The organism is Curtobacterium sp. NPDC087080, from assembly GCF_044745105.1.
Lineage (GTDB): Bacteria > Actinomycetota > Actinomycetes > Actinomycetales > Microbacteriaceae > Curtobacterium.
On record NZ_JBIUZP010000008.1, the window covers coordinates 1 to 56,823 of the forward strand.

Annotated in this window: 58 protein-coding genes and 1 pseudogene (1 of these 59 only partly in view); 35 read left to right on the forward strand and 24 right to left on the reverse strand. The window is 71.4% G+C overall.

Features of this window, described 5'->3' with window-relative positions:
• Positions 1-155: 155 nt before the first annotated feature.
• Positions 156-1,271, reverse strand: coding sequence for a Gfo/Idh/MocA family protein (locus tag ACIPEQ_RS16050; RefSeq protein WP_402715936.1), 1,116 nt, complete (start codon positions 1,269-1,271; stop codon positions 156-158).
• A complete protein-coding gene (locus ACIPEQ_RS16055; protein WP_402715937.1) occupies positions 1,268-2,068 on the reverse strand; it encodes a sugar phosphate isomerase/epimerase family protein in 801 nt (266 codons plus the stop codon). The genes ACIPEQ_RS16050 and ACIPEQ_RS16055 overlap by 4 nt, the downstream gene beginning before the upstream one ends.
• A gap of 251 nt (positions 2,069-2,319) precedes the next feature.
• Between ACIPEQ_RS16055 and ACIPEQ_RS16060 the strand changes: the two genes are divergently transcribed.
• Together ACIPEQ_RS16060 and ACIPEQ_RS16065 are read left to right on the forward strand one after the other, a co-directional pair.
• Complete coding sequence (locus ACIPEQ_RS16060; protein WP_402715938.1) at positions 2,320-3,615, forward strand: MFS transporter; 1,296 nt, start codon at positions 2,320-2,322, stop codon at positions 3,613-3,615.
• A gap of 110 nt (positions 3,616-3,725) precedes the next feature.
• Positions 3,726-5,048, forward strand: coding sequence for a carboxylesterase family protein (locus ACIPEQ_RS16065; RefSeq protein WP_402715939.1), 1,323 nt, complete (start codon positions 3,726-3,728; stop codon positions 5,046-5,048).
• An 85-nt stretch (positions 5,049-5,133) separates the two neighbouring features.
• Here the strand turns inward: ACIPEQ_RS16065 and ACIPEQ_RS16070 are convergent, their stop codons facing one another.
• Together ACIPEQ_RS16070 and ACIPEQ_RS16075 are read right to left on the reverse strand one after the other, a co-directional pair.
• Positions 5,134-6,378, reverse strand: coding sequence for an acyl-CoA dehydrogenase family protein (locus tag ACIPEQ_RS16070; protein ID WP_250368129.1), 1,245 nt, complete (start codon positions 6,376-6,378; stop codon positions 5,134-5,136).
• A 37-nt stretch (positions 6,379-6,415) separates the two neighbouring features.
• Positions 6,416-7,054, reverse strand: a complete 639-nt coding sequence (locus ACIPEQ_RS16075; RefSeq protein WP_402715940.1) for an AmiS/UreI family transporter — start codon at positions 7,052-7,054, stop codon at positions 6,416-6,418.
• Between the two features lie 162 nt (positions 7,055-7,216).
• On the opposite strand from ACIPEQ_RS16075, the gene ACIPEQ_RS16080 reads away from it, so the two are divergent.
• On the forward strand, positions 7,217-7,801 hold the full coding sequence (locus ACIPEQ_RS16080) for a TetR/AcrR family transcriptional regulator (RefSeq protein WP_402715941.1): 585 nt from the start codon (positions 7,217-7,219) through the stop codon (positions 7,799-7,801).
• On the opposite strand, the gene ACIPEQ_RS16085 is transcribed toward ACIPEQ_RS16080, so the two are convergent.
• Both ACIPEQ_RS16085 and ACIPEQ_RS16090 read right to left on the reverse strand, forming a co-directional pair.
• Complete coding sequence (locus tag ACIPEQ_RS16085; protein WP_402715942.1) at positions 7,791-8,546, reverse strand: DUF4184 family protein; 756 nt, start codon at positions 8,544-8,546, stop codon at positions 7,791-7,793. The two genes, ACIPEQ_RS16080 and ACIPEQ_RS16085, sit on opposite strands and share 11 nt — an antisense overlap.
• 13 nt (positions 8,547-8,559) lie before the next feature.
• Entirely contained in the window at positions 8,560-9,864 is a 1,305-nt protein-coding gene (locus ACIPEQ_RS16090; protein WP_402715943.1) for an alpha/beta hydrolase, read from the reverse strand.
• Between the two features lie 305 nt (positions 9,865-10,169).
• Between ACIPEQ_RS16090 and ACIPEQ_RS16095 the strand changes: the two genes are divergently transcribed.
• From ACIPEQ_RS16095 to ACIPEQ_RS16110, 4 genes are read left to right on the forward strand one after another with little or no spacing between them, the layout of a single operon-like run.
• Entirely contained in the window at positions 10,170-10,604 is a 435-nt protein-coding gene (locus tag ACIPEQ_RS16095) for an NUDIX hydrolase (protein WP_402715944.1), read from the forward strand.
• Positions 10,601-10,951, forward strand: coding sequence for a hypothetical protein (locus tag ACIPEQ_RS16100; RefSeq protein WP_402715945.1), 351 nt, complete (start codon positions 10,601-10,603; stop codon positions 10,949-10,951). The genes ACIPEQ_RS16095 and ACIPEQ_RS16100 overlap by 4 nt, the downstream gene beginning before the upstream one ends.
• Positions 10,952-11,010: 59 nt before the next feature.
• Complete coding sequence (locus tag ACIPEQ_RS16105; RefSeq protein ID WP_402715946.1) at positions 11,011-11,700, forward strand: nucleoside/nucleotide kinase family protein; 690 nt, start codon at positions 11,011-11,013, stop codon at positions 11,698-11,700.
• A 43-nt stretch (positions 11,701-11,743) separates the two neighbouring features.
• Positions 11,744-12,577 carry an SDR family oxidoreductase gene (locus tag ACIPEQ_RS16110; RefSeq protein WP_402715947.1) on the forward strand — a complete coding sequence of 278 codons (834 nt, stop codon included), beginning with the start codon at positions 11,744-11,746 and terminating at the stop codon, positions 12,575-12,577.
• Positions 12,578-13,209: 632 nt separating this feature from the next.
• Here ACIPEQ_RS16110 and ACIPEQ_RS16115 read toward each other — a convergent pair.
• The 4 genes from ACIPEQ_RS16115 to ACIPEQ_RS16130 form a co-directional block, all read right to left on the reverse strand.
• Positions 13,210-14,457, reverse strand: coding sequence for a CynX/NimT family MFS transporter (locus ACIPEQ_RS16115; protein WP_402715948.1), 1,248 nt, complete (start codon positions 14,455-14,457; stop codon positions 13,210-13,212).
• A 10-nt stretch (positions 14,458-14,467) separates the two neighbouring features.
• The gene (locus ACIPEQ_RS16120; RefSeq protein ID WP_402715949.1) at positions 14,468-15,133 is read right to left on the reverse strand and encodes an HAD hydrolase-like protein; all 666 of its coding nucleotides are present in this window, start codon (positions 15,131-15,133) and stop codon (positions 14,468-14,470) included.
• A gap of 107 nt (positions 15,134-15,240) precedes the next feature.
• Positions 15,241-15,936 (reverse strand): endonuclease NucS, encoded by a 696-nt coding sequence (nucS, locus tag ACIPEQ_RS16125; RefSeq protein WP_402715950.1) that lies wholly within the window; start codon positions 15,934-15,936, stop codon positions 15,241-15,243.
• A gap of 9 nt (positions 15,937-15,945) precedes the next feature.
• A complete protein-coding gene (locus tag ACIPEQ_RS16130; protein ID WP_402715951.1) occupies positions 15,946-17,343 on the reverse strand; it encodes an MFS transporter in 1,398 nt (465 codons plus the stop codon).
• 124 nt (positions 17,344-17,467) lie between these two features.
• On the opposite strand from ACIPEQ_RS16130, the gene ACIPEQ_RS16135 reads away from it, so the two are divergent.
• Entirely contained in the window at positions 17,468-18,613 is a 1,146-nt protein-coding gene (locus ACIPEQ_RS16135; RefSeq protein ID WP_402715952.1) for a substrate-binding domain-containing protein, read from the forward strand.
• A 13-nt stretch (positions 18,614-18,626) separates the two neighbouring features.
• Here the strand turns inward: ACIPEQ_RS16135 and ACIPEQ_RS16140 are convergent, their stop codons facing one another.
• The 3 genes from ACIPEQ_RS16140 to ACIPEQ_RS16150 form a co-directional block, all read right to left on the reverse strand.
• Positions 18,627-19,016 (reverse strand): DUF4190 domain-containing protein, encoded by a 390-nt coding sequence (locus ACIPEQ_RS16140; RefSeq protein WP_402715953.1) that lies wholly within the window; start codon positions 19,014-19,016, stop codon positions 18,627-18,629.
• Between the two features lie 106 nt (positions 19,017-19,122).
• Entirely contained in the window at positions 19,123-20,340 is a 1,218-nt protein-coding gene (locus ACIPEQ_RS16145) for a lipopolysaccharide biosynthesis protein (protein WP_402715954.1), read from the reverse strand.
• A complete protein-coding gene (locus ACIPEQ_RS16150; protein WP_402715955.1) occupies positions 20,337-21,671 on the reverse strand; it encodes an MATE family efflux transporter in 1,335 nt (444 codons plus the stop codon). The genes ACIPEQ_RS16145 and ACIPEQ_RS16150 overlap by 4 nt, the downstream gene beginning before the upstream one ends.
• Before the next feature lie 61 nt (positions 21,672-21,732).
• Between ACIPEQ_RS16150 and ACIPEQ_RS16155 the strand changes: the two genes are divergently transcribed.
• Complete coding sequence (locus tag ACIPEQ_RS16155; protein WP_402715956.1) at positions 21,733-22,395, forward strand: GAP family protein; 663 nt, start codon at positions 21,733-21,735, stop codon at positions 22,393-22,395.
• Positions 22,396-22,582: 187 nt separating this feature from the next.
• On the opposite strand, the gene ACIPEQ_RS16160 is transcribed toward ACIPEQ_RS16155, so the two are convergent.
• Entirely contained in the window at positions 22,583-23,920 is a 1,338-nt protein-coding gene (locus ACIPEQ_RS16160) for a uracil-xanthine permease family protein (protein ID WP_402715957.1), read from the reverse strand.
• Between the two features lie 93 nt (positions 23,921-24,013).
• Here ACIPEQ_RS16160 and ACIPEQ_RS16165 point away from each other — a divergent pair, with 93 nt between their 5' ends.
• The gene (locus tag ACIPEQ_RS16165) at positions 24,014-25,477 is read left to right on the forward strand and encodes a hypothetical protein (RefSeq protein WP_402715958.1); all 1,464 of its coding nucleotides are present in this window, start codon (positions 24,014-24,016) and stop codon (positions 25,475-25,477) included.
• Between the two features lie 7 nt (positions 25,478-25,484).
• On the opposite strand, the gene ACIPEQ_RS16170 is transcribed toward ACIPEQ_RS16165, so the two are convergent.
• Together ACIPEQ_RS16170 and ACIPEQ_RS16175 are read right to left on the reverse strand one after the other, a co-directional pair.
• Positions 25,485-25,886: a type II toxin-antitoxin system VapC family toxin gene (locus ACIPEQ_RS16170; RefSeq protein WP_402715959.1), complete on the reverse strand. Its 402-nt coding sequence runs from the start codon at positions 25,884-25,886 to the stop codon at positions 25,485-25,487.
• On the reverse strand, positions 25,883-26,131 hold the full coding sequence (locus ACIPEQ_RS16175) for a type II toxin-antitoxin system Phd/YefM family antitoxin (protein ID WP_126890033.1): 249 nt from the start codon (positions 26,129-26,131) through the stop codon (positions 25,883-25,885). Before ACIPEQ_RS16175 ends, ACIPEQ_RS16170 begins: the two co-directional genes overlap by 4 nt.
• A 91-nt stretch (positions 26,132-26,222) precedes the next feature.
• Here ACIPEQ_RS16175 and ACIPEQ_RS16180 point away from each other — a divergent pair, with 91 nt between their 5' ends.
• Complete coding sequence (locus ACIPEQ_RS16180; RefSeq protein ID WP_402715960.1) at positions 26,223-28,187, forward strand: M13 family metallopeptidase; 1,965 nt, start codon at positions 26,223-26,225, stop codon at positions 28,185-28,187.
• On the forward strand, positions 28,187-29,191 hold the full coding sequence (locus ACIPEQ_RS16185) for a serine hydrolase (RefSeq protein ID WP_250368147.1): 1,005 nt from the start codon (positions 28,187-28,189) through the stop codon (positions 29,189-29,191). The genes ACIPEQ_RS16180 and ACIPEQ_RS16185 overlap by 1 nt, the downstream gene beginning before the upstream one ends.
• 1 nt (position 29,192) lies before the next feature.
• Here the strand turns inward: ACIPEQ_RS16185 and ACIPEQ_RS16190 are convergent, their stop codons facing one another.
• On the reverse strand, positions 29,193-29,876 hold the full coding sequence (locus ACIPEQ_RS16190; RefSeq protein WP_209824976.1) for a DUF4232 domain-containing protein: 684 nt from the start codon (positions 29,874-29,876) through the stop codon (positions 29,193-29,195).
• A 104-nt stretch (positions 29,877-29,980) separates the two neighbouring features.
• On the opposite strand from ACIPEQ_RS16190, the gene ACIPEQ_RS16195 reads away from it, so the two are divergent.
• From ACIPEQ_RS16195 to ACIPEQ_RS16240, 10 genes are all read left to right on the forward strand, one after another.
• Entirely contained in the window at positions 29,981-30,259 is a 279-nt protein-coding gene (locus ACIPEQ_RS16195) for a hypothetical protein (protein ID WP_402715961.1), read from the forward strand.
• A 326-nt stretch (positions 30,260-30,585) separates the two neighbouring features.
• Positions 30,586-33,222, forward strand: a complete 2,637-nt coding sequence (locus ACIPEQ_RS16200; RefSeq protein ID WP_402715962.1) for a PA14 domain-containing protein — start codon at positions 30,586-30,588, stop codon at positions 33,220-33,222.
• Positions 33,223-33,329: 107 nt separating this feature from the next.
• On the forward strand, positions 33,330-34,061 hold the full coding sequence (locus ACIPEQ_RS16205) for an RHS repeat-associated core domain-containing protein (protein WP_402715988.1): 732 nt from the start codon (positions 33,330-33,332) through the stop codon (positions 34,059-34,061).
• A 920-nt stretch (positions 34,062-34,981) separates the two neighbouring features.
• The gene (locus tag ACIPEQ_RS16210; RefSeq protein ID WP_402715963.1) at positions 34,982-35,269 is read left to right on the forward strand and encodes a hypothetical protein; all 288 of its coding nucleotides are present in this window, start codon (positions 34,982-34,984) and stop codon (positions 35,267-35,269) included.
• 143 nt (positions 35,270-35,412) lie between these two features.
• Entirely contained in the window at positions 35,413-35,814 is a 402-nt protein-coding gene (locus ACIPEQ_RS16215) for a hypothetical protein (protein WP_402715964.1), read from the forward strand.
• Complete coding sequence (locus ACIPEQ_RS16220; protein ID WP_402715965.1) at positions 35,811-36,644, forward strand: RHS repeat-associated core domain-containing protein; 834 nt, start codon at positions 35,811-35,813, stop codon at positions 36,642-36,644. Before ACIPEQ_RS16215 ends, ACIPEQ_RS16220 begins: the two co-directional genes overlap by 4 nt.
• 876 nt (positions 36,645-37,520) lie before the next feature.
• Positions 37,521-37,730 carry a hypothetical protein gene (locus ACIPEQ_RS16225; RefSeq protein ID WP_402715966.1) on the forward strand — a complete coding sequence of 70 codons (210 nt, stop codon included), beginning with the start codon at positions 37,521-37,523 and terminating at the stop codon, positions 37,728-37,730.
• A gap of 281 nt (positions 37,731-38,011) precedes the next feature.
• Positions 38,012-39,172, forward strand: coding sequence for a hypothetical protein (locus tag ACIPEQ_RS16230; protein ID WP_402715967.1), 1,161 nt, complete (start codon positions 38,012-38,014; stop codon positions 39,170-39,172).
• A 148-nt stretch (positions 39,173-39,320) separates the two neighbouring features.
• A complete protein-coding gene (locus ACIPEQ_RS16235) occupies positions 39,321-39,527 on the forward strand; it encodes a hypothetical protein (RefSeq protein ID WP_402715968.1) in 207 nt (68 codons plus the stop codon).
• Positions 39,524-39,772 carry a hypothetical protein gene (locus tag ACIPEQ_RS16240; protein WP_402715969.1) on the forward strand — a complete coding sequence of 83 codons (249 nt, stop codon included), beginning with the start codon at positions 39,524-39,526 and terminating at the stop codon, positions 39,770-39,772. The genes ACIPEQ_RS16235 and ACIPEQ_RS16240 overlap by 4 nt, the downstream gene beginning before the upstream one ends.
• A 6-nt stretch (positions 39,773-39,778) precedes the next feature.
• On the opposite strand, the gene ACIPEQ_RS16245 is transcribed toward ACIPEQ_RS16240, so the two are convergent.
• Positions 39,779-40,252, reverse strand: a complete 474-nt coding sequence (locus ACIPEQ_RS16245) for an NUDIX domain-containing protein (RefSeq protein WP_402715970.1) — start codon at positions 40,250-40,252, stop codon at positions 39,779-39,781.
• The gene (locus tag ACIPEQ_RS16250; RefSeq protein ID WP_402715971.1) at positions 40,207-41,529 is read right to left on the reverse strand and encodes a glutamyl-tRNA reductase; all 1,323 of its coding nucleotides are present in this window, start codon (positions 41,527-41,529) and stop codon (positions 40,207-40,209) included. Before ACIPEQ_RS16250 ends, ACIPEQ_RS16245 begins: the two co-directional genes overlap by 46 nt.
• Positions 41,530-41,651: 122 nt before the next feature.
• On the opposite strand from ACIPEQ_RS16250, the gene hemE reads away from it, so the two are divergent.
• The 13 genes and pseudogenes from hemE (at position 41,652) to ACIPEQ_RS16315 (ending at position 53,546) form a co-directional block, all read left to right on the forward strand.
• Positions 41,652-42,782, forward strand: coding sequence for a uroporphyrinogen decarboxylase (gene hemE, locus ACIPEQ_RS16255; protein ID WP_402715972.1), 1,131 nt, complete (start codon positions 41,652-41,654; stop codon positions 42,780-42,782).
• A complete protein-coding gene (locus tag ACIPEQ_RS16260; RefSeq protein ID WP_402715973.1) occupies positions 42,779-44,107 on the forward strand; it encodes a protoporphyrinogen/coproporphyrinogen oxidase in 1,329 nt (442 codons plus the stop codon). The genes hemE and ACIPEQ_RS16260 overlap by 4 nt, the downstream gene beginning before the upstream one ends.
• A 98-nt stretch (positions 44,108-44,205) precedes the next feature.
• On the forward strand, positions 44,206-44,460 hold the full coding sequence (locus ACIPEQ_RS16265) for a hypothetical protein (RefSeq protein WP_066651317.1): 255 nt from the start codon (positions 44,206-44,208) through the stop codon (positions 44,458-44,460).
• Complete coding sequence (locus ACIPEQ_RS16270) at positions 44,457-44,891, forward strand: phage holin family protein (protein WP_126890054.1); 435 nt, start codon at positions 44,457-44,459, stop codon at positions 44,889-44,891. Before ACIPEQ_RS16265 ends, ACIPEQ_RS16270 begins: the two co-directional genes overlap by 4 nt.
• A 34-nt stretch (positions 44,892-44,925) precedes the next feature.
• Complete coding sequence (locus ACIPEQ_RS16275) at positions 44,926-45,156, forward strand: DUF3618 domain-containing protein (RefSeq protein ID WP_058729362.1); 231 nt, start codon at positions 44,926-44,928, stop codon at positions 45,154-45,156.
• Positions 45,157-45,228: 72 nt separating this feature from the next.
• Positions 45,229-46,011, forward strand: coding sequence for a hydrogen peroxide-dependent heme synthase (gene hemQ, locus ACIPEQ_RS16280; protein ID WP_209675935.1), 783 nt, complete (start codon positions 45,229-45,231; stop codon positions 46,009-46,011).
• On the forward strand, positions 46,008-47,240 hold the full coding sequence (locus ACIPEQ_RS16285; RefSeq protein ID WP_402715974.1) for a ferrochelatase: 1,233 nt from the start codon (positions 46,008-46,010) through the stop codon (positions 47,238-47,240). The genes hemQ and ACIPEQ_RS16285 overlap by 4 nt, the downstream gene beginning before the upstream one ends.
• Positions 47,237-48,310 (forward strand): hydroxymethylbilane synthase, encoded by a 1,074-nt coding sequence (gene hemC / locus ACIPEQ_RS16290; RefSeq protein ID WP_402715975.1) that lies wholly within the window; start codon positions 47,237-47,239, stop codon positions 48,308-48,310. The genes ACIPEQ_RS16285 and hemC overlap by 4 nt, the downstream gene beginning before the upstream one ends.
• A gap of 99 nt (positions 48,311-48,409) precedes the next feature.
• Positions 48,410-49,144: pseudogene (locus ACIPEQ_RS16295) on the forward strand (uroporphyrinogen-III synthase); the annotation flags it as partial.
• On the forward strand, positions 49,141-50,196 hold the full coding sequence (hemB, locus tag ACIPEQ_RS16300; RefSeq protein WP_402715976.1) for a porphobilinogen synthase: 1,056 nt from the start codon (positions 49,141-49,143) through the stop codon (positions 50,194-50,196). The pseudogene ACIPEQ_RS16295 and the gene hemB, both read left to right, overlap by 4 nt.
• On the forward strand, positions 50,193-51,557 hold the full coding sequence (hemL, locus tag ACIPEQ_RS16305; protein ID WP_402715977.1) for a glutamate-1-semialdehyde 2,1-aminomutase: 1,365 nt from the start codon (positions 50,193-50,195) through the stop codon (positions 51,555-51,557). Before hemB ends, hemL begins: the two co-directional genes overlap by 4 nt.
• Before the next feature lie 154 nt (positions 51,558-51,711).
• A complete protein-coding gene (locus tag ACIPEQ_RS16310) occupies positions 51,712-52,890 on the forward strand; it encodes a sensor histidine kinase (RefSeq protein WP_402715978.1) in 1,179 nt (392 codons plus the stop codon).
• Entirely contained in the window at positions 52,887-53,546 is a 660-nt protein-coding gene (locus ACIPEQ_RS16315) for a response regulator (protein WP_402715979.1), read from the forward strand. The genes ACIPEQ_RS16310 and ACIPEQ_RS16315 overlap by 4 nt, the downstream gene beginning before the upstream one ends.
• 3 nt (positions 53,547-53,549) lie before the next feature.
• On the opposite strand, the gene ACIPEQ_RS16320 is transcribed toward ACIPEQ_RS16315, so the two are convergent.
• The 5 genes from ACIPEQ_RS16320 to ACIPEQ_RS16340 all read right to left on the reverse strand — a co-directional run.
• Positions 53,550-54,248, reverse strand: coding sequence for a L,D-transpeptidase (locus ACIPEQ_RS16320; protein ID WP_402715980.1), 699 nt, complete (start codon positions 54,246-54,248; stop codon positions 53,550-53,552).
• 307 nt (positions 54,249-54,555) lie between these two features.
• Complete coding sequence (locus ACIPEQ_RS16325) at positions 54,556-55,017, reverse strand: hypothetical protein (RefSeq protein WP_402715981.1); 462 nt, start codon at positions 55,015-55,017, stop codon at positions 54,556-54,558.
• Between the two features lie 169 nt (positions 55,018-55,186).
• Positions 55,187-55,972 (reverse strand): ABC transporter ATP-binding protein, encoded by a 786-nt coding sequence (locus ACIPEQ_RS16330; RefSeq protein ID WP_402715982.1) that lies wholly within the window; start codon positions 55,970-55,972, stop codon positions 55,187-55,189.
• Positions 55,973-56,025: 53 nt separating this feature from the next.
• A complete protein-coding gene (locus ACIPEQ_RS16335; protein WP_402715983.1) occupies positions 56,026-56,718 on the reverse strand; it encodes a GntR family transcriptional regulator in 693 nt (230 codons plus the stop codon).
• Positions 56,719-56,808: 90 nt separating this feature from the next.
• Positions 56,809-56,823: the final stretch of an MDR family oxidoreductase gene (locus ACIPEQ_RS16340; protein WP_402715984.1), read on the reverse strand. It continues 963 nt past the right edge of the window; the window shows 15 of its 978 coding nt (coding positions 964-978); the start codon falls outside the window, past its right edge; the stop codon is at positions 56,809-56,811.

Sequence of the window (56,823 nt, forward strand, 5' to 3'; positions counted from 1 at the left end):
TTGTTTAAAACTTCCCCGTTCTTCACTTTTTAATTCACGCCCCCCCCCCCCCCCGGGGGGGGGGCCCCCCGGGGGGGGGGGGGGGGGGGCGGGGGGGGCGGGCGGGGGGGCGGGGGCCCCGGGGCCCCCCCGCCTCCCGTCCGTCACCTGGTCACCTAGGCGCGCACGCCCTCCGCCAGGACGGCGGCAGCCGGGTCGAAGTCCTCCGGCAGCGGCTCCGGCTTCGTGATCCGCGAGGTGATCTCGACGGCTTGGCCGGAATCGGCGGCGTCCCGGATGCCGAGCATGACGTCGAGCGCGTGGGACGCGACGGCACCGGAGGCGCGCTCCGGGCGGCCCTCGGCGATCGCACGCGCCATCTCGACGACACCCGTGCCGCGACCCCAGGTCGAGCCCTTGTGCTCGAGGGTCGTCGGCTCGTCCTTGCCGAGCGTCCACAGCGTGCTGTCACCGTCGAAGACGTTCGGGTCCGGCAGCACGATCGTGCCCTCGGAGCCGTTGATCTCGACGAAGCCGTTGCGGGGCAGGGCGTGCTGGAATGACAGCGTCGTCTGCGCGGACTGGCCGTCGGCGAACGAGATGAGCGCGGCGTGGTGCGTGGGCACCTCGACGGCGAACTCGGTGCCGGCACGGGGGCCCGAGCCGATCACGCGGGTCTCGCGCGACTTCGACGACACGGCCTGCACGCGTGAGGCCGAGCCGAACGCGTGGAGGAGGGTCGTCACGTAGTACGGGCCGATGTCGAACAGCGGACCGGCGCCCTCGGCGTAGAGGAACTCGGGGTCCGGGTGCCACTGGTCCGGGCCGGGCACGTGGAACATCGTCGTCGCGGTGAGCGGCGTGCCGATGTCACCGCGGGCGATGGCACGGATCGCGGTCTGGATCCCGGCGCCGAGCACGGTGTCGGGGGCGGTCGCGTACCGGACGCCGGCGGCCGACGCGGCGGCGAGGAGCGCCTGGGCGTCCTCGGCCGTGGTGGCGACCGGCTTCTCGCTCCAGGTGTGCTTGCCGGCGGCGATGATCTGCTGGCCGACCTTCGCGTGCTCGGCCGGGATCGTGATGTTGACGACGATCGAGATGTCGTCGCGGGCGAGGAGCTCCTCGACCGTGCCCGACGACGGCACACCGTACTTCTCGGCCTGCGCGGCCGCGCGCTCGAGGATGAGGTCGGCGACCATCAGGACCTCGACGTCGGCGAACTGCGTCAGGTTGGTCAGGTACTGGTCCGAGATGTTGCCGGCACCGATGACGCCGACTCCGACGCGGCTCACTTGTCGTTGTCCTTCAGCCAGGCGAGCGACTCGGTGATGCCCTGGAAGACGTCACCCGAGTACGCGTCGAACTCGACGACGCGGATGGCCTGCGGTGCGGCGGCGAGGATGCCCCGCACGTCGACGTCGCCCTGGCCGGCCGGGGTCTGGTTCTCGAAGGCGCGCTGCAGTGCCTCGGGCACGACGAGGGCGCTCTCGGACGAGGGCAGCGCGGTGAGGATGTCACCGTCGACCTTGCCGTCCTTGACGTGGATCGCGACGACGCGGTCGCCGAGCGACTTCAGGACGGCCGGTGCGTCGGCGCCGCCGACGGTGGCCCAGAAGGTGTCGACCTCGAGGACGGTCTCCGGCGAGAGCTGCGACACGAAGAGCTCGTAGACGGTCTTGCCGTCCACCTTGTTCGTGAACTCCCACTGGTGGTTGTGGTACCCGAACTGCAGGCCGCGCGCGGTGGCCTCGGCGGTGAGCTCGTTGACGCGCTCGGCGATCTTCGCGACGTCGTCGGCGGTCTGCCAGCGGTCGGTCGGGATGAAGGGGTCGATGACGGTCTGGATGCCGAGGCGCTCGGCGGCGTCCCAGATCGGAGCGGTGTCCTCGGCGTCGATCACGGCGACGTGGCCGGAAGGAGCCCGCAGCCCGGTGGCGGCGAAGGCCTTCTCGAGGTCGGCAGCGCGCTCGACGAACGCGTACGGCTCGACGTTCTCGTAGCCGATCTCGCGCACCCGGGCGATGGCCTTGTCGAGGTCTTCGGCGATGGCGTCGCGCAGCGAGTACAGCTGCACAGAGGTGGTGGGCATGGCAGAGGGCTCCTTCGGTCCTGTCAGGTTGTCGGGGCCCGTCGAGGATCGATGCTCCCCGGCGAGATCGAGATCGACGCTACCCCAAAAACCACCCGCTGTGTAGTTTTTGTCGCGCGTCGGTGCCGCGCCGTCTCGTTGCGCCGCTTCTGCGAACCTGAACGACACGTGTCGCTCGCGGCCCGAGCGATGTATGCTCGCCGACGGAAAACCTTGCAACACAAGGTTTCCGATCGACTCAAGGAGGCGTCATGAGCACACCCGAACCCGGCAGCCCCGCACTGCTGAACCCGGAAGAGGGCATCACCCAGCCCGTCAGCACCGTCAAGGTGGGGATCGGCTACCAGGTCGCCCTGTTCCTCGGACAGTTCGGTCTGTTCGTGGCGCTCATGGCCCCGGTCTACGTCAGCATGCAGATCAAGGCGCAGGCCCTGGTCGGCGACGACGCGGCGAACGTCATCGGCTCCGTGCTGCCGATCGGTGCGTTCGGCGCGCTCATCATGAACCCGCTGGCCGGTGCGCTGTCCGACCGGACCCGCACGCGCTGGGGTCGTCGCCGCCCGTGGCTGCTCGGCGGCGTGGTGGTCTTCGCGATCGCGCTCGCCTGGATCGCCTACGCGCCCGACGTCCTCAACCTGACGCTCGGCTGGCTGCTCGCGCAGCTCGCCGCGAACGCCACGCTCGCCACCCTGCTCGCGAGCTTCGCCGACAACGTCCCGCAGCTCCAGCGCGGCCGGGCGTCGAGCATCATCGCGCTCGCGCAGAACATCGCCGTGCTCGCCGGCACGTACCTGTCGGTGTTCTTCGTCGCGAACCTGCCGGTCCTGTTCATCGCCCCGGGCATCCTGGCGATCGTCCTGGTCGTCGTGTACGCCCTGGTCGCCCGTGACGACCTGCCGACCTACAAGCTCAAGCCGTTCACCTGGATCAACCTCATCTCGTCGTTCTGGACGAACCCGATCAAGAACCCCGACTTCGCGTTCGCGTGGTGGTCGCGCTTTCTGATCATCCTCGCGACGTTCATGTTCACGACGTACCGCTTGCTCTACATGCAGGAGCACCTCGGGATCGACAACCTGAAGGACGCCACCGAGGCGGTCGCGTTCGGCGTGCTCCTCTACACGCTCGCGCTGCTCGTCAGCGCGGCGCTCTCCGGGTGGGCATCGGACAGGATCGGCCGCCGCAAGGTCTTCGTCGGTGGCTCGACCGCGCTGTTCGCGGTCGGCCTGGTGATCCTCGCCCACGCCGACACCGTGACCGGCTTCTACGTCGCCGAGGTCGTCATGGGCTTCGCCTACGGCATCTACTCGGCCATCGACACCGCGCTCGTCGTGGACGTGCTGCCGAACGCCGACCGCCCGGGCAAGGACCTCGGTGTGATCAACATCGCCAACGCGTTGCCGCAGTCGCTCGCACCCGCCATCTCGCTCTTCTTCCTGAAGATCGGCAGCAGTCACCCCGACAACTACGAGCTCATGTGCTGGGCCGCCGGGATCGTCGCCCTGCTGGGCGCCCTGGTGGTCATCCCGATCAAGCGGGTCCGCTGACGCCCGTCGCGGGTCGCCACCACTGACGGACGGGAGGCGCGGTGCCAGCTGGCACCGCGCCTCCCGTCCGTCTGCCGTACGTCCGCAGGTCGCGCCGTTAGCGTGGGTCGGTGCCAACCACCGACACCCGTCCCTTCGACTCCCCGGCCGGCACGATCGAGGCGGTCGTCGACGGCGAGGTGACCCGCGCCCTCGGGATCCCGTACGCGCAGGCCGACCGCTTCGCACCGCCGACGCCGCAGCCGCCGTTCCCCGAGCCGTTCCGCGCCGACACCCCGGCGCCCGTCCCGCCGCAGCCGAGCGCGACCTCCGTCGACCAGCTCCTGCCGTCGATGGACCACCTGCGGGTCGACGAGCACTGCCAGCGCCTCAGCATCACGGTGCCCTCGGACGTCCGACCCGACGAGCGCCTGCCGGTGATGGTGTGGGTGCACGGTGGGTCCTACGTGCTCGGCGGCGGTGACCTGCCGATCCACGACGCGCACGACCTGGTGGCGGAGCAGCGCGTGGTCGTCGTCACGGTGACGTACCGACTCGGCGTGCTCGGGTTCCTCGGCGACGGCGGGACGGTGCCGGCGAACCTCGGCCTGCTCGACCTGGTCGAGGCGTTCCGGTGGGTGCAGCGGAACATCGCGGCGTTCGGCGGCGACCCCGCCGCGGTGACGGCGTTCGGGCAGTCCGCAGGAGCCGACGCGATCGCGCACCTCATGATCAGCGAGGGTGCGTGCGGGCTGTTCCGTCGGGCGATCGTGCAGAGCGCACCGCTCGGGCTGTCGCGGGGCCGAGCGCGGATGAACCGGGCGATGGTCCGGGCCGTCGGAGCGGTCGCGGGAGACGCCCCGCTCGACGAGGTCCTCGAGCGGCAGGCCCGCGCGACGAGGGCCGGCGGTCGGTACGGCCTGGCCGGCGGGATGCCGTTCGGCACGCAGTACGGGTTCGCGCCGCTGCCCGCCGAACGTGACACCGACCGGGCCTGGCGCTCCGTCGCCCCCGACGTCGACGTGCTCATCGGGTCCGGCTCCGACGAGGCGGGCATGTACGTGCCGCTCGTCCCCGGGCTCCGGACGGCGGCGCGGTCCCGACCGCTGCGGTCGCTGCTGCGATGGCTGCTCGTGCGGCCGCTGTCCGAGGTGATCTACGGTCGCGATGCACGACGCTTCGCCGCTCGGCACCGGGAGGCCGGTGGTCGGGCGACGGTGTACCGGCTGCTGCGGCACCCGTCGGTCGTGCCGGTCGGAGCGGTGCACATGAGCGACCTGCCGCTGCTGCTCGGCGGACGGACGGCGTGGGTCGGCAGCCGGTTCGTTCCGGAGCGGGACTGGCCGGAGGTCGATCGGCGCGGAAGGGCGCTGCGGGCGATCTGGGCGGAGTTCGCGCGGACCGGTCGGGTGACCGCTGCGGACGACGAGACGCTGGTGTTCGACCGGGGGTGACCCACGGGGTCGCGCCGGCTGCACCGCGAGGGGCCGGGGCACTCGGCCCCGACCCCTGCGCCGGTGTGCTGCGGTGTTGCGGCGCTCAGCCGCGACGCGTCGCCCCGATCGCCCAGACCCGGGGCGGTTCGACCCCGTTGACGGCGTGGTCGCCGACGATCCGGGCCTTGAACACCCACGGGTTGTGGCTCCCCGCGGTGCGGGCGTTCCGCCAGTGCCGGTCGAGGTTCTTCGTCGTGCTCACACCCGAGGCCGCGAGGGCGTCGAACAGGTGTGACGTCGCCGTGGTCGCGAGGGACGTGAGCGCGACCTGCGCCTGTGCGGTCGCGAGCTCGGCGCGGTCGTTGCGTCGCTCGTCCTCGGCCTCGTCGAGGGCAGCACCCTCGTACGCGGCCTGCAGCGCCTCGGCCGCCCGGTCGACGATCGCGGTCGCCGCGAAACCGGCCGCGGACACCTCGCCGACGACCTGCAGGATCTGCGGGTCCGCGGCGAAGCTGTCGGCGTTGCCGTGCGAGAACACCCGGTTGCGGTTCCGGACCTGCAGCGCGATCTCCCGCTCGGCGGCCAGGACGGAGCCGGCGAGCACGGTGAGGAGCACCGCCTGGTAGAACGCGGTCTGGTACTTGAACCGGTCGTCGAACAGCACGACCGCGTCGGCCTGCACGACGGCGTCGGTGAACGTGCTCGTCCCCGAGCCCGTGGTCCGCTGGCCGAAGCCGTCCCAGTCGTCCGAGTGGGCGACCCCCGGCTGGTGTGCGTCGACGATCGCGATGACCCGGTCGCCGGTGTCGGTGCGCTCCGCGTACGTGTCGATCCAGTCCGCGAAGATGCTGCCCGTCGAGTAGTACTTCTGCCCGCTGATGCGGAAGGTGCCGTCGTCCTGCGGCGTGACCTTCGTGACGACGTCGCCGATCTGCACGGCGCCGACCTCGGTCCAGGAGTTGCCGGCGATCTCGCCCCGACCGAAGCGTTCGAGCCAGGCATCGCGTTCGCCGGAGCGCCCGACGAGACGGTCCTCCACGAGGGCGAAGTGCCCGCGCAGGGCCTGCGGGATGTTGCTGTCCGCGGCGGCGAGCTCGGTGAGCAGGCGGAAGAGCTGCGGGAGGGTCGCGCCCGCGCCACCGAACGCGACGGGGACGCGGACCGCGCCGAACCCGGCGGCTGCGAGTTCGCGGATCTCGTCGAAGGGGAGCCGGTGGTCCTGCTCCCGCTCGGAGGCGCCGGCGGCGATGCGGTCGAAGATCGGCCGGAAGCGGCCGGCCAGGGTCTCGTAGTCGACCGGTGCGGTGGTCTGGGCGGTGCCGAGCTGGTCGGCCGTGGTGTCGGTCATGGTGTCGTGCCTTCCGGGTTGCGTGTGCGGGTGCTGTTCAGGCGGTGGCCGTCGGTGTGACGACCTGGGGCTGGGCGGCGGTCGAGGGCGCTCGCCGCCCCCCGCGTCGTGAGAGCACGGCCGCGCCGACGAAGACGACGACCGCGACCAGGGCGGCCCCGACGGTCCACGCGGCCCCGGCCGGCCACCGACCGGAGAGCCCGAGGAGCGCCGGCACGGTCGTGGTGGTCTGGCTGGCGAGGACGAGGGCCCAGACGGTGTACCGGCCGAGGTCACGACCCATGGCGAGCAGGAGGAAGAAGAGCGTCCAGAGCCCGGCCCAGGTCACCCACAGCACGGCGAGGACCGGGTCGACGGTGACGTTCGTGACCGCGGAGACGACGGCGATCGCGGCGACGAGGCCGCAGAACCAGCCGAGCCCCGTCGAGCCGAGCCCCGCGAGCGCGTCGATCCCGACGTACAGGTAGGTGAGGCCGAAGAGGAACGTCCCCGCGATCGAGAGCAGGACGGGCAGCGACCCGTCGGCCGTGACGGCGACGGCCGTGGACAGCACGAGCTGCAGCCCGCCGATCAGGACGTTGAACACACCGCTGTCGCGGCCGGGGACCCGACCGAGCAGGGTGAGCCCGTTGATGAGCAGTGCCGCTCCGGAGAGCACCAAGCAGATGTACGCCATGGCGACGACCGTGGCAGCGAGGCGACGGCCGCGGAAGGGTTGTGTCGGACTGTGTCCGACGGTGACGCTCCGTGACGTTGAGCGGTCACTGCCGCTCCCGACGTCGCTCGCCCCCGGACGGGGAGGTCGCGCGGACACCGCTCGGTGGGCAGGATCGACCACATGCCCGACGCCGACCTCCGCGCCCGCATCGTCGCCGGTGCCGCCGATGCCTTCCGTGACGGCGACTTCCACGCGGTCGGACCGGACGACGTCGCACGTGCCGCGGACGTCCCCGTCGCCGAGGTGCACCGCGTGTTCCCGTCGTGGGAGCTGCTCGTCGTGGCCGTCGTCGACCGGTGGGCCAAGGCCGGTCGCGATGCACTCCGCGGGGTCGCCGAGCAGGACGGGGCCGTCGCCTACCTCCGGGCACGGCTCGACCGCGGTCACCAGCACCCCGCGATCGTCCGGGTCCGCATCGCGCTGCTCAGCGCCACCTCGACCCCGGGTCACCCGGCCTCGGGATGGTTCCGGCAGCAGTACACGATGCTGTTCGAGGACGTGACGCTCGCGCTCGTGCGTGACGTCATCGCCGGCCGTGAGCCGCGGGGTGTCTCACCGCGGCACGCGGCCGAGCAGCTCGTCGCGCTCTTCGAGGGCCTCCAGCTGCAGGCGATGCTCCGCGACGACGCCGACCTGCTCGCCGCGTGGGACCGGGCGGTCGCCCGCATGCGGGCCGGGTGGGCGGCGGCCGCCGTCAGCGCCTGAGGCGAGCCGTGCCCGCTCGTGCGACGAGCAGCGCGACGGCGCCGACGACCAGTACCGCCCCCACGAGTGCCGGCACCCGGAACGCGAGTGCGGTGACGGTCCCGCCGATCCCCGCACCCCCGAGCAGCGCACGCGTGCCGACGGCCAGCGCCAGCACGACGACCAGGGTCAGGGCCGCGACCGGCACGAGGCGTTCGACGGGACGCAGGGGCTCCGCCGACCCGACGTCGGCCCGTCGCCACCACACCGCGGCGACGACGAGCAGCGCCAGCAGTCCGAGCACGCTCGAGACGTCCTGCAGGAAGAAGGGCAGCGGGTAGTCGCCGACGGTGGTGTCGCGGAGCGCCGGCCAGGCCAGGACCACGAAGCCGTGCGGGTGCGTGAAGCCGTCCCACACGACGTGCGTCACGCTGCCGAGCACGCACCCGACGACGACGAGCAGCGCGTCCCGCGCGGTGAGGACGGGTCGACGATCCCATCCGGACGGCAGCCGTCGTCGCAGTCCGGGGACGACCGGAGCCCAGGCCGGCCGCACGAGGAACCACCACGCGGCGAGCACGACCAGGGAGACGGCGAGGTCGATCGTCGGGATGCCCCACCAGGAGTGGGCGTCCTCGTAACGCGGCAGGAACGGTGCGAAGAGCACTGCGTCGGGTGCCATCGACCCGACCGCGACGGCGGCGACCGGCAGGAGGGTCCGGCGGGCGGCGAGGGCCACGACCGCGTGGCTGACGGTGAAGGGCACGGTCACGTCCTCGTCATCGGGTCAGGTGCGTGCGGTGCATGAACCACTCGACGCCCTCGGCCAGGGCGACGCCGGCGGTGTGCCAGTCGTGCCCACCGTCCTCGACGATCCGTTCGGTCACCTGCATGCCCGCAGCGCGTGCGGCGGCCACCACCTTCGGGACCACCGGTCCGTACCGGCTGTCGTCTGCGCCGGCGGCCACGAACGCGGCGGAGTCGCGGTACGGCGCCCCTTCGGCGAGCACCCGGAGCGGCTGGGCGGCCTCGTAGGCTGCGCTGTCGCCGTGGAAACCCCTCGAGATGGTGTCCTCGCGGTCCTGCAGCACCGGTCCGATCTGCCCGGAGACGTCGATCCACGACCCGAAGCGCTCGGGGTGACCGGCGCCGAGCTGCAGGGCGCAGGTTCCCCCCTGCGAGAAGCCGGCGATCGCCCAGTCCTCGGCGCGGGTGGCGGCGTGCAGGTGCTCGTGCACCCAGGTCGGGACGTCGCTCGTCAGGTAGGTGGCGCTGTTCCCGAGCGGACCGTCGATGCACATCGGGTTGTTCGAGGCGCGGGCGAGCTGGTCGGGCATCACGACGATCGGCGCGAGCCCGTGGTTCCGCTGGGCGATCGCGTCGAGCCGGGTCGCCATCCGACCGGCCTCGATGATGTTCGCCGGGGCCGCACCGGGGCCCTGCCCGGACAGCATCACGACCACGGGCAGCTCGGGGGCGTGCTCGACGAGTGCGGCCGGCGGCAGCCAGACGATGGCCGGTCGGGCGTGGAAGTGCGAGACCGCACCGGGGATGCGCACCGATCCGTAGCGGCCGTGGGAGGGCATGTCGTGCGGCGGTCGCCAGCTCGCGGCGTCGACCGGGGACGACCCCGGGTCCGGGTCGTCCGGCAGGCGCAGTGGTGGCACGTGGGACTGCCCCAACGCGTCGGCGATCGTGGGGAAGAGCCCGGCGTCCCGGTTCACCGCGAGCCCGCCGGACAGCAGGGCGAGGGGCACCAGCAGCGCGGCGACCACCCTGGTCGTCCACCTGGCCCGCCGTGCGCGTCCGCCGCCGCGCACCAGTCCGATGACGGCGACGCCGAGCAGGGCACAGACCACGCCCGTCCAGACCCGGTCGACCCAGGTCGGCGGGACCCCGAGCACGTCGAGGACGTCGCCGAGGAACCAGGACAGCACCGCACCGACCAGTGCGCCCACCACGATCGCGATCGCCGCCCAGCGCCAGGACCGGCGGACGGCGGTGAGCACGAGGACGGCGGCGAGCAGGGTCAGGGCGTAGAGGGGCAGCAGGACGTGGGCGGACAGGAGCGGCAGGGTGGTCACGGGCGGGTCCGGCGGTCGGGACGCTCTCGGGCATCCGACGGGAGACGGGACAGGAGCGGCGTGGTCCAGTGACCGTAGCGAGTCGAGGTGTCCGAACCGGGGCCGGAGGGGCCTTCCCCGGTGCTCTCCCGGCTGATCCTGAGCGATCCTGCACGCGAGGTGGTCGGCCGACGGGGCGGGCCTGTCCGACCGGCCAGCTCCGGGTGGTCCGTCGACCGTGCGGAGGTCCGCACCGACCCCGCACCGGAGGGTCACCGGCGGCGCGTCTGGGTGTGCCCTCCGGGCGATCCTGGCAAGGTCGGCGGATGGAGTACACGGACTACGACACCCGGCTCGCCGCCTACGGCGTGATCACCGAGGGCGACCGCGTGCTCCTGGCCCGACTGCGGATCCCGGAGGCCGGCACGTGGACGCTGCCGGGCGGTGGCGTCGAGTTCGACGAGACCGTCGAGCAGGCCGTCGTCCGCGAGGTCCTCGAGGAGACCGGGTACGAGGCGACGTGTGGTCCGCTCCTCGGCATCCGGCACCACATCGTGCCGAAGGAACGCCGGATGCACGACACCGGGCGACCGATGAAGGCCGTGCAGGTGGTGTTCCGTGTGACCGTCACCGGCGGCGAGCTCCGCAACGAGGCCGACGGCTCGACCGACGAGGCCGCGTGGGTGCCGATCGCCGAGCTGCCCCACCGCCGGCACGGGTTGCTCGTGCCGATCGCCCTCGACTGGGCACGACGACCGTGAGCGGCGAGGCCACCGACCTGTCCGCCCGGCTCTGGGACGAGCGAGCCCTGCTCGGCGACCTGGTCACCGCTGCGGCCGAGCCGGACCGCACCGGTCAGCTGCTCGACCGGCTGCGCGCGCTGCGCCTGGAGCAGGACGTGCTCGTGCACGCCCTCGCCGAGCAGTGGGGCACCGACCCGGAGACCGCCACGCTCCGGTCGATCGAGCGCGTCGCGCCCGTGCCGTGGGACCTCCTCCTGCCCGAGCACCTGACGGCCCTGGCGGACCTGACCGCCGAGGTCGACGCGCTGCTGCCCCCCGGGGCCCTCCGCGACACCTGGGACCGGATCAGCCCTCGAGGACGCTGAACGCCGTCGTCGCATCCACCATGCGGCCAGTGAACCACCGCTCCTGTCAGGATGGGACCGTGACCCCGACCGAGCTGTCCGTCGACGCCGCCGTCGAGCGGGCGGTGGCGCTCGCCGCGGGCCCCGGACGCGCGGTCCTCGGCATCGCCGGTGCACCCGGAGCAGGCAAGTCGGCCCTGGCCCGACGCATCGTCGCGGCGGTCGTCGCGGCACACGGACCCGGCACCGCCGTGCAGGTCCCGATGGACGGCTTCCACCTGGCGAACGCCGCGCTCGACGCCCTCGGGCGGCACGACCGCAAGGGCGCGATCGACACCTTCGACGCCGCCGGCTACGTCGCCCTGGTCCGGCGCCTGGTCGTCCCCGACGACGGGAACGCCGACGACGGCACCGCCGCCGACGGGGTCGTCACTGCCGACGAGGTGGTCTGGGCGCCGGACTTCGACCGCCGCGTCGACGAACCCGTCGCGGGCAGCATCGCCGTCCCGCGGAGCACCAGGCTCGTCGTCTCCGAGGGCAACTACCTGCTCGACACCGACGCGCCGTGGTCCGCCCTGACCGACCTGTTCACCGAGACCTGGGCGTGCGTCGTGGACGACCGGGTCCGCGTCGACCGTCTGGTGGGCCGGCACATGCGGCACGGACGCGACCACGAGGCGGCCCGCACCTGGGCGCTGGAGGTCGACGGCGTGAACGCGGCGAGGGTCGCTGCCACGGTGGGGCGAGCCTCCAGGACGGTCCGGACCTGAGCCGACCCGACCCGACCAGCAGCACCGAACGACAGGAGCGACCATGACCATCGCCATCACCGGAGCCACCGGTAACATCGGCGGCACCGTCGCCCGCGCGCTCGCGGCGGCGGGCACGCCGTTCCGCATGCTCGTGCGCGACCCGGCGCGCGCACCGAAGCTGCCCGGGGCCGAGGTCGCGGTCGCCTCGTACGCCGACGTCGACGCCTCCCGCGCCGCGCTCGAGGGCGTGGACCTGCTGCTCATGGTCTCCGGTGCCGAGGCGCAGGACCGCCTCGACCAGCACCGCGCGTTCGTGGGCGCGGCGGTCGACGCGGGTGTCGGGCACGTCGTCTACACGTCGTTCGTCGGGGCGGCGCCGGATGCGACCTTCACGCTCGGCCGCGACCACTGGGCCACGGAGCGCGCGATCGAGGAGACCCCGATGGCGCACACGTTCCTGCGGGACTCGTTCTACCTCGACTTCGTCGAGGACCTGGTCGGCGAGGACGGCGTGATCCGGGGACCGGCGGGCGTCGGTGCGATGGCCGCGGTCGCGCGGGCGGACGTCGCGCGGATCGCGACCGAGGTGTTGCTGCACCCGTCGGACCACGTCGACCGGACGTACGAGCTGACCGGGCCCGAGGCGATCACCCTCGCCCAGGCGGCCGCGACCGTCTCCGAGGTGCGCGGCCGCGCGGTGACGTACCAGCCGGAGACGGTGGCGGAGGCGTACGCCTCGCGAGCGCGCTGGAACCCGGAGCCGTGGCAGGCGGACGCGTGGGTGAGCACCTACACGGCCATCGCGGAGGGTGCGCTGGCGCACGTCTCGACGGACGTCGAGCGGGTCACCGGTCGTCGTCCGCTGTCGCTGCGCGAGGTGCTGCAGGCGGGCTGACCAGCCGACGCCGGCCCCGACGCGCTGGCTGTCGGCCGGAGAACGGTCGTTCCCCCCGCGTTGTGGGTGTCGTGCCGGGACGCCCCACCTGGTTCACTGGCGTGGTCCACGGCACTCGTGCCGGGGCCGCCGGAGCCTCCGTCGCGAGGCGATGGGTCGTCGTGTCTGGCTGTGTTCGGGTCACAGCCAGGCACTGCACCCCGGTGCGCCGCCGAGCGATCCACGGCAGTCCGATCAGCGCTCGCCTGGGATGCGCGGCCGGACCCCGCGTACATTCGGTCGGGCTACCCCGCGGGACCCTGACCGCGGGAGCCCGGATCCCTGTTCCCGGGCTGGTCTCGTCTGACACGCAGCGTCGAACCCGACGGCGCCGTAGCGCGAGGGCGCCCGCCCCGGACCCGAACCGCTGGCGGCCGCCCTCGCACCCTCTGGAGGCGCGTCCGCCTCGCCCGGTCCGGTTGCGGCGGCACAACGGGAGGCACGTCGAACCACGTCCTTCCGTGGCGCGACGTGCAGACGGTTGTTCGGGAGCGCGTCGAACCACGTCCCGCCGGTGGCCCCGCGAGCCGCGAGCCGCGAGCCGCGGGCCGGGCCGCGCCGCGCTGCTGCGCTGCTGCGCTGCGCCGCGCGCGTCAGCGCACGCGCCGCGCCGCGAGCGTCCCCGCGACGCCGAGCGTCAGCACCGCGACGAGCACGACGAGCAGCGGAGCCGTCCAGTTCCCGGTCGCCCCGTGCAGGGACCCGGCGACGAGCGGGCCCGCCGAGCCGATCAGGTACCCGCCGCCCTGCACGAACGCGGACATCCGGCGGGCGTCGTCGTCGCTCGTGACGATCCGCACGACGATGATGAAGACGACGGTGATGCCCCCGCCCTGCGCCGCTCCGCCGAGCACCGACCAGAGCAGCCAGAGCTGCGGCGCGAACAGCAGCCCGAGGGGCATCGCGAGCCAGAGGAACGCGACCAGGGCGATGATCGCGCGGGGCCGCCAGCGGCTGGCGAGCACCGGGACACCGAGCGCGCCGACGACCGCCAGGATCTGGAACACCGACGAGCTCGCGCCCGAGGACTCCGCCGAGAAGCCGATCTCGTCGTGCAGCAGCGTCGGGATCCAGGCGGTCAGGGCGTAGTACGAGAACGCCTGGCCACCGAACGCCAGCGTCAGCCCCCAGGTGATGAGCCGACGCGAGGGGCGGACGGGCGTCGCCGCTGCCGGAACCGTGCGGATCGACCCGGTCTCGGTGAGGAGCTCGACCGGACCCGTCACGACCACGGGCTCGCTCCGCACCGGTCGGAGCCAGGCCGCGCGTGCTCCGACCGCGTACGTCCACGCCAGCCCGGCGACGACGGCGAAGACCGCCCACACGGCGATGGCCACCGGCCACCCCCACGCGGCGGCGATCGGCGCGGTGCCGAGCGAGGTGATCATCGACCCGACGTTGAGCGCCGACGTGTACACGCCGGTGACCAGTCCGACGCGTTCGGGGGAGGTGTCGCGCCGGATGACCACCGGGATCACCACGTTGCCGATCGTGATGCCGATGCCGATCACCGCGGTACCGACGAGCAGCGACGCCGCCGACGGGGTCGAGCGGACGATCGTCCCCGCGAGCACGATCACGAGCGCCAGGGACACCGCACGCTCCGGGTCGGCCTTCGCGATCACCCAGCTGGCGAACGGCGTCGCGAGCGAGAAGCACAGCACCGGGATCGTCGTCAGGAGCCCGGCGATCGTCGCGGTCAGCCCGAGGTCCACCCGCAGGTCGCCGATCACCGGCGCCGGAGCCACGATCGGTCCGCGGAGGTTGAGGGCGATCAGGACGATCGCCGCCGGCAGCAGCCAGGCCGCGCCGCGGAGGCCGCGACGGGCGACGGCGGTCACCGGTGCCCGCTCACGCGGCGTCCGGCAGGAGGATCGGCAGCAGGTCGAGCGGGGTGGCGGCGCTGGCGACGGTGCCCTCGGCCTCGGCGGGGGAGCCGTAGCCCCACTCGGCGAAGACGACCGGCACGCCGTGCACGCGGGCTCCCTCGACGTCGTGCAGTCGGTCGCCGACGAGCACCGGGCGGCTCACGTCGTGGCCGGCGGCCTCGAGGCGACGCAGGGCCTCGGCGACGACGTCGGCCTTGGCGCTCCGGACCTCGTCGTCGCTCGCGCCGGTGACGAAGTCGAAGTACCCGGTCAGGCCGTAGTGGTCGAGGATCACCGTGGCGGGGGTCTCGGGCTTGCTCGTCGCGGTCGACAGCGGCAGCCCGGCATCGTGCAGGGTGCGCAGCACGACGTCGATGCCGGGGAACATCGCCGAGTCGAGGGCTCCGTGCGACAGGTAGTGCTCGCGGTACACGGCCAGGGTGCGCTCGGCGCCCGCGTCGTCCATCCCCATCGCCGTCTTGAACGTGTCCATGATCGGCGGGCCGACGAACGACATCAGGGTCGCGTGGTCCGGCACGGGCACGCCGACCGTGCGGAAGGTGTGCGTCATGCTCTCGAGGATCCCCGGAGCGGAGTCGCTGATGGTCCCGTCGAGGTCGAACAGGATGGCGGTGTACGGGCGCGTCATGTCCTGACCAGCCTAGTCGGGGCGGTGTGACCGGCCGCGGGGCGGGCCGGTGGGCGCGCAGGGCGGTGGGGCGAGCCTCCCGGCGGGTGCGCCCTCGACGCGACCGCTCAGAACAGGCGGGTGTGCCCGCCCTCGATGCCGCGCATCGCGTCGTAGTCGAGCACGAGGACGCGGATGCCGCGGTCCTCGGCCAGGGTGCGGGCCTGCGGAGCGACCGTCTGCGCTGCGAGCACGCCCTGCACCGGCCGCAGGTGCGGGTCGCGGTTCATCAGCTCGAGGTACCGGGTGAGCTGCTCGACCGCGTCGATGTTCGCGTTGCGCTTCATCTCGACCGCGACGCTCGCGCCCGCGTCGTCCCGCGCCAGGATGTCGACCGGTCCGATCGCCGTCATGTACTCGCGGCGGACGAGCGTGTGCCCGTCACCGAGGAGCTCGATCTGCTCCGCCAGGAGCTGCTGCAGGTGCGCCTCGACGCCGTCCTTCACCAGGCCGGGGTCGACGCCGAGGTCGTGACTCTCGTCCGCGATCACCTCGTACAGGCTGACGATGAGCCTGTCCTGCGTCTTCTTCTGCGTGACGGTCCAGACCTGGGTGATGCCGGCGCTCGCCTGCTCCTCGTCGGGTTCGGTCATCTCGATCGAGCACGGCGGGCTCATCCAGTTCAGCGGCTTGTAGCTGCCGCCGTCGGAGTGGACGAGCAGCGAGCCGTCCGCCTTGAGCATGAGCAGGCGGGTCGCGAGCGGCAGGTGGGCCGACAGGCGTCCGGCGTAGTCGACGGAGCAGCGGGCGATGACGAGACGCACCCGGCGATCCTAACGGTCGGTGCGCGTTCCGCCCGACGCGGCCGGGTCCGCCATCGTGTCGTCCGTCCCGTGGTGCGGGCGGTCGGTCTGGAGGCGCGACTCGCCACCGTCGTGCTGCCGCGCGTCCGGCTGCTGGTCACCTGCCACCCCGTCGTCGCCGCCGTCGCCCCGGCCTGCGCGGCGCTTCCGCAGGGTCTCCGCCGCTGCGCCGGTCTCACGGGCCGCACCCGACGCCAGGCCGGCCGCGATGATGAACACGAACACCACGAGCAGCGCGCCGAGCAGGCCGATGTGCTCGCCGAGGAACCCGATCAGCGGGGGACCGGCGAGGAACGCCACGTAGCCGATCGTCGCCACCGCGCTGACCTTGAGCGCTGCCGAGCGGGGGTCGTCGGCCGCGGCGGACATGCCCATGGGGAAGCCGAGGCTCGCGCCGAGGCCCCAGAGCACCACGCCGACGATCGCGATCGGGATCACGTCGACGAAGATGAGCAGGCCGAGGCCGACCACGGCGACGGCGGCGCTCACGCGGAGCACGGGCACCCGGCCGAACCGGTCGATGAGCGGGCTGCCGGCGATGCGTCCGGCGGTCATCGCGGCCAGGAAGACCGTGAGCACCGCGGACCCAGCGGCGTTGTCGAGCCCGTGGCCGTCGATCATGGCGAGGGGCAGCCAGTCGTTCGCGGACCCCTCGGCCAGCGCCATGCCGAGCACGATGACTCCGATGAGGAGCGTCGACGGCTGCGCCCAGACCTGCCGGCGCGTGAGCTGCACCGGAGTCGGGCTGGTCGCCGTGGACTCGTGCTCCTCGTACCGGTGCTCGTCCCCGAAGCGCGAGGCCGCGGCGAGCATGACCAGGCAGACCACGACGCCGAGCACGGCGAAGTGCAGGACGACCGGCACCTCGAGCTTCTCGGTGAGCGCGCCGAGGCCGGCCCCGGCGAGCGTGCCGACGCTGAACGCCGCGTGGAAGAGCGGCATGATCGTGCGTCCGCCGGCCTTCTCGGCGGCGGCGCCGGAGACGTTCATCGACACGTCGACCAGACCGTTGCCGAACCCGAACGCGATGAGGCCGACCCAGATCGCCGCGAAGCCCCAGCCGTAGGTGACGGCGAAGCCCGCGAAGACGAGGCCGACCGCCAGGCAGACCGAGGCCACCTGCACACCCCGGCGTGCACCGACCTTCGCGACGATGTGGCCCGCGAAGGTCAGGCCACCGATCGAGCCGACCGCCATGCCGAGCACGAGCAGGCCCATCTCGAAGGTGGAGGCACCGAGTGAGTCGCGCACGCTCGGGATGCGTCCGAGCCAGGTGGCGATGGCCAGGCCGGACAGCGTGAAGGCCACGAAGACCGCGATGATCCACGTGCGGGTCGTCGGAGCGGATCGGGTGGACGTCGTCGTCATGCGGAGCTTTCCGGTCTCGTGCTGGTCGTGGCGGTCGCCGTTCGGGGGATTCCTGGTCGGATGTCCGCCTCCGGCTGTCCGGTCGAATCGATTCGACCGGCTCGTGTGACTACGCTAACGGGCGATGGACCACCCGGCAACAGCACCCGGCGCGTCCGGGACGACGAACCCCCGCGACCACGCCGACGGTCCGGCGCGCCGCGGGCCGAGGCCGACCCTCGCCGCGGTCGCACGGGCAGCGGGCGTCGCGCCCTCGACCGCGTCCCTCGCCTTCAGTGGTGCGGGGCCGGTCTCCGACGACGCGAAGGCCCGCGTGCTCGCCGCCGCCGCCGAGCTCGGCTACGGGGGTCCCGACCCTCGGGCACGCTCGCTCCGCCGGGGCCGCTCCGGAGTCATCGGCGTGGTGATGGACGAGCGCCTGAGCGACGCCTTCCGCGACCCGGTGAACGTCCTGACGCTCGACGGCATCGCCGAGGTCGCGGGTGAGGCCGGTGCCTCCCTGCTCCTCGTGCGCAGCCCCCTCGACGACGAGCACGGTGCCGGACCGATCGTCGACGCCCCGATGGACGCCGTGGTCCTGGTCGGGTGCAACGTCCGGATCGACCCCGCGGTCGCCGTGCTCCGTCGTCGGCAGATCCCCGTCGTCGCCATCGAGGCGGACGACATCGAGGGCGCCGTCCCCGTCCAGCTCGACAACCGCGAGGCCTCGCACCGGGCTGCGTCGTACCTCGCCGACCTCGGTCACACCGCCGTGACGATCGTGACCCTGCCGCTCGACGCCGAGCGGCGCTGCGGTCCGGTCGACGCTGTCCGCGAGGCGTCGGGCGTCGCCCACACGACACTCGAGCGGCTCCGCGGCGTCCGTGAGGTCTACCCGGACGCGCCCGCGATCGAAGCCGCGGGGAGTTCGGTCGAGGACGGCCGGGTCGCCGGGCGGACGCTGTTCGCCAAGGGGGCGCCCACGCCCACGGCAGTCGTGGCGCAGAGTGACCTGCTCGCCGTCGGGGTCGTCTCGGCAGCGCTCGACGCCGGCCTCCGGGTGCCCGAGGACGTCAGCGTCATCGGGTTCGACGGCATCACCGTGGACGACAGCCTGCTCCACCGGTCGCCGATCCGGCAGCTCACGACCCTGGTGCAGCCGTTCGAGCAGAAGGGTCGGGCCGCCGCACGCGCGGCACTCGCGATGCTCGAGGGGGCCGAACCGCAGCCGGCGGCCTTCCGGTCCGAGCTGCGGATCGGCGACACGACGGGGCCGGTGCGCCGGGCCTGAGCCCGTCGGTGGGCTACGAGCCCGACGTGCCGCTCGTGGCGATGCCGGCTGCGCCGATGCCGATCACGACGATCAGGAACAGCGCCCACCCGACGACGAACAGTCCGTTCAGGATCAGACCGGTGACGGCCATCCCACGTCCTGCGGGTTCCTTCCGGAGACCCACGATGCCGAGGACGAACCCGACGAGCGGCACGAGGAAGGTGAAGCCGAGGACGATCGAGACGAGGCCGAGCACCATGCTCGTGATGCTGAGGCCGCGGGGCGGAGCGGGCTGGAATCCCACGGTGACGTGCGTCGGCTGCCCGTACTGCTGCGCCTGCGCGTACTGCGGCGGCTGCTGCGCGTACTGCGGCTGGTGCTGGCCCTGGCTCCCCGGGCCCGGGTACTGGTCATGGCTCATCTGTCGTCCCCCGCATCGAGTCGGCCGTCGCCTGCTCCAACGGTACCGGACCGTCAGAGCGCCGCGACTCCGATGATCTGTTGTGAAAGACGTCCTTCATGACGAACTATCGCGCGCCGCGCAGCCCGAGCACGACCACCACCACGAGGTTCACCGCGCTCCCCACCAGGAACCCCGTGCTGCCCCCGGCCACCCCCCACGTCGGCGCGAGCACCGCCATGAGCACCACCCCGACGACGAACCCGGCGACCGACGCCAGCGCCACCTGCCGGGACCGCCCGGCGGCGAGCAGCAGCGCCGCCGGCACGAGTCCGACGGTGAACACCCACACGCCGACCATCAGGTACCGCAGGTCCGCGACGGCCTCGGCTCCCTCGGCGGGGTAGACGAGCGGCAGGAACCACCCGGCGAGCCACGCCACGAGCCCGAAGACCACGGCGGTCCCCGCGGTGAAGCCCCCGACGAGCAGGAGCACCCCGCGCGAGCGCAGCGACCCGCCGTCCGACCGGTGTGCGAACGCCGGCACGAGCACCTGGCCGAGCGCCTGCCCGACCATCGACGCCGGGGTCGCCAGGGTGAAGGCCGCCGCGTACACCCCGGCCTCGTGCGCCGAGACCGAGACCTGCGCCGAGATCATCGTGAGCTGCAGCAGCCCGTTCGAGGTCACGACCGCCAGGACGTTCCACGCCGCGAAGGCGAGCACCCCCGCGGTCGGTTCCGGTGCGTCGGGAGCACGGTTCCCTCGCGGCCAGCAGGCGACGGCGAACACGGTGTACCCGATCGCCAGGGGCAGCAGCACGAGCGGCTCGAGTCGGGCGACGCACGCCGCCACGAGCAACCCGAGGGCGAGCAGGCTCGTGACCGTGTCCCACAGCGCGACCTTCGGGGCCCGGTCGTACCCGAGCTGGGCTCCGCGGGCGTAGCAGTACAGCCCGTACCCGACGACGACCCCGACCCCACCGACGACCATCCCCGGGCTCGCACCCCAGGCGAGGGCGACGGGGACGGTGACGACGGCGAGCACGACGCTCGACACCGCCATGGACGCTCCGAGCAACCGGTTCACCGCGGTGTCCGACCGCCGCCCGCGCAGGGCGATCGCGAGCACCCGCGACGCGGTGTTGCCGGCGGCGTTCGGCCAGAGCAGCGCGGTGAAGACCGACAGCGAAAGCAGCGCGGTGGTCTGGCCGAGGGTCTCGGTGCCGAACACCCGGCCGACGACGACGGTGACGAGTAGTTTCGCGAGCCCCTGCACGCCGATGCCGATCGTGGCGAGCAGCGCCGACGACGCGACGCGCCCGTGCCCGTGCGTGCGCCCGGTCACCGCGCCAGCGCCTGTTCGACCCAGCCCCGCCGGTGCGCCCGCACCCCGAGGGTCACTGCGCGGACGCCGATGTACCCGAGCGAGAAGGCCGCCCAGAGCCCGGCGAGCGTCCCGCCGACCCACCAGAGCAGCGGCAGGTACACGACCAGGTTCACGAGCCCGGCCAGGGCCAGGTACCGCGCGTCACCGGCGCCGATGAGCACCCCGTCGAGCACGAACACGTACCCGGCGACGGGCATCCCGACGGCGATGAGCACGAGCACGAGCGGCAGGGCCGAGCGCACCGCGGCCGAGTCGGAGAACACCGGCCCGAGCAGTCCGCTCATCGCGAGGGTCAGCACCCCGAGCAGGACGCCGCCGACGATGCCGAGCAGCACGAGCCGCCGGGTCACGAGCCGCACCCGGTCGGGGTCGCGTGCGCCGAGCCCGTGGCCGACGAGCGCCTGCCCCGCGATGGCCAGGGCGTCGAGGGCGAAGGCCAGCGTCGAGAACACGGTCAGACCCACCTGGGTCGTCGCCAGGCCGGTCGTGCCGAGGCCCGACGCGGTGGCGACCGTCGCGAGCATCGCCACGCGCAACGACGCCGTGCGCAGGAACAGCCACGCCCCGGACCGGAGCGCCCGCACCACGCCGGAGGCCCCCGGCCGCAGCGGTGCACCCGATGCCTGGGCGGCCCGGACGGCGATCACGACGTACACGGCAGCCATCGCCCACTGCACGATCACGGTGCCGGCAGCGGACCCCTCGACGCCCCAGCCCGCGCCGTAGATGAGCACGGCGTTGAGCAGCCCGTTCGCCACGAACCCGATCGTCGCCACGACCAGCGGGGTCCTGGTGTCCTGCAGCCCGCGCAGCAGTCCGGTCGAGGCCGTCACCACCAGGATCCCGGGGAGCCCGATCAGCGAGACGGTCAGGTACGCGGTCGCCGCGGCCGAGACCTCCGCCGAGGCGCCGAACAGGTCGACGAGCGGCCCCGCGAGCGGCCAGCCGACGAGCGCGAGCAGCACCCCGAGTCCGAGGGCGAGCCACATCCCGTCGACGCCGGCGTGCACCGCACCGCGGCGGTCACCCCCGCCCAGCGCCCGGGCCACCGCCGGGGTCGTCGAGTACGCCAGGAAGACGAGCAGACCGGTCACCGTCTGCAGCACGACGCTCGCCAGGCCCACGGCGGCCAGCGCGGTCGCCCCCAGGTGCCCGACGAGTGCGGTGTCGGTGAGCAGGAACAGCGGCTCGACCACGAGTGCGCCGAGCGCCGGCAGCGCGAGCCGGACGATGTCCCGGTCGACCGACCGACGCTCGGTGGTCGCGGCGGGCGAGGTCGGTCGGGGCACCGGACCATCCTGCCGGAGTCGGAGCAGCACCGGCCCGTCCCGCCGTCGGTACGCTGCGCCCGTGGACCTCCTCGCGCTCGCGCCCGGCGCCGTCGGCATCGCGCTGAGCCCGCTGCCCGTCGCGTCCGTGGTCGTGCTGCTCGGGCACCGGCGGGGGTACGCACCCGCGATCGCCTGCACCGCCGGCTGGATCGTGGCCGTCGCCGTGGCACTCGTGCTGGCGGTCGCGGTGGGGGAGCGGCTCCCCGTGCAGACGGCAGGCGGATCGTCGGTCCAGGCGATCGTCGCCCTGGTCGCGGGCGTGGTGCTCGCCGGGCTCGCGGTCTGGCAGTGGACGGTCCGTCGGCTGCCGGACGGGTCCCCGTCGAGCACCCGCTGGGCGGACGTGGTCGAGCGGGTCGGTCCGGTGCACGCCTTCGGGCTCGGGATGCTCCTGTTCTGCAACCCGAAGGCGATCGTGCTCGCCCTGGCCGCTGGGCTGGCCTTCGGGGACGCCGAACCCGGTCCCGGCGTGGCGCTGGCGGCCGGCGCGGCCTTCGTCGTGGTCGCCGCGTCGACGACGGTGCTGCCCGTGGTCCTGGCGCTCGCGGCCGGTCCGCGTGCCCGCCGCCCCCTCGCCGCGATGCGCGCGGGGATCGCCCGGTGGGGTTCCGTCGGTCTGGTCGCGGTGCTCGCGGTCCTGGCGGTGGTCCAGCTCACCGTCGGCGTGACCGGCCTGTCCTGACGGATCTGGCCTGACCGGACGCCGCTCGTTCGGCGCATCGGTGGAGCAGGAAGCGTCGGGTCGAGCACGTCCACCCGACGATTGCTGCTCCACGGAGCGGGCGGCTGGAGCGGGTGGCTGGACCACGCGACGGACGGGAGGCCCGTGGCGGCGCCGCCACGAGCCTCCCGTCCGGTGATCCCGCGGCTCAGTCCGCGCGCGGCTCTGCCGGGATCGCCCCGGTGGCGGCGCGCGCCTCGTCCGACGCCCGGGGCGTCGCCGGGTCCGTGCCGCGGGCACGGCCGACCAGGTCCATCAGGTGGTAGACGACGATCGCGGCGACCGTCCCGACGATGATGCCGCCGAAGGTCGCGCCGCCGAACGAGAACGTGAAGTCGGCGATGCCCATGATCAGCGCGATGCCGGCGGTCAGCTGGTTCTTCGGCTTCGCGAAGTCGACGCGGTTCTCGACCCAGATGCGGATGCCGATGACGCCGATCAGGCCGTACAGCGCGGTGGTCGCACCGCCGAGCACGCCGGCCGGCACAGACGAGATGACCACGCCGACCTTCGGCGACAGACCGAGCAGGATCGCGACGATCGCCGCGACCCAGTACGCGGCCGTCGAGAACACGCGAGTGGCGGCCATCACGCCGATGTTCTCGCCGTAGGTGGTCGTCGCGGAACCACCGCCGGCGCCGGCGAGCACGGTCGAGACGCCGTCGGCGAAGAGCGCGCGACCGGTGAGCGGCGTGAGGTCGCGGCCGGTCAGCTGGCCGACGCCCTTGACGTGCCCGACGTTCTCGGCGACCAGGGCGAGCACGACCGGCACGAAGCCGAGGTAGATCGCGAGCTGGCCCGGGTCGAAGGCCGGGGCGGTGAAGGTCGGCAGGCCGATCCAGGGGGCGGAGGCGACCTTCGTCAGGTCGACCTCGCCGGCGAGGAGCGCCGCGACGTACCCGACCAGCACGCCGATGACGATCGACAGGCGACCGAGCAGCCCCTTGAACAGGACCGTGACCAGGATGATCGCGGCCAGGGTGATCAGCGCGACGACGGGGGCCTTCGTGAAGTTGTCGCGGGCGGCCGGCGCGAGGTTGAAGCCGATCAGCGCGACGATCGCGCCCGACACCACCGGGGGCATCAGGCGGTCGATCCACCCGGCGCCGGCCAGGTGCACGATCGCGCCGACGAGGGCGAGCAGGACGCCGACCACGATGATCCCGGACAGCGCGAGCGGGATGCCGCCGATCTTCGTCGCGGCGCCGATCGGGGCGAGGAACGCGAACGACGAGCCGAGGTAGCTCGGCAGACGGTTGCCGGTTATGAGCAGGAAGAGGATCGTGCCGACACCGCTGAACAGCAGGGTCGTCGAGGGCGGGAAGCCCGTGATGAGCGGCACGAGGAAGGTGGCGCCGAACATCGCCACGACGTGCTGCACGCCGAGCCCGATGGTGCGACCCCAGGAGAGGCGCTCGTCCGGCGCCACGATGGTCGAGGAGGAGACGGTCGCGCCGTCACCGTGCAGCTTCCAGCCGAGTCCCATGGCAGCACCGTAGCGGCTGCCGTCCGGTCCAGCCGTCCGTGGGAGCCTGTCTGTGGGGAGCACGACACTCCGGAGAGGGACGCACCACCGCACATGAGACGCTTCCGACGCGCCAGTACCCGGCTCGCGGCCCGGTCGGCGACCCGACCCTGGATCGACCTGGTGGTCGTCGCCGCCGTCGTCTTCGTGGTGGCTGCGTCCGTCGCACGGGCCTTCACCTACCCACCGTTGGAGGGCGGCGACGAGCCCGCGCACCTCGACTACGTCCTGTCGGTGTGGCACGCGCACCTGCCCGTCTTCGAGGACGGCATCACGTACAACGCCCCGTTCGGCAGCACGACCCCGGTGCAGTGGGTCGCGCAGCACCCGCCGCTGTACTACCTCGTCCTCGCTCCGGTCGTCGGACCCCTGTTCGACGGCGGCGACGCGCTGGCCGCGGTGCTGGCCGGACGGGTGATGAGTGCCGCGATGGCCGGCGGTGTGGTCCTCGCGTCGGCGTGGGCCGCCTGGCGGTGCTTCCCCACCGCCCGCCTGCTCCCGGGCGCGGTCGCCGTCGTCACGGCCTTCGCCGGCATGCTCGTCCAACAGGGTGGGTCGATCTACAACGACGTCCTCTTCGTGCTGTTCTCGGTGCTCGCCTGCGGGATCGCGGGCGCGGCGCTGCGGACCGGTGTCACGAGCAGGCTCCTGGTCGGCGCCGCGATCGTCGGCGCCGGGGGCACGGCGACCCGCCTGTCCTTCGCGCTCTGGCTCGTCGCCCTCGTCGTCGCGCTGGCCGTCGCCCCCACCGTGCGGGCCGGCAGGCTCACCGGTGTGCCGGCGCGTCTGCTCGCGGCCGCCACCCCCGTCGTCACCGCCGCGCTCGCGTCGGGGTGGTTCTGGTTCCGCAACCAGCAGCTGACCGGGTCGTTCAGCGGCCGGCAGGCGGACTGGGGGATCGAGAACATGGGGCGCGTCGTGCGCCCCAGGGCGGAGGTCGCGACGGACCCGGACTTCTGGACCGGACTCTTCGGGATCTACCGGGGCGTCCTGGACCCGGCCGAGCCGGTCCAGCTCGTGCAGTGGGTGCTCATGATCCTCCCGATGGTCCTCGCGGGCGTCGTCGGGACCTGGGCGGCCGGACGTCGGGCCGTCGGACGGTCCCGCACCGTGGCCGCGACGACCGGACGGCGACGTGACCGGACGTCGACGACGCTGATCGTGCTGATGTTCCTCGCGGTCGCCGCGATCCTGACCGTCGTCGAGATCGACTACGTCCACGGCGGTGGAGCACCCAACACCCGGTACTCGCTGACCGTCCTGCCGATCATCACCATCGTGATGGGCGCCGGACTCACCGCCCTGCCGCGACTGTTCCCGGTGCCGCTCACCGCGTGGGTCCTGCTGGCCTGGGTGCCCTACCTGTCCCTCGTCGACCTGCAGGTGTCGACGATCGTGCCGGACGCGGCAGGGGTCGTCCAGGTGTCCGTCGGAGCGTCGGCGGTCGCCGCCGCGGCGATCGTCGTCGGTGCCTTCACGGCTCGTCGGCGCGTGGGGACGACGGTGTCCGGACCGTGATGCCGAGTCAGGTCTCTGCCACCGGATCGTGGCACGGGTACCCGAGGTACTCCGCGGCCGCCCGCATGCCGGCGTCGTGCGTGACGATCGTGGCGTCGAGACCGGCGGCGATGACCGAACCGAGGTGGACAGCGTCCAGTGTCTTGATGTGGGGCTCGATGGACTCCGCGGCCGCGAGCACGCCGTCGGTGATCGGCAGGACGTCGACGACGTCGAGGAGCTCGTTCCGGAGGGCGACGGGTAGACGCTCGCGGCGGAGCACACGGGTGAGTTCCGTCTGCAGCAGACGAGACGTGACCAGCTCGTGTCCCGGGTCCGCGGAGACACCGTCGATCCAGGTGGCGGCGGTCGGTGAGTGCCCGAGCAGTGCTCGGAGCGCGACCGAGGTGTCGAGGTAGTAGACGGTCACCTGTCGCGCTCGTCCGCCAGGAGTTCGTCGATGTCCCGCGCGGTCTGCAGCTCGTGTCGAGGGAGCTGCGCGAGGCGTGACCCCCCGGCACGTCTCCTGGGGACCACCGGAAGGCCAGGAGCCAGCGGGACGACCCGTGCCACTTCGTGGTCGTGACGAGTCACGCGGTAGGTCTCGCCCGCTTCGACCTCAGCGAGCATGCGCGTCGGGTTCTGCCGCAGCTGTCCCACGGTGATGGTCTTCATGACCGAAGGATACGCGGTTGTCTACGGATGTCTACACCGGAGTGACTGCTGACTCCGTGCCGGCCGGGCACCGGTGGCTATCGTGGAGCGCATGACCGACGTCGCACGCACCTCAGGGATCCACACCGACGAGCTCGACCCGGACGTCCGCCCGCAGGACGACCTGTATCGGCACGTCAACGGGACGTGGATCGCGGAGACGCCGATCCCCGACGACAAGGCCCGGTACGGCTCGTTCACGGTGCTCGCCGAGGACGCCGAGGTCGCGGTGCGCGCGATCGTCGAGCGCTCGCAGCAGGCCGCGCCCGGCACCGAGGAGCGCAAGGTCGGGGACCTCTACACGTCGTTCACCGACGAGGAGCGCCTCGAGGCCCTCGGCACCGGCCCGATCGACCCGCTGCTCGGCGAGATCGACGCCGTCGAGACGACCGACGACGTCATCGCGATGGTCGGACGCTTCGAGCGCCTGGGCCTGCCCGGCTTCATCCAGCTCTTCGTCGACAACGACCCGGGTGACCCGGAGTCGTACGTCGTGTTCCTCGAGCAGTCCGGCCTGGGCCTGCCCGACGAGTCGTACTACCGCGAGGAGCGCTTCGCCGACATCCGCGCGAAGTACCGCGAGTTCGTCGCGTCGATGTTCCCGCTGGCGGGCTTCGCCGACGCGGGGCAGAGCACCGAGGCCGTCATCGCTCTGGAGACGGCGCTCGCCGCGGTGCACTGGGACAACGTCACCACCCGCGACAGCCAGAAGACCTACAACAAGATGAGCTGGGACGAGGTGACGGCGCTGGCGAACGGCGCCGACCTGCACCTGTGGTGGCAGGCGATCGGTGCGCCGGCCGGCGCGTTCGAGACCGTCGTGGTCCGGGAGCCGTCGTTCATCACCGGGCTCGCGGAGCTCCTCCGCTCGCAGCCGCTCGACGCGTGGAAGGACTGGCTGCGCTGGCAGGTCATCCGCGGGTCCGCGGCGTACCTGACGAGCGCGATGTCCGCGACGAACTTCTCGTTCTACGGCACGGCCCTCACCGGCGCCCCGAAGCAGCGCGAGCGCTGGAAGCGCGGCGTCTCGCTGGTCGAGGGCGCGATGGGCGAGGCCGTCGGCCGCATCTACGTGCAGGAGCACTTCGACGAGACGTCGAAGGCCGAGATGGACGACCTCGTCGCCAACCTGGTCGAGGCGTACCGGCAGAGCATCACCGGCCTCGACTGGATGACCGACGAGACCCGCGCACGTGCCCTCGACAAGCTCGACAAGTTCACGCCGAAGATCGGCTACCCGGTCAAGTGGCGCGACTACTCGGCCCTGTCGGTCAGCCCGGACGACCTGATCGGGAACGTGCGGGCCGTCGCGAGCTTCCAGGTCGACCGCGAGCTCGGCAAGATCGGCACGCCGATCGACCGCGACGAGTGGTTCATGACCCCGCAGACGATCAACGCGTACTACAACCCGGGCTTCAACGAGATCGTGTTCCCCGCGGCGATCCTGCAGTTCCCGTTCTTCGAGGCCTCGCGCGACGCGGCCGCGAACTACGGCGCGATCGGCGCGGTGATCGGCCACGAGATCGGCCACGGCTTCGACGACCAGGGGTCGCAGTACGACGGCGACGGCCGCCTGCAGAACTGGTGGACCGAGGCCGACCGCCAGGCGTTCGAAGAGCGCACGAAGGCCCTCATCGCCCAGTACGACGCGCTCGTGCCGACGGAGGTGCCAGACGGACACGTCAACGGCGCGCTGACCATCGGCGAGAACATCGGTGACCTCGGCGGGCTGTCGATCGCGTGGAAGGCGTACCTGCTGTCGCTCGACGGCCAGGAGCCGCCGGTCGTGGACGGGCTGTCCGGTGCCGAGCGCTTCTTCCTCAGCTGGGCGCAGGCCTGGCGGATGGCGATCCGTCCGGAGGAGGCAGCGCGTCTGCTGAGCATCGACCCGCACTCGCCGAACGAGTTCCGCTGCAACCAGATCGTGCGGAACATCGACGGCTACTACGAGGCCTTCGGCGTCACGGAGTCGGACACGATGTACCTCGACCCGGCCGAGCGCGTCGCGATCTGGTGATGACCGAGTCGGACGCGGCTCCGTCGTCCGAGCCGGACGCCGAGCCGAGCGCCGGTCGCCCGGAGCCGGGTGCTTCCGCAGGCCCCACCCGCCGTCCGCGGCGTCGACACCAGGTCGACGCCGCGGACGGCGCACGTGCGCGTGGCCGCCACCGCGGGGGAGCGGACGAGCGGTTCAGCGCCGGCCTGGAGGCACTGGGTGCGCTGGCACGGGACGGTGCGTCCGTCAGTGCCTCGGTCATCGACACATCGACCGGCCGAGCGCTGCTCGCCGTGGACGACACGCTCGTGCAGCCGGTGGCGAGTCTCGGCCGGGTGCTGCTCCTGATCGAGACGGCCGCCCAGCTCGAGGACGGCCGCCTGCACGGCGACCGCCTGCAGCGGATGGCCCGGGACACCGCCACCGGTGCGGGCCTGTGGCAGTTCCTGCAGGAGTCGACCATGCAGGTCTCCGACCTCGCGACGCTCGTCGGGGCCTCCGCCGACGCGTGGGCCACGAACGCGTTGCTCTCCGCCGTCGGCATCGACGCCGTGCGCGAGCGTGCCGAGGCGCTCGGCATCGAGCGGACCGCGCTGATCGACCGGGTCCGTGACCGGCGGGGACCCGACGACGCTCCCGATGCCTCGGTCGCGCCGGCGGGCGAGCTCGCCTGGCTCATGCGCGGTCTGGCGCTCGGCGAGGTCGTCGACGAACCGGTGTCGAACCGCGTGCTCGGGTGGCTCTCGCTGGCGAGCGACCTCAGCCTGGTCGCCGGCGCCTTCGGCCTCGACCCGCTCGCGCACCGGGCGCTCGACCACGGCCTGCAGGCGGTCGTCGTCACCGGGTCGTCGACGGGAGTGCGGGCCGAGGCGGGCATCCTGCGCGGACCTGGCTCGTCGGTGAGCTACGCGGTCACGGTGACGTTCGACGACGCGACGTTGCAGCGGCGGCTCGCGGTGGTCGAGGCCCTGCGGACCCTGGGCACCGAGGTGCTCGAGGTCGTGCACGCCCCCTCGTACCGCTGACTCAGTCCGCCGCCTGCCCCTCGGGCACCAACCCCTGCACGCTGAGCAGCCCCGCGTCGGTCGACCGGCACGCGGTGACCCCGGAGTCCCGCACGAACAGCGACTCGGTCGACCCGGGCGGGTACACGCGGAACCCGTCCGCGGCCACCGGGTCGCACGTCGCCGTCGGGTAGTTCTCCGCCTGGGTGATCTTCAGCGGTGCGACGGCCACCGCGCCGGGCGCCAGTGTCACGGTCGGGTGCGCCGATGCCTCGTCACGGGTGGCCGGCGCGCCGATCTGCGCACCCGAGCCGCCGCCGACGAAGGAGACCCCGGGCCACCCCTGCAGCGTGCAGGTCGTGGAGCCGGTGTTGCGGAGCGCGAGGTGCACGTACGTGCTGCCGGCAGCCCCACCGCTGCCGGACTCGATGCTGCCCGTGAGCGAGCCGGTGGCACAGCGGCCGCCGTCGCTGCCGGACCCGCCAGCCGCCGATCCACCCGACGCCGAGGACGAGGACGGGGCCGACGACGAGGACGGCGACGCCGGTGCAGTCGACGGGGACGACGACGCTGCGGCGGAGGCCGTCACGGTCTCGGTGGCCGTCGGCGCCGTGTCCGTACCGCCCGACGAACAGCCGGTGAGCGCGAGGGCGAGCACGACCCCGGTGCTCGCGAGGACGATGGGTGTGCGGGTGCTGCGGTGCATGCCTCGACGCAACACCCGGTCCTGCCCACGGGACTCGGGCGGCGTCCAGTCGTCACGGGCACACTCGCGTCACAGCCAGGAACACGAGCGACGGAGGTCGGAACATGGCAGGTAAGCACGAGCAGGCACGCGGCGACGAGGGCCGAGCGGACGGCGTCGACACCCGCGCTGGAGCCTTCACGGACAGCGAGATCCCCGGCGAGCACCACGTCGACTCGCACGAGCCTGCCGGCGAGTTCGTCTCCAGCGACATCCCCGGTGAGACGCGGCCCCAGGGTGCGGGCGGCGCGGACGAGGGCGAGTACGTGGAGTCGGACATCCCCGGCGAGGCCGAGCCGGCCCCCACCGGCGAGACCGGGCACTACGTCGACAAGGACGAGTGAGACACCGGGCGACTCCTGTCGGAGCTGACCGGAGTCGCCCCTCCCCACGCCGCTCCGCGGCTTCCTGTGTGAAGCCTCACCCCGAGCTCGTACCCCGGAAGCAGTACCACGCCGGAAGTGTTCGTCGCGCTGCGGCCTGTCCGCGCAGCGCGACCGATGTGGCTCGTACCCCGGCCGGTCCGTCGTCCCCGAACGGGGGGCAGAACCGATGGATCAGCTGGGGGTCGCTGTTCCTACGCTCAGTCTTCGTGCTCCCAGGGGAGCGGAGCAGGGCCGGTCTCGAACCGGTCGGAGCAGTAGGTGAGTCCATGCGGAGGCGGGGACAGGTGCCGACCGACATCCGCTACGACGGAACGGACCGCGCCACCTCGGTGACGCTGCCCGCCCCGGACGGGGTGACCAGCGCCTCCCGGCCGCAGAAGACGTACACCTACGGTGCGGAGGATGCAGCAAGGAACCGCACCAGTGCGGTCGACGTCGCGGGGATCACGCTGCCCAACGGGCACGCGTCCACGGTGACGATGGACGCCGCGCTGCGGCAGACGTCGGCGACGTCCGCGTCGGGGCTGACGAGCAGCACGGTGTGGAACAGCCGCGACAACCAGCTCGCGTCGATCGACCCGCAGGGTCGTGAGTCGAGCACCGTGTACGACCAGCAGGACCGCGCCGTCGCCTCCTACGGTCCGGCACCGACGTCCTGCTTCGGACAGGTGCAACCCGCGACCGCGATCCAGAACACCAACGGGCCGTTGCCCACGAGCGGGGTCTGCGCCGGCACCGGCACCCCGGTGGCACAGACCACGACGAGCATCGACGGGAACCTCCGCGGCCTGGCGGCGTCCTGGTACAACAACCAGACGCTCTCCGGTGCTCCGGCGGCGATGACGCTCGGAGTCCCGACAGCGGCGGGTGCGAACGGCGGGAAGACCGACGGCGCCGTCGACTACGACTGGTCGACGGGGAACAACGCCGTCAGCCCGATGACGACCCCCACCGGAACGGTGCTCGGCGGGACCAGCGGCGCGAACTGGACCGTCTCCTTCACCGGACTGATCACGTTCCCGACCGCCGGTACCTACCGCTTCTACACGTGGGCGGACGACGGCACCAAGCTCTGGATCAACGACCAGCTCGTCATCAACGACTGGGGCCCCCACGGTCCGCACATCGCTGCTGCGACCAAGCCGTTCACCGTCGCTGCGGGGCAGAGCCTGCGCATCCGGTTGAACTACCTGCAGCAGACGGGAACGTCCCGACTCGCGCTGGCGATGACGGCCGGCAACACACCGAGCACCTACACGGCCGCCGACGTGGTGCCCGCGTCGATGCTGTCGCCGGCGTACAACCTCGGCACGTCGTCGACGACGGCGGACTCGGTGCCCTCGGGGGCGCAGGCGAACCAGATCAGCCCGATCACCACGGCCACGACGTACTCACGGCCCTGGTACGGCACGGTCGACGGCACCACCGTCGACCCGGCCGGGCTGGCCCTGAAGACCTCGACCACCACCGAGGCTCCCGGCGCCGGCTACCTCCGCTCCCTGACCCGCACCCTGCCCGCGCAGGCGGCGGCCGCGTCGACGAACGCGTACTTCGGTGCGTCGCAGACGATCAAGGACGCCTACGGCACCACCGACGGACAGATCTGCGGCGTGGACGTGTCCACCGCGCAGAACGGGATGCTCAAGTCGACCACCGCACCGACATCCGCGACGGGCAGTGCCGTCGTGACGTCGTACCTGTACGACGTGTGGGGTCGCACCGCCGGGACGAAGACCTCCGGCGACGCGGACTGGTCGTGCGTGACCTTCGACGCCCGAGGCCGGACGGTGAAGACGGTCACCGCGGCGTTCAACGGGCAGCCCAGCAGCACCGCGACGACCGCGTACTCCGCCGACGGGCTCACCACCGCGGTGGCTGACGGAGCGGTGCCGGGATCCCCGAACGGCTCGACGACGACCACCACGACCGACCTGATCGGCCGCGCCGTCAAGTACGTCGACGTGTGGGGCACCACCACGACCACGTCCTACGACCAGGCTGGCCGGGTCACCTCGTCACTGGCGGTGACCGCTGACGGGGTGCAGCACTCGACGGGCCAGTCGTACGACGTGGACTCGAAGGTGACGCAGTTCACCGTGGACGGCAAGGTCGTCGCGGTCCCGACGTACCAGCGGGGTGAGGTCACGTCGGTGGCGTACCCGGCGGGTGCGGGGAGCGCTGGCAACGGCACGTCGGTGACGGTGACGAAGAACGGTGCTGGTGTGTTGACCGGCATGGTGTGGTCCTTCCCGAACGGTCAGCCGCAGGTCACCGATCAGGTGGTCCGGTCGCAGTCCGGTGACGTCCTCACGGACACCACCGTGCTCGGGTCGACGTCGAACGTGTCGTCGTACTCGTACGACACGGCCGGGAGGCTCGTGGCCGCGTCGATCCCCCGGCACAGGCTGACGTACGGGTTCGGTCCGGCGACGTGCACCCAGTCGGGTACGGTCGCTGCGGCTGGGAAGAACGGGAACCGGACGTCGTCGTCGGATCAGCTCCTGGATGCCGCCGGGAACACGGTCGGGTCGGCGACGCAGGTCGCGTCCTGCTACGACGCCGCGGACCGGCTCCTCGGCACGACGGTGACGAACCCCGTGACCGGTGCTACCCCGGTGAACCAGTCCCTGGCCGGGTCCCAGTTGGTGTACGACGCGCACGGGAACACGAGCACGTTGGCGGACGAGTCCCTCGTGTACGACGGGCAGGACCGGCACGTGCAGACGTCGCTGACGGACGGGTCGAAGGTGTCGTACGTGCGGGACGCGTCGAACCGGATCGTGCAGCGCACCGAGCAGACCCCGGACGGGTCGAAGATCGTGACCGGTACGGGTTCACCGGTGATGGTGACACCCCGGACTTTGTCTACGACGGGGCGAGCAAGCTCACCGAGTGGGACCTTCCGTTGCCGGGCGGTGTGACTGCGGAGCTGCGAGGCGCGTCGGCGGTGTGGTCGTACCCGAACATCCACGGCGACATCGTCGCCACGGCCGATGCTGCGGGGCAGCTCGCGAGTACGACGTTGCCGGTGTACGACCCGTTCGGTCAGGTCATGGACCAGACCACCGGCCTGTTCGGTACGGCGGCGGCGAACCAGGCCGGACCGGACACGCAGCAAGGGGCCGCGGACTACGGGTGGCTCGGGCAGCACCAGAAGCTCAGCGAACACCTCGGCTCGATCGCCACGATCGAGATGGGCGCCCGGCAGTACGTCGCAGCCCTCGGCCGGTTCCTGCAGGTCGACCCCGTCGAAGGCGGGACCGACAACGCGTACGTATACGTCAACGACCCCATCAACGCTTTCGACCTCGACGGTAACAAGTCGTGGACGCTTCAGGACTCGGTGAACGTAGCGGATAACATCAGTTCCGGTCTCGGCGTCGCAGCGCTGTTCGGTTGTGGCTTTTGCGGAATCCTTTCGGCAGTCCTTTCCGTCGGCGTTGGTGCATACAAGCTGTCAAAGGGTGACAAATCAGGCTGGCTCGACCTTGCCGGTGCGGCCAGCTTCGGCATAGGTCGCGGGATCGAGTTGGGCGTCAAGGCATACCGTGGCGCTTCAGCGGCTTCCAAAATTGGTAGGGTTGCGCAGAAAGTGTCCGCGACTCGCCGCGCGCGTGCGGCCCGAGTCGGGAGATATGTGGTTAGGTCTCACAAGAATGTCGACTTCGCGTTCGGGACCATGCAGGGAACGACGTGGATTCACCGCTCGGTGAGCAGTCGAGACTCCTGGCTGTACCCACCACGCAGGAAGCGGAAGTGACACCTTGGAAATAGTTGGGTTGGTCCTATTTCTGGTAATCACAGCAATAGTGTCCCTTTTGGGGGTTGCCAAAGACCGAAAGAATGCTTCGCGGCGCGCTTTCCGAAGCAACTCGGAGCTCTGGCAGGTATTCTCCGGAGAAGACATAAAAGCGGCCCTGATTGCGCCCGGACGCCCCCTGGTCGTCGTGAACATTGAAAAGTCCGAACGATACCTGCAGTGGCTCTTCGTTGATGATGACGGAGCTTATGCAGTCGAAACTTACAAACTCGACCCGCCGGCGGGCTTCGTCAATCCGCGTTCAGGGCTTAACTTGAGCGAATTGCGCAAGATCACACGAAAGGCGAGAATGCCAACCAATGCGCGGGTCAGGTACCGCATCTGGTCGGACTACTTCGACACGTCTGGTGGGTAAATCTTCGGAGTTGGAGGAATTTCCATGCGCGCCACTTCCATCCAGCACGGTGGGTGACCGCGTCGCAGCGGTCGAGCTCGCGCTGCCGAATGTGACGGTCCTGGTTCCGGTGATCAAGATCGGCGCGGTCTTCAATGTGCCGACCGGGTACGACTACATCGAGACGCTCTGCCGGTCCGCTGCCGAGCGTCTGCCACCGGATATGTCTCGTGGGTGGCATAGCGGCAGCAGCGGCACTTGGCGCCGCCAACTGGCACGTCAATCGTCTTCGGGAGAATCTGGCCAGGCAGCTGTCGATTGGGGCGGTGGAAGGTTTTATCACCATGTTGCCCTTGGGTGGCTTGGGCTGCATCACTCGCGGACTTGCCCCAGTGCGTAAATTTTCTTTCCGTGGGCGACACAACCCCGTCCCTTTGAAGCGAAACTTCGCTACAGCTCCCGGCATGGCGCTTGTGAAGGGTGTAACGAATATCGCTCGCCAGATCCGACGGTCGAGGCGATTGCGGTGAAGAAAGTGATCGTATGGCGCTTCGCATTCGCTGCTGCGTTTGTCGCGTCAAGTGTGGTGGCTTTTGTCATCGCTGGCGGCGGTCAACTGACCAATAGTCTCTCTGCCGTACTTTGGGTGAGCGCAGTCATCTTGATAGGGGAAGAATTCTTCGAAGGCATTCGAAGCGCAGCCCGAAAACCAGAACGTTCAGCTTTGCAACAGCGGCGGCGAGCTGTCGGATACGGCTTCGTATTGTTATTGACTACCGCGTCATTAATTCTGAAGGCGTTGTACGACGCTTGAGAGTGCTGGTTTCGCGGGCGCAAGAGCCGTTGAGCAGCCATGATCGATAATCGTCTTGTGACCAGGCAAGCGCGGTCGCTGCGGCAGGGCGGAACGGGAACCGGACGTCGTCGTCGGATCAGCTCCTGGATGCCGCCGGGAACGTGGCCGGTGCGGCGACGCAGGTCGCGTCCTGCTACGACGCCGCGGACCGGCTCCTCGGCACGACGGTGACGAACCCCGTGACCGGTGCTACCCCGGTGAACCAGTCCCTGACCGGGTCCCAGTTGGTGTACGACGCGCACGGGAACACGACCACGTTGGCGGACGAGTCCCTCGTGTACGACGGGCAGGACCGGCACGTGCAGACGTCGCTGACGGACGGGTCGAAGGTGTCGTACGTGCGGGACGCGTCGAACCGGATCGTGCAGCGCACCGAGCAGACCCCGGACGGGTCGAAGATCGTGACCGGTACGGGTTCACCGGTGATGGTGACACCCCGGACTTTGTCTACGACGGGGCGAGCAAGCTCACCGAGTGGGACCTTCCGTTGCCGGGCGGTGTGACTGCGGAGCTGCGAGGCGCGTCGGCGGTGTGGTCGTACCCGAACATCCACGGCGACATCGTCGCCACCGCTGACGCCACCGGACAGCTCGCGTCTCAGGTGTTGCCGGTGTACGACCCGTTCGGTCAGGTCATGGACCAGACCACCGGCCTGTTCGGTACGGCGGCGGCGAACCAGGCCGGACCGGACACGCAGCAAGGGGCCGCGGACTACGGGTGGCTCGGGCAGCACCAGAAGCTCAGCGAACACCTCGGCTCGATCGCCACGATCGAGATGGGCGCCCGCCAGTACGTCGCAGCCCTCGGCCGGTTCCTGCAGGTCGACCCCGTCGAAGGCGGCACCGACAACGCGTACGTATACGTCAACGACCCCATCAACGCTTTCGACCTCGACGGGCAAGCGAGATGCAAGAAAGGCTGCTCGTCCCGTCCTGTAAAGTTGAAAGCGACTTCGAGGAAGGCGAGAGCTCTTTCTCGGGCTCGCAGCGAGCGCAGTCTCGACCGGCTGTCGAACGTCCTCGGTACAATCTCGGCGGTGACGGGATTCATGGCCTTCATTCCGGGACTGCAATTCATGGGAGGTATCTCTCTCCTCACCGGGATCGCGGGTGCAATTATTGACTGCCGCCATGGTTTCAATGCAAGCTGTGGCACCAGTGTTGTCGGCTTCGCTTTTGGCGGAGTAGGGAAGGTGGCGAGAATTCTGCCGAAGGTGAGTCGACTCGGGCATGCGGCGGCGCGTAACATAAGCAACATGTCCAGCGTCGCCGGCTATCACTATGGGGCGGTCACTAACGTCGTAGGTTGGGGAAATTATGCGCGACGCCGTTAAGCCTTCAGCCTACCGAGCGGGCGATGCTCTGATCATCGCGACTAGCGGTGCAGTCTTTTTCGCTCTAGTTTGCCTGGGCGGGGTGTGGTTGATGACAAGCGTTCAGCTTGACAACCTGGAGCGCTCGATCGTCGTGATAGTCGGGAACATCGCTGTATGTATGTGTCTCGGCCCATGCGGATTGTCCATGACTTACTTCTACATGCGCGCTCTTCATCTCCGAAAACGCGAGGAGAGTCTGGGTTATGCTTCCGGCCCTTACGCGGAGGGGACAATATTCGTCGTTGATGCTCGGACTGGGCTGATTCTCCGGCGGCCGGACGATCCGCCCCTCAGAACCCGGGCGGATGTGAAGAACGCGCGCGCTCGGGCTTCGGAGCGATTTGACGCTCGCACGACGATCGTCGAAGACGTAAGTGACGACAAGAACCGGGCCAGCAGCAGTATTGACGATGAGTGAACTCGACCAGCTCGAATTCATCGGCGGCTGTCTGGCTCCTCGGAGCCACGGTCACGGGGCCGTCCGACGAAGGGCTCAAGTGATGTACGACGCGCAAGGGAACAGGGCCACGCTAGCGGACGAAATTCTCGCTTACGACGGGCAAGCGACGCGTTATAAGATATTGGGAGCCGCTATTCAGGATGGAAATGGCGAAGCGCAGCTCAAATGGTACGCGTCGTCGATCCGCAGCAGCGCAAGGGCGTAGGAAGACGGAATGAGCACGCTCCGCACGCAGGCGAAGCATTGGAATGCCAGCTGCGGCACGAGTGTCGCGGGATTTGCCTTCGGCGGAATTGGCAAGCGTGCGCGGCTTGCATCGAGTGCCGGAAGGATCAGTCGTCGCGTCGTGGTCGTTCCCGAGCGGTCAGCCGCAGGTGACCGATCAGGTGGTCCGGTCGCAGTCCGGTGACGTCCTGCAGGACACCACCGGGCTCGGGGCGACGTCGAACGTGTCGTCGTACTCGTACGACACGGCCGGGAGGCTCGTGGCCGCGGCTATCCCGCGGCACCGGTTGACGTACGGGTTCGGTCCGGCATCCCGCACCCGTATTCCAAGCGAGGTCGAATTGTCTCGATTCAAATAAAGGAATTCCACTCGGATCTCGACAAGCATGAGGCGGGTACTCTCAACTCCATCGGCAAGAGCCGGACCTACAACGTGGCCACGCCCAAAAAGGGTTATACGGCAAAGGAGCCGCTCGGCCGGGGATGGGACACGCTTTACAACAGGTCTCGCAGTGGAACCACCGGAATAAATGATTGGTATGAGCCTGGGAAGCTCATGGGTTCGGCAGGCTCGGCTCCGGAGGGGGACGAGGAATAGTCTCTCGGAGCGGCGCTATCCGACGATCAATCAGGGAGGAATATGAACATGTTTGAAAACGACCCGCGGGCTTGGTCGAAGCTGGACTGGGAACGTCTCCGCGTCGCGCTCGCGGCCACGCCGTCGCAGGTCATCGAAGACCATCTCGACTTCCCGATCTTCATCATCGACGAGACCGCAGTGGCCCGTGCTGCTCTCCTGCAGCACTTCGCGGATTTGTACATCTCTGTGGAGATGCGGCCGAACGGTCCGTGCTCTCACAGCAGCTTGTCCGATGTGCTTCCCCTCGTGAACGAGATCGTCTACTCGGACTACGGGAACGTCATGACGGACTGGGAGATCCTTGCTGCCGCAGTCGGTCTGCAACGACTGACGCTCCTCCACGAGATCCCCGTTCTGCGGAGCGAGATCGAACTGCCCGCGCTGACCCACCTCAGAGTGGTCGGCACGAACCTGGTCAATGCCCTGCGCGCTCCACAGCTCGAATCGCTCGAGATCTCGCTCGACCGGGACGTACCGCGACGGCGCGTGTCTTCCAGCAAGCTCGCATACCTGAGCATCGAGTCATCAGGTCTCGATAGCGCGTGGCACGTGGACTCGTTCGGGTCTCTCGACGCATGCGACACCGTGGCGATCGTCGCGCACGGAGACGAGGTCGACATCACGGGGCTGGCGAGCGCGGTCGGTCTGCAGTGGTTGACGATCCACGGGACGAGGCGTCTCACGGGACTGGCGTCGCTGCAGGCGCTCCCCGACCTGCAATCAGTCGATCTGACACGGATCCGAGAAGTCGACCAGCCCATGGCGCTCGTTGAACTGCCGTTCGAGGTCTCGGTCCAGATCAGTCGACCTGGGTCCTGGGTCAACGATCTGCGTCCTCATGTCGCCGGCCGCGACAACTGGTTCCTGCCGAAGGCGCCGCACGCTCGGTCTCGAATCACACTTGCCGACGGGGCGCAGTTCGGAGTCTTCATCGCGGAACGGAGCGAAGGGGAGGAATGGAACTTCTCGGTCGAGCGTGACGCCAGCGCTCGACTGGAGGACCACACCGAGCAGTGGCTCCGGTCGCAGATCCCTGATCTCCTCGAGTCCGAAGCGGTGTACCTCGACCTGGAGGGCGACTTCATCAACGTGGTCGCGCGAAGTCGTCAGTCCGCGGTCCGCGTCGCCGCCAAACTTCGGGAGATGGACATTCCGGACTGAGTCACCTCGGGGTGGGATTCTGAATTTCGGAACGGGTGACTCGCATGCGTCAAGCTGTCGCTTGTGGAGCAACGGTTGCATCGATCACGACGGGACGGACACCCGGTTGGAACACGATCAGGACGGACGCTCCGCAGCGCCGGATTCGATGGTCTGGTTGCTCTCGTGCGAGGGCCCCGAGGACGAGTGCGGTCAGACGGATCCCGGACGCGCGGCTCTGCTCGGTGTGTACAGCTCCGAGCGGGAAGCGCTTGAGGCCGAACGAACAGCGCGTCGAGATCCTGGGCTCCAGACGTACGTCGATGGCTACGAGATCAACGGGTTCAGCTGGGAGACGGAGTTCACCGTCGAATGACGACCACCTGGCTCCTCGTCCACCGGTCGACGGTCGACGACGACACGACGATCACCGCGAAGACGATCGGGTTCTTCGACGCACGGTCGGTCGCTGAGGAAGCGATCGGGAGCCTGTGTCGGAGATTCGAGAGCTACCGGTTGGATCCAGAGGGCTTCGCGGTGTACGAGCTGCCCGTGGACGCGACGATCGACCGGCCCTTGTCGGACGAGATCATGTTCGGCCCGCCTCGGCAGGCACGCTGACGCCCGTCAGTCGACGAGCCCTGCGGCGACCAGCCGCCGCAACGTCTCGACACCCGCCGGCGGGCACCGGCTCGCGTCCGCCGAGGTGACCCACTCCACCTCGTCCACCTCTGCGGAGGCGACCGGCGTGGCGGCGTCCGCCGTGCCTCCCGGCCGGACCAGGAACAGCGCCATCGCGACCATCGTCCCCGGTGCCTGCCCGTGCGCCGGCTCCGTGACGGTCCCGAAGAAGTCGACGTCGGCAGCGGTGAGCCGGACCGCGATCTCCTCGTCGGCCTCACGCAGCGCAGCCTGCACGTCGCTCTCGTGCGGCTCCGCCTTCCCACCGGGCAGGTAGAGCACGTCGCGCCCGCGGGCGCGCACCATCAGGACCCGCCGGTCGCGCACCAGCAGCAGCGCGCTGACACGCAGGGTCGGGGCGTCGGCCTGGAGGCTCAGCTCGCGTCCGCCTCGCCGGTGCGGTCCGACGACACGGGGCACTCGGGCGCGGTGCGCTCCGCGAGCGGCACGACCGGCGACGGCAGCTCCGCTTCGGGTTCAGGGTGCACGCCGAACAGGGCGTCGAGGGCGCCGACGAACTCCTCGCCGCGGCCGGCACGACCGAGCTCACGCGCGCGCACCGAGGGGCGGTGCAGCAGGACGCCGACCAGGTGCCGGAGCGCCCGCTCGGTCTGCTCGACGGACTCGGGGTCGGCGTCGCGACGCTTCGCCCGGTCGATCTCGTCGTCGAGGATGTCGAAGACGTGCTTGCGGAAGGCGACGAGTGCCGGCGTGGTCGACTGCTCGAGCGCCTGCGCACGGAAGCGGGACACCGCGTCGTCGACCATCTGCCGGGCCTCGGACTCGGCGTTCAGCTCGGCGATCGGCGCGTGGATGCTGATCGTCTCGAGGTCGAGGAGCTCGACACCGTCGACGTCGGCGGCGTCGGGGTCCACGTTGCGGGGGAGCCCGAGGTCGATGACGATGCGGCGCTGCCCGTCGTCGAGGTCGGCCGGTTCGACGACCGGGACCTCGCTCGAGGTGCAGGTGATGACGACGTCGCTCGCGCCGATGGCCTGGCGCAGGTCGGACGCGGCGACCAGGTCGTGCTTCGCGGCGAACCACGGTGCGCGGCCCGAGGGCGAGAAGACCTGGATGGTCGTGGCACCGCGGTCGCGCAGGGCCGCGATGGTGGTGGCGGCGTAGCTGCCGGTGCCGACGAGCAGCACGCGGGTCCGTGCCCAGTCGGTGATGCGCGACGAGGCGAGCTCGAGGCCGAGTCGGACGAGCGACCGACCGGCCGCGCCGATGCGGGTGCGGGTCTTGACGCCGCGGGAGGTGTGCGCGGCCTCCTGGAAGAGCCGCTCGAGGTCCGAGGTGGTCGTCCCGTTCGCGCGGGCGTCCTCGAGCGCACGCCGGACCTGGCCGGAGATCTCGGTCTCGCCGACGACCACGGACTCGAGGCCGCTCGACACGGCGAACAGGTGCTGCACGACGTCCCCGCCGCCGAGCACGCTGACGGAGTCGAGGACCTCGGACGGCACGAGGTCGCTGGCGGTGGCGACGGCGTCGACGGTGGCCGACACGGCGGAGTCGCGGTCGTCGCCCGCGATGTCGAGGTAGGCCTCGAAGCGGTTGCAGGTGGCGAGGACGACGGCTCCGTCGAGCACGTCGGAGTCCGTCACCAGACGGCTCGCGGCGGTCGGTGCGCCGATGCTCAGTCGCTCCAGGAGGTCGAAGCTGGCGTTGCGGTGCGACGCCGTGAGACAGATGAGCACGTCTTCCATCGTAACTCGCGCTCGGAGTGACGGCTGTTCGCCCTCCGCGTGCACAGCAGACTGTGGGGTGGCGACCGCGTCCTGGGCGGTCGGTGCCCGGCGGCGGATGGGAGAATCGGCGGGTGACCTCCGCCGTGCCCTCCGCCCTGCCCGACAGCCACCCGCTCGTGACCGGCAGGACCTCGGGGTCGCCGCTCGTCCGGGCGCTCCGCGGGGACCGGCCGGAGACGCTGCCGGTGTGGTTCATGCGCCAGGCCGGTCGGTCGCTGCCGGAGTACCGGGAGCTGCGCGTGGGCACCGCGATGCTCGACGCGTGCCTCGACCCGGCGATGGCGTCGGAGATCACCCTGCAGCCGGTCCGACGCCACGGGGTCGACGCGGGCATCTTCTTCAGCGACATCGTGGTGCCGATCAAGCTCGCGGGTGTGGACGTCGAGATCGTCCCCGGTCGCGGTCCGGTGCTCGGCTCCCCGATCCGCACGGCGGCGGACGTGGACGCACTCGCCCCGCTCGACCCCGCGGCCCTCGCGCCGATCACCGAGGCCGTGCAGCGCACCGTCGCGGAGCTCGGCGACACCCCGCTCATCGGGTTCGCCGGAGCGCCGTTCACCCTCGCCGCGTACCTGGTCGAGGGCGGGCCGTCGAAGGACCACATCCGCGCCCGCACGCTCATGCACAGCGACCCGGAGACCTGGGCGCGCCTGCTCGACTGGGCCGCCGGCGTCTCGGGGGCGTTCCTCCGGGCGCAGGTGACCGCCGGCGCCTCGGCCGCACAGCTCTTCGACTCGTGGGTCGGATCGCTGTCCCGCACGGACTACGTGGCCTCGGTCGCACCGCACTCCGCGACGGCGCTGTCGCACGTGGCCGACCTCGGTGTCCCGCGCATCCACTTCGGCGTCGGCAGCGGCGAGGTCCTGCACGAGATGACGACCCTGGGCGACCCGGCCGACACGATCGCCGTCGACGCGGTCGGGGTCGACTGGCGCGTCCCCCTCGACGACGCCGTCCGCCGCGTCGGCACCGGGGTCACCGTGCAGGGGAACATCGACCCCGCGATGCTCGCCGCCCCGTGGCAGGTCCTCGAGGACCACGTGCGCGACGTCGTCCGTCGCGGTGGCGCGGCCCGGGCCCACGTCGTCAACCTCGGGCACGGCGTCCCCCCGGAGACCGACCCGACCGTGCTCACGCGCGTGGTCGAGCTGATCCACGGGCTGGGCGACGGCCGGACCGACGGGACGGGAGCCGCAGCGTGACCGACGTCGTCGTGGTCGGGGGTGGCGTCGCCGGCCTGGTCGCCGCCCGTGACCTGGCGAAGGGCGGCGCGCACGTCGTGCTCGTCGAGGCAGGGGACCGCGTCGGCGGCATGATCCGCCGGCACACCGTCGCCGGGCTCGACCTCGACCTGGGAGCGGAGTCCTTCGCGACCCGGACCGACGCCGTCGAGCGGCTCGCGATCGAGCTCGGCCTGGGGAACGACATCGTGTCGCCGGACCCGCGTGGTGCGTGGCTGATGACCCGGGACGGCCGGACCGCCCCGATCCCGCAGACCGGGTTCCTCGGGATCCCGGGCAGCCCGATGGCCGCCGACGTCCTCGCGGTGATCGGCCAGGGCGGTGGGCTCCGCGCGCAGATGGACTCGCTGCTGCCCTCGCCGATCGGTGCCCGGGCGCAGTCGCTCGGCGCCCTCGTCCGGAAGCGGATGGGGGAGCGCGTGCTCGACGACCTGGTCGTCCCGGTCGCCGGCGGCGTGTACTCGACGCACCCCGACCAGCTCGACCCCGACCGCGTGGCCCCCGGTCTCCGCGCCGCCCTGCAGCGTGAGGGGTCGCTCGCCCGCGCCGTGCTCGCGCTGCGCTCCCGGGCCACCGCGGGGTCGGCGGTGCAGGGCATCCGCGGCGGCATCGCCCGACTCGTCGACGAGCTCGAGGCCGACACGGCGACCTACGGGGTCGACGTCCGGCTGGGCACCCGCGCGACGGCGATCGAGCGCTTCGCCGTCGAGACCGTGACGGCCGACGGCACCGTGGAGCGCCTGCCGGCCCAGCACGTCCTCGCCTCGACACCCGACCCGGCTCGCACCGCGGCACCGGACCGCACGGGTATCGAACTCGTGACGCTCGTGGTCGACCAGCCGGAGCTCGACGCCGGACCCCGTGGTACCGGGATGCTCGTGCACCCGGACGCCGAGGGGGTCCGCGCGAAGGCCCTCACGCACGCGACTGTGAAGTGGCCGTGGCTCGCCGAGGCCGCCGCCGGCCGGCACGTGCTGCGGCTGAGCTACGCGACGCGACCCGAGGGCGACGGGACGGAACCTGCGGGGACGGGGACGAGCCTCCCGGTCGACCCGGACGATGCCGTCGGGACCCGCGCCACCCGCGACGCCACCGCACTGCTCGGCGTCCCGGTGACCGCCGACCGCGTGGTGGGCGCTGCCCGGGTGCGCTGGTACGGGCCCGACCTGACCGCCGCAGGCCTGGCCGAGGGTGTCGTCGGCATCGGGGAGACCTCGTCCGGCCGCGGTCTGGCGGGCATCGTCGCCGCTGCCCGCACGTCCGCTGCACGCATCCTGGGTTCCTGAGCGGACCGGGGAGCACCCGAGGGCTACTGTGGACGAACGCCGGACGTATTCCGTTCGGCGCATGACCACCGCACACCCTCAACAACGGAGGATCGCACATGCGAGGCAAGCTCCTGTTCGTCGCCGGCGCCGCACTCGGGTACGTCCTGGGATCGCGAGCCGGACGGGCGCGGTACGAGCAGATCAAGACCGTCAGCGGCAAGATCTGGAACAACGGCAACGTCCAGAAGGGCGTGCACCAGGCCGAGGAGTTCATCCAGGACAAGGGCCCGGACGTGGCCGAGTTCGTCGGTGAGCAGACCAAGAAGGTCGTCCGCAAGGTCAGCCAGAAGAAGGACTCGACCACCTCATGACCGACACCCGCGACCGCAAGTCGCGATCGTTGTTCGGTCTGGTCGGGGACATCCCGAAGCTGGTCAAGAACCTCGTCAAGGGCGAGATCGACCTGCTGAAGGCCGAGATGATCGCCAAGGCGAAGGTCTTCGGACTCGCTGCCGGGCTGCTCATCGGCGCCCTCGTCATCGTGCTGTACGCGATCGGCGTGCTGCTGACCGCCGCCGTCATGGGTCTCGCGACCGTGATGCCGGCGTGGCTCGCGGCGCTGCTGCTCGCCGTCGTCATGCTGATCGTCGCCGGCATCCTCGGGTTCGTCGGCTGGAAGCGCTTCAAGAAGGGCCTGCCCCTCACGCCGAAGCGCACGATCGACAGCGTCAAGGACGACATCAACGCCGTGAAGGGCCTGGGCAACAAGCCCGGCCAGCACGACCGGAACCCCCGCGCCTGAGCGGCGGGACCGACACCCCGACCGGAGGACCCCTGTGACCGATCAGCACGACGACCTGGCGAACCGCGTCGCGGCGACCCGCACGCAGCTGTTCGAGACGCTCGACGCCATCGAGGACAAGCTCAACGTGCCGAAGCAGCTCGGCATCGCGGCGTCGAAGGTCAAGCAGGGGATCGACGAGAAGCCGGTGCCCTACCTGGCTGGCCTCGCAGCCGGTGTGGCGGTGGTCGGGAGTATCGTCGTAGCGGTGCTCCGACGGCGGTAGACCGCCTCTGATCGGTGGTCCTCCGGACGCGGCGCGCAGCCACGACCCAGGCAACCGACAAGACGAGGAACCATGAGCTCCGACGTGCACGCAGCCCCGCACGAGAACGTCCCCGACCCCGCCACCGGTGCCCCCGCGCACGGTGGCAGCCCGGCGCACGAGACCGACCCGGCGAGCGGGATCGACCCGAACCTGCTCACCGCGTACGCGCTGTGGGCCGTGTTCCGTCGACCGCTCGGGCCGATCCACCGCGTCGGTGACGACGCCGTCGCCGAGCTCGACGCCGCCGTGGCCCGCGCGGCCGACGCCGGGGTCACGATCCGCGGCTTCTACGACGTCTCCGGCTTCCGCGCCGACGCCGACGTCATGATCTGGCTGCACGGCGACGACGCACAGGCGATCCAGGCCGCGCTCCGCGACCTCCGCCGCACGGCGCTGTTCCAGGACGCCGAGCCGGTGTGGCACGCGATGGCGATGCACCGCGAGGCCGAGTTCAACAAGCGCCACACACCGGCGTTCCTCCGCGGCAAGGACCCCGAGGCCTGGATCACGGTGTACCCGTTCGTCCGGTCGTTCGAGTGGTACCTCCTGCCGGAAGAGGAGCGCTCGAAGATGCTCCGCGACCACGGCATCGCCGGCGCGAAGTACCGCCGTGTGCTGACGAACACCATCGCGACCTTCGCCCTGAGCGACTACGAGTGGATCCTTCCGCTCGAGAGCCCCGAGCTCGTCGACCTCGTCGACCTCATGCGCGACCTGCGCTACACCGAGGCGCGCCTGCACGTGCGCGAGGAGGTCCCCTTCTTCACCGGTCGTCGGGTGACGACCGCCGAACTGCCGGAGGTGCTGTCGTGACCGACACCAGCCAGATCACCAACGGGAAGGTCCTCGCCGCGACCCCCGCGGCCGTCGACGGCCCCGAGCACGTCGAGGTCCCGACCGCGTACGACGCGATCCTGCTCGCCGGCTTCGGCGGCCCCGAGGGCCAGGACGACGTCATCCCCTTCCTCCGGAACGTGACCCGCGGCCGCGGCATCCCGGACGAGCGCCTCGAGGAGGTCGCGCACCACTACCGCCACTTCGGCGGCGTGAGCCCGATCAACGCGCAGAACCGCGCGCTCAAGGCGGCGCTCGAGGGCGAACTCGCGAAGCGCGGCATCGACATGCCCGTGCTCTGGGGCAACCGGAACTGGGCGCCCTACCTCGAGGAGGCCTTCACCGAGGCCGCCGACAAGGGCCACACCAAGCTGATCGCCATCGCGACGAGCGCCTACTCGTCGTTCTCGAGCTGCCGGCAGTACCGCGAGGACTACGCCCGCGTGCTCACCGAGACCGGCCTGATCGACACGATCCAGGTCGACAAGGTCCGCCAGTTCTTCGACCACCCGGGCTTCGTGCGCCCGTTCGTCGACGGTGTCCGCGACGGCATGGCCCGCGCGATCCGCGAGAACGAGGGCCTCGACGTCGCGACCGAGCTCCACATCCTGTTCTCGACGCACTCGATCCCGTCCACCGACGCGGCGAAGTCGGGCCCCGACTACCGGGGCTTCGACGAGCACGGCGCGTACGAGGCGCAGCACTTGGCCGTCGGCGAGGTCGTCCTCGAGCAGGCCTGGACCGAGCTGCTCGAGCAGCCCGAGTTCGCGCACCTGCAGGGCACCTCCAAGCCCGCGTGGAAGCTCGTCTACCAGTCGCGGTCGGGCCCCCCGACGCAGCCGTGGCTCGAGCCCGACATCAACGACTACATGAACGAGGAGCTGAAGGGCGGCCCGACCCGCGCCGTGCTCATCGTCCCGCTCGGCTTCGTGAGCGACCACATGGAGGTCATGTGGGACCTCGACGAAGAGGCCACCGAGACCGCGGGTGAGCTCGGTTTCTGGTCGCTCCGCACGCAGACCCCCGGCGTCGACCCGGCGTACGTCGCCGGCCTCGTCGACCTGGTGCTCGAGCGTGTGAACGGCACGCCGAAGACCGAGCGTCCGCACCTGACCGACATCGGCCCCTGGTACGACGTGTGCCGACCGGGCTGCTGCGAGAACGTGCGCGCCGGGTTCAAGCCGGCCGCGGCCGGGGTCGCTCCGTGACGGACGGCCACAGCGCGACGCCCTCCGACGGCCCGGCCCCGATCCGGCTCGGCACGCGTGCCAGCCGGCTCGCGGTCGCGCAGTCGCAGGACGTCGCCGACCGCCTGGCGAAGGCCGCGGGTCGGCCCGTCGAACTCGTCACGGTGACGAGCGAGGGCGACACGAACCGTGCGTCCCTCGCGAGCCTCGGCGGCACGGGGGTCTTCGCCAGCGCCCTGCGCGAGGCCCTGGTCGCGGGCGAGGTCGACGTCCTCGTGCACTCGCTGAAGGACCTCCCGACCGCTCCGTACGAGGGGCTCACGATCGCGTCGGTGCCGAAGCGCGCCGACGCCCGTGACGTCCTGGTCGCGCGGAACGGTGCGACGGTGGACACCCTGCCCGATGGCGCGAAGGTCGGGACGGGCTCGCCCCGCCGCGTCGCGCAGCTCAAGGCGAAGCGTCCCGACCTCGACGTGATCGACATCCGCGGCAACATCGACACCCGCCTCGGGCGCGTGGACGACGACCTCGACGCCGTGGTGCTCGCCGCCGCCGGGCTTGGTCGCATCGACCGACTCGGTGCGGCGACCGAGCTGCTCGACCTCGGCTTCTGGCCGAGTGCTCCCGGCCAGGGTGCGCTCGCGGTCGAGATCCGTGCGGACGAGACGGACAAGAGCCTGCTCGCCGCGCTCCGCAAGCTCGACCACGCGCCGACGCGCCTGACGGTGACCGCTGAGCGCGAGATCCTCGCGAAGCTCGAGGCCGGCTGCTCCGCACCGATCGGTGCGACCGCGGTCGTCGACGCCGAGCTGCTGCTCGTGTCCGCCACGGTCTACCGCCCGGACGGCTCCGAGTACCGCACGGCGTCGCACGCGGCGCACCTCGACGGCTCCGCGCAGGACCGGCTCGACGAGGCCCTCGAGGTCGCCGGGCGCGTGGCTGCCGAACTCCTCGAGAACGGTGCCGCCGAGCTGGCGGACCTGGCGACGTCGGTGTCCGAGACTCCGGCCGAGGGCGACCACTCGGCCGGGCCGGGGCTCTCCACGCCCGCTGCCGAGCAGCCGGCGGACGACAGCTCGACGACGGCCTAGGCGGTCACCACGGACGACACCGCTCGCGTCGCGGACGAGGCACGGCCCCCGGTCGTCCTCGTCCCGCGCGGCGGTGCGTGGGGTGACGCGGTCGCCGCGGCGGCCCGGGAGCGCGGGTTGCAGCCCGTCGTCGTCCCGCTCATCACGGACGCGCCACCCGCCGATCCGGCGGAGCTCGACGTGTCGCTCGCGCGGTTCGCTCCGGCCGGGAGGCACGACGCACCCCCCACGGCCAGCGCGCGTCGCGACGGGGCCGGCCCCGGAGCCCCCTGGCTCGTGGTGACCAGTGCGACGGCCGTGCGCATGGTCGCCGGGCGCGTGCCGCGCCTCCCGGCCGGGGTTCGTGTGGCCTGCGTCGGTGCGGCGACCGCACGTGCCGCGCGCGAGGCGGGCTGGCCCGTCGACCTCGTGCCCGACCACGAGTCCGCCGCCGGACTCGCTGCCGCGATGCCGACCGACGCGGGACCCGTCCTGTTCCCGCGGTCGGAGATCGCCGCGACCACGCTCGTCGACGGGTTGCGCGCCCGCGGCATCGCCGTGTCAGAGGTCGTGGCGTACCGTACCGTGGGGACGGGCGACGATCCGATCGTCCTCGACCCCCCACCGGACGCCGTGCTCGTGACGAGCGGGAGCGTCGCCCGACAGGTCGCAGCGCGGATGACCCCGCTCGACCCGCGCACGCACGTCGCGTGCATCGGACCGTCCACCGCCGCCGCCGCCCGTGCCGCGGGACTCCCCGTGCACGTCGTGGCCGCCGGTCGGTCCGCCGAAGCCCTGCTCGACGCCGTCGTCGAGACCCTCCACCCGAACCCCAGAACAGGAAGGTCATCGTGACCGGACGCTTCCCCCAGGTCCGCCCCCGTCGGCTGCGGGCGACCCCCGCCATGCGACGCCTCGTCGCCGAGACGCGGATCCACCCCGCCGAGCTCGTGCTGCCGATGTTCATCCGCGAGGGCGCGACCGACGCGATCGACATCTCGAGCATGCCGGGCGTGCAACAGCACTCCCTCGACTCGTTCCGACGGGCCCTCAACGAAGCCGCGGAGCAGGGCGTCGGCGGCGTGAACCTGTTCGGCGTGCCGACCTCGAAGGACGCCGAGGGCTCCGGGGCGACCGACCCGGACGGCATCCTCAACGTCGCGATCCGCGTCGCGAAGGAAGAGGTCGGCGACGCGCTCGTCGTGCAGTCCGACCTGTGCCTCGACGAGTTCACGGACCACGGCCACTGCGGCGTGCTCGCTGCCGACGGCTCGGTCGACAACGACGCCACACTGCTGCGGTACCGCGACATGGCGGTGGCCCAGGCCGAGGCCGGCGCGGAGCTCGTCTGCATGAGCGGCATGATGGACGGCCAGATCGCCGCCGCACGTGACGCGCTCGACACCGCCGGGCACAGCGGCACGGCGCTGCTGGCGTACTCGGCGAAGTACGCTTCGGCGTTCTACGGGCCCTTCCGCGAGGCCGTCGCCTCGACGCTCGTCGGCGACCGCCGCACCTACCAGATCGACGCCGCCGACGGCCGTCAGGGCCTGCGCGAGGTCCTGCTCGACATCGAGGAGGGCGCCGACATCGTCATGGTGAAGCCCGCGATGAGCTACCTCGACGTGCTCGCCCGCACCGCCGACGTCTCCGAGGTCCCCGTCTGGGCGTACCAGATCTCCGGCGAGTACGCGATGATCACGGCCGCCGCCCAGAACGGCTGGATCGACCGTGACGCCGCAGCGATGGAGGCCCTCGTCGGCATCAAGCGCGCCGGCGCGGACGCGATCCTGACGTACTTCGCCGTGGACGTCGCACGGAAGCTCAACCAGGAGGCCGGCCTGCGCACGTCCGGCAGCACCGCGGCGGTGTCCGGCGTCGCCTCGACCGGGAAGGCCCCCGAATGACCACCACCACCGCCCCCAGCGGCACCGCGACGGTGTCGAACGACGAGCTGTTCGGCCGTGCGAAGGACAGCATCCCCGGCGGTGTGAACTCGCCCGTCCGCGCGTACGGCTCCGTCGGCGGCACCCCGCGCTTCCTGACGTCCGCCTCCGGGCCCTACGTCACCGACGCCGAGGGGCGTCAGTACGTCGACCTCGTCGCGTCGTGGGGTCCCGCGATCCTCGGGCACGCGCACCCGGGCACCGTCGAGGCCGTGCAGCAGGCAGCCGCACGCGGGCTGTCGTTCGGGGCGTCCACCCCGGGCGAGACCGAGCTCGCCGAGCTCGTGAAGCAGCGCGTGCAGGTCGACGGCGACGGTCCGATCGAGAAGCTCCGCATGGTGTCCACCGGCACCGAGGCCACGATGACCGCCATCCGCCTGGCCCGCGGCTACACCGGGCGCGACCTGCTCGTGAAGTTCGCCGGGCACTACCACGGTCACTCCGACTCGCTGCTGGCCGAGGCCGGCTCGGGTGTCGCGACCCTCGCACTTCCGGGCAGCGCGGGCATCACCGCCGAGACCGCCGCGCAGACCCTGGTGCTGCCGTACAACGACCTCGACGCCGTCCGCGCCGCGTTCGACGAGCACTCCGAGCGCATCGCCGCCGTGATCGTCGAGTCCGCCGCCGCGAACATGGGCGTGCTCGCGCCGGACCCCGGCTTCAACCGAGCGCTCGCGGAGATCACCCGAGCGCAGGGCGCACTGCTCATCGTCGACGAGGTCCTCACCGGGTTCCGCGTCGGCCCGGCCGGCTGGTGGGGCCTCGAGGCGGCCGGCACCGTCCCCGAGGGCACCGGGTGGAAGCCCGACCTCGTCACGTTCGGCAAGGTCATCGGCGGCGGGATGCCCCTCGCCGCGCTCGGCGGGCGTCGCGAGGTCATGGACTTCCTCGCCCCGCTCGGCCCGGTCTACCAGGCGGGCACGCTGTCCGGGAACCCGCTCGCCGTCGCCGCGGGCACCGCGACGCTTCGTGCGGCGACGCCCGACGTGTACGCGCACCTGGACCGCACGGCGGCGACGATCGCGGACGCCACCAGCGCCGCGCTGTCGGCCGAGGGCGTGGCGCACACCGTGCAGCACGCCGGCAACCTGTTCTCCTTCGCGTTCGTGGAGCAGGCACCGCGGAACTACGACGACGTCCGCGCGCAGGAGGCCTTCCGCTACGCGCCGTTCTTCCACAGCATGCTCGACCAGGGCGTCACCCTGCCGCCGAGCGTGTTCGAGGCGTGGTTCGTCACGGCTGCGCACGACGACGAGGCCGTCGGGCGCGTGCTCGATGCCCTGCCCGCGGCCGCTCGTGCTGCGGCTGCTGCGACCGCCTAGGAGTCCCTCCCGCACGACGCCACGTCGGCGGTTCCTCGCAGCGCTGTACCGCTGCGCGGGGCCGCCGACGTTGCGTTCTGCGGGTCGTCCCGGACGGGAGGCGCGGCAGGGTCACTCGGTGGCACGGAAACCTACTGACATGTAGTGTTCCAGTGTGCTGAACACGACGCCGTCTTCGTACCTCCGCTCCACCCGCGGCTGTCGACTCCTCGTCGACCTGATCGTGACCGTCACCTTCGCGTGCGTCATCTGGACGTACTCGCTCTCGTACGACGGGTCGGTCGACAACGGGGACCGGGTCGTCCGGGCATGGACCGGGTGGAACCTGTTCATCCCCGCCGTCACCGTCGCCCTGGTCGGGATCCGCCGCCTCGTGCCGTGGGTCGTGCTCCCCGCGCTGCTCGCCGTGGAGTGGTACGACCGCTGGCAGTCCATCGGGAGCGAGCCCTTCGGTGTCGCGGTGGGGCTCTTCACCATCGCCAGCGAGCGACCCTGGCGCCAGACCCTCGTCGCGGGCGCTGTGGCGTTCACCGTGCTCGTGGCGTCGACGCAGCTCATCGGAAGGACGATGCGCGGGTTCTGGACGTGCCTGATCGTCTACGCGTTCGGCATCGTCGCGGGGTCGGCGGTGCGCCGTGCGCAGGTCTCCCGCTGGCGGGTGCTCCGGCTCCTCGCACAGTCGCGCGTCGAGCACAGGACGACCCAACGCGCCGAGGAGCGGGCGGCGCTGGCGCTCGAGGTCCACGACGTCTGCTCCAACTCCCTCGCCGTCGTCAGTCGACTCAGCGAGGTCGCGCGCAGCCGTGTCACGACCGAGCCCACCGAGGCCGTGCGTCTCCTGGATGACGTCGCGCGCGTCGCACGGGACGGCATGACCGAGGTCCGACGGTTCGTGCGGCTGGCCGAGAGCGACCCGGTCGACGGGGATGTCCACGCCATGGTCGCGCGCGTCCGGGCGGTCGGTGTCCCGCTGACGGCGACGATCTCGGGGGAGCCGCGGGACCACCGGGTCGCGGCGACGGTGTACCGAGTCGTGCAGGAAGCCCTGACGAACGTGCTGCGCCACGCACGTCCTGCACTCGTCGAACTCGAGGTCCACCACGACCAGGACGGCGGCGTCTCCCTGCGGGTCGTGAACGACGGGGTGGTCGCGGCCACGCGGGGCTTCGGGCGGGGGACCCGCGGCATGGCCGAGCGGGTGTCGGCACTCGGCGGCACCCTCCGCGCCGGACCCGGGCAGGCGGACCGTACCTGGTGCGTCGAGGCGACCGTCCCCCCGCCCGTCGGTGCCGCCACGGGCGCGCACCGCCGATCGACGGTGGTGACGCCGTGATCCGCGTCCTCGTCGTGGACGACCAGCACCTGCTCCGGACCGGGACCGCGATGGTGATCGGGACGGCCGACGACCTCGTGGTCGTGGGGGAGGCGCAGGACGGGCTCCAGGCCCTGGAGCGGATCGGTGTCCTCCGACCGGACGTCGTCGTGACCGACATCCGGATGCCGGGCATGGACGGCATCGAGACCACGAGGCGCATCACCGAGCGCTTCCCGGCCGTCAAGGTGCTCGTGCTCACGCAGTTCGACCTCGACGAGCACGTGTTCGGCGCCCTCGCCGCCGGCGCGAGCGGTTACCTGCTCAAGGAGAGTTCGGCGCAGGAGCTCTGCACGGCGGTCCGGACGGTGGCGGCGGGCGATGCGATCGTGGCGCCCCGAGCGTGCCGACGGCTGGTCGAGACGGTGAAGCCGGCGCTGTTGTCGGCCCGCCCGCAGTACGCTCCGGCCACGCCCTTCGATGCCCTCAGCGCTCGGGAGCTCGACGTCGTCCGTGCCCTGGTGGACGGCGCGTCGAACGCCGAGGTGGCCCGGTCGCTCTTCATCTCCGAGGCGACCGTGAAGAGCCACGTCGCGAGCATCCTGCGGAAGCTCGGGGTCCGTGATCGTGTGCACATCGTCATCGAGGCGTTCCGGTGCGGAGTGGTCGGGGACTGATCGTCAGGGCAGGACGACGATCGGCGTCCCGAGCGGCAGTGCGTCGAGCTCTGCGATGGCATCCGCTCGGACCCGGATGCACCCGTGCGATGCTCGGCCCCGCGGGTTCGGGTTCGCATGGATCGCGATGAGTCCGCCGTCGGTACCGGTGTACGGCTCGTCGGCTGCGGTCGCGTGCAACGACGTGAGCTGGATCGCTCCGGGTGCGAGCGCCTGCGCGGGGTCCTCGTAGCGAGCCTGGAGGTAGCCGCTCACGCCCGTCGGTGTCGGAGTGGCGTCCTGTCCGACGCCGACCTCGTGTCGGCGCTGTCCCTGCACGGTCGTGATCGTCATCGTCTGCTCCGCGACACGGACGGTGACCGAGGCCACGGTCGGCTGCATCGTGGGCAGGTCGCTGGTCCGTGCCCACGCCGCCGTCTGCGCGGGGGCACCCGACGGACCCGCCAGCGAGGGCAGCGTCTTCCGGGCGGGCGTCAGCACGAGTGACCACTCACCCGTCGTGGTCACCGCAGCGACGACGGTCGGCGCCCGCAGGAAGTTCCGCCCGGGGAGCACGGCGACCGGTGCTCCGCTGCGGTCCGCGTACAGCACGAGGTCGTGCTCGAGGAGGCCGGCGTGCGACGGGACAGCGTCGGGCCCGGGCAGGAGTGCGCCGATGACGGCGTCGTGCACGGCGACCGGGAGGCCCTCGGTGGACGGCACCGTCGGCGCGGTGGTTCCCCGCGGGGTGTGACCCGGCGTGGGGCTCGGCGCGGGGCTCGGCGCGGAGTGTCCCCCCACGGACGAGCCGGACGATCCGGACGAGGGAGGACGTGGCGGACGCGGGCCCGTGGAGGTGGTGCTGCAGGCCGATGCTCCTGCCACGAGGGCGGCGCCCACCGTGAGTCCGAGGCAGCGGAGCGCCGCGCGGCGGTCGAGGGTCATGGGTCGGTCCTTCCGGCGGTCCGAGGATCAGTGGAGGGGACACGGGCGGGGCCGCGGCGCCGTGACACCGCGGCCCTGTGCCCGATCAGCCCGCGACGCGCGGGAGCTTGGTCGGGGGCTGGGTGACGCCTGGCTTCCCCACCGGGGTCTTCGGCTTCGAGGTACCCGGGCCGGGGGTGCTCTTCCCCGAGTGGCGGTCGGGGTTCGCCACCTCCTCCAGCTCCGACCCGTCGTTCGCACTGCACCCGGCCGCGAGCAGCTGTCGAGCGCTCTCCGGCGTGAGGTGTCCGTCCTTGCCGTACACCGGTGTCGGCTTCGTACCCTTCGTGCAGGTGAACCCGTCACCGGCCGGCCGCTGCTGGCGCTGCTGCACGGGACGCTGCTGCACCTGACGCTGCTGCACCGGGCGCTGCTGCTGCGAGGACGTCGGTCGGTCCGCACCTGCGCGGTCCGGTTCGCCGTGTGCCGTGAGCGGGGCGAGGACGACCCCGCCGACGAGGGCGAGCCCGGCCGTGGTGGCGAGGATGGTCTTCTTGATGCTGTTCACGATGTGCTCCGTTCGGTCTGTCGGCGGTCTCTCCGTCGACATGAACAGTGAAGCGCTGGAACATCACATGTCGGACCGTCCGGACGGACGGTTCCGTACCCCGCCATCCGGACGAGTCGACGCCCGGTTCCCCGCCCGTGGGTGGTTCCGGACGGGAGGCGCGGCTCGGCTACTGCGCGCGACGCGCCTGCCAGCGTCCCGCGGTCCGCTCGATGGTGAGCGGGAAGGCGAAGGCGTGCGACACCGCGTCGGACGTGACGACCTGGTCCGCGGGGCCCTGTGCCACCACGGCACCGTCGCGCAGCAGCATCGCGTGCGAGGTCGACGCGGGGAGGTCCTCGAGGTGATGCGTGACCATCACGCTGCCGAGGTCCGGGTGCCGCTGCCGGAGCGCGTCGACCGTCTCGAGCAGGTGTTCGCGCGCGGCGACGTCGAGGCCGGTGGCCGGCTCGTCGAGGAGCAGCAGACGCGGCTCGCTCATGAGCGCGCGGGCGATGAGGGCGCGACCGCGCTCTCCCTGGGACAGCACCGGCCAGCGGGAGTCGACCCGCGCCTCCAGTCCGACGTCAGCGACGTGCCGGCGCGCGGTGGCGACCTGGTCCGCGCTCGGTTCCCACCGCATCATGAGGTCGGTCGTGCCGGTCAGTCCGGTGAGCACGGTCTCGAGCACCGTCAGCGGCGAGAGCATGCGGTGTCGCGGGTCGACGTGCCCGATGTGCTCGCGGAGCTCCCGGACGTCGACGCGACCGAGCCGACGTCCGAGCAGCTCGACGGTGCCCGCCGTCGGGTGCCCGGTCGCACCGAGCACGGCGAGCAGGGTCGACTTGCCCGCGCCGTTCGGACCCAGCAGCGCCCAGTGCTCGCCGCTGCGGACGGTCAGCGACACGTCGTGCAGCAGGTCCCGCCCGGAGCGGGTGACGCGGAGGGCTTCGGTTCTGAGCAGGACGTCGGTCACCCGGCCAGTCTGCCCGGTCGAGGCGCCCGTCCGGGTGCCGCGGCCCGCTCGTGTCAGGCGGTCGCGTCGGCGTCGGCGTTCGCGTGCGACGCCCGGATCTCCGCCATGTGCTCGGCCATCGCCCGGGACATGCCGCGGATCACGGCACCGGCAGCCTCGCCGTCGCGGGCCTTGACCGCCGCACGGAACGAGTCGAGCCCGTGCTTGACGTCCCAGAACACGAACTCCGGCTGCCCGATGCGCACGAACTTCGCGCGGTTGACGATGCCCTCGGCGGTCTTGACGAGCAGCTCGTTGCCCGAGTGTGCGACGAGGAACGCGATGAGCGCGTCGACGTCGTCGTTCAGGGCACGGTCCTCGGCGTCGGCGTGCTTGCGGGCCTGGTCGAGGAGCTTGCCGAGATGCTTGACCGCGGCGTCGTCGAGCTTCGGCACGGCCCAGCGGGCGGCGAGTTCGGCGAACCCGAAGAGCAGCTGGAACGCGTCGTCGTACTGCTCACGGGTCGGCGAGGCGACGCGCGTGTAGCGGTTGGCCTCCATCTCGACGAGCCCGTAGTCGACGAGCTTCGCGATCGCCTCGCGGATGGGCGTGCGACTGACCCCGAGCCACGCGACGAGCTCGTCGTCGTTGAGGCGCTCTCCGGCCTGCAGGGTGCCGTCCTGGATCGCGGCGAGCATCTTCTCGAGCACGACGTCGCGCAGGAGCTTCCGGGGGGACGACTCGACCGACGACTTGGGTACCGGCATGGCTGCTCCTCACAGGTTCGGGTGTTCCGTGTGCCAAACCTAGCGTGTTACTTGGCAAGCGTTCGGGAAATCACCTGGAAGGGAAACAGGTCAGCGTCGGAGGTC

Excerpts from the sequence above, each read along its gene's own strand:
- ACIPEQ_RS16120 (WP_402715949.1), bottom strand. The coding sequence starts at position 15,133 with ATGACGCGCCCGTACACCGCCATCCTGTTCGACCTCGACGGGACCATC.
- ACIPEQ_RS16110 (WP_402715947.1), top strand. The coding sequence starts at position 11,744 with ATGACCATCGCCATCACCGGAGCCACCGGTAACATCGGCGGCACCGTC.
- ACIPEQ_RS16190 (WP_209824976.1), bottom strand. The coding sequence starts at position 29,876 with ATGCACCGCAGCACCCGCACACCCATCGTCCTCGCGAGCACCGGGGTC.
- ACIPEQ_RS16240 (WP_402715969.1), top strand. The coding sequence starts at position 39,524 with ATGACGACCACCTGGCTCCTCGTCCACCGGTCGACGGTCGACGACGAC.
- ACIPEQ_RS16160 (WP_402715957.1), bottom strand. The coding sequence starts at position 23,920 with ATGGGACTCGGCTGGAAGCTGCACGGTGACGGCGCGACCGTCTCCTCC.
- ACIPEQ_RS16080 (WP_402715941.1), top strand. The coding sequence starts at position 7,217 with ATGCCCGACGCCGACCTCCGCGCCCGCATCGTCGCCGGTGCCGCCGAT.
- ACIPEQ_RS16180 (WP_402715960.1), top strand. The coding sequence starts at position 26,223 with ATGACCGACGTCGCACGCACCTCAGGGATCCACACCGACGAGCTCGAC.
- hemQ (WP_209675935.1), top strand. The coding sequence starts at position 45,229 with ATGAGCTCCGACGTGCACGCAGCCCCGCACGAGAACGTCCCCGACCCC.
- ACIPEQ_RS16060 (WP_402715938.1), top strand. The coding sequence starts at position 2,320 with ATGAGCACACCCGAACCCGGCAGCCCCGCACTGCTGAACCCGGAAGAG.
- ACIPEQ_RS16140 (WP_402715953.1), bottom strand. The coding sequence starts at position 19,016 with ATGAGCCATGACCAGTACCCGGGCCCGGGGAGCCAGGGCCAGCACCAG.
- ACIPEQ_RS16130 (WP_402715951.1), bottom strand. The coding sequence starts at position 17,343 with ATGACGACGACGTCCACCCGATCCGCTCCGACGACCCGCACGTGGATC.
- ACIPEQ_RS16175 (WP_126890033.1), bottom strand. The coding sequence starts at position 26,131 with ATGAAGACCATCACCGTGGGACAGCTGCGGCAGAACCCGACGCGCATG.
- ACIPEQ_RS16235 (WP_402715968.1), top strand. The coding sequence starts at position 39,321 with ATGGTCTGGTTGCTCTCGTGCGAGGGCCCCGAGGACGAGTGCGGTCAG.
- hemL (WP_402715977.1), top strand. The coding sequence starts at position 50,193 with ATGACCACCACCACCGCCCCCAGCGGCACCGCGACGGTGTCGAACGAC.
- ACIPEQ_RS16135 (WP_402715952.1), top strand. The coding sequence starts at position 17,468 with ATGGACCACCCGGCAACAGCACCCGGCGCGTCCGGGACGACGAACCCC.
- ACIPEQ_RS16055 (WP_402715937.1), bottom strand. The coding sequence starts at position 2,068 with ATGCCCACCACCTCTGTGCAGCTGTACTCGCTGCGCGACGCCATCGCC.
- ACIPEQ_RS16070 (WP_250368129.1), bottom strand. The coding sequence starts at position 6,378 with ATGACCGACACCACGGCCGACCAGCTCGGCACCGCCCAGACCACCGCA.
- ACIPEQ_RS16270 (WP_126890054.1), top strand. The coding sequence starts at position 44,457 with ATGACCGACACCCGCGACCGCAAGTCGCGATCGTTGTTCGGTCTGGTC.
- ACIPEQ_RS16265 (WP_066651317.1), top strand. The coding sequence starts at position 44,206 with ATGCGAGGCAAGCTCCTGTTCGTCGCCGGCGCCGCACTCGGGTACGTC.
- ACIPEQ_RS16335 (WP_402715983.1), bottom strand. The coding sequence starts at position 56,718 with ATGCCGGTACCCAAGTCGTCGGTCGAGTCGTCCCCCCGGAAGCTCCTG.
- ACIPEQ_RS16230 (WP_402715967.1), top strand. The coding sequence starts at position 38,012 with ATGAACATGTTTGAAAACGACCCGCGGGCTTGGTCGAAGCTGGACTGG.
- ACIPEQ_RS16075 (WP_402715940.1), bottom strand. The coding sequence starts at position 7,054 with ATGGCGTACATCTGCTTGGTGCTCTCCGGAGCGGCACTGCTCATCAAC.
- ACIPEQ_RS16095 (WP_402715944.1), top strand. The coding sequence starts at position 10,170 with ATGGAGTACACGGACTACGACACCCGGCTCGCCGCCTACGGCGTGATC.
- ACIPEQ_RS16185 (WP_250368147.1), top strand. The coding sequence starts at position 28,187 with ATGACCGAGTCGGACGCGGCTCCGTCGTCCGAGCCGGACGCCGAGCCG.
- ACIPEQ_RS16195 (WP_402715961.1), top strand. The coding sequence starts at position 29,981 with ATGGCAGGTAAGCACGAGCAGGCACGCGGCGACGAGGGCCGAGCGGAC.
- ACIPEQ_RS16165 (WP_402715958.1), top strand. The coding sequence starts at position 24,014 with ATGAGACGCTTCCGACGCGCCAGTACCCGGCTCGCGGCCCGGTCGGCG.